Source organism: Martinezella lusitana (assembly GCF_014207095.1).
Lineage (GTDB): Bacteria > Pseudomonadota > Alphaproteobacteria > Rhizobiales > Rhizobiaceae > Rhizobium > Rhizobium lusitanum_B.
In genome coordinates this window covers 55,338-112,589 of the sequence record NZ_JACHBG010000005.1, presented here as the reverse complement: position 1 = coordinate 112,589, position 57,252 = coordinate 55,338, and the positions used below count along the sequence as shown (strand labels likewise).

51 protein-coding genes and 1 tRNA gene (1 of these 52 cut by a window edge) are annotated in these 57,252 nt (G+C 60.3%); 32 read left to right on the top strand and 20 right to left on the bottom strand.

The features are described from left to right. Together GGD46_RS13240 and GGD46_RS13235 are read left to right on the top strand one after the other, a co-directional pair. Positions 1-507, top strand: partial view of a multidrug efflux RND transporter permease subunit gene (locus GGD46_RS13240; protein WP_184704499.1) — the 3' end only. Its footprint begins 2,613 nt before the window's first position; 507 of the gene's 3,120 nt are visible here — the last part of the coding sequence; the start codon falls outside the window, past its left edge; the stop codon is at positions 505-507. Further along, positions 504-3,617 carry an efflux RND transporter permease subunit gene (locus tag GGD46_RS13235; RefSeq protein WP_184704497.1) on the top strand — a complete coding sequence of 1,038 codons (3,114 nt, stop codon included), beginning with the start codon at positions 504-506 and terminating at the stop codon, positions 3,615-3,617. The genes GGD46_RS13240 and GGD46_RS13235 overlap by 4 nt, the downstream gene beginning before the upstream one ends. A gap of 242 nt (positions 3,618-3,859) precedes the next feature. Here GGD46_RS13235 and GGD46_RS13230 read toward each other — a convergent pair whose 3' ends face one another. Next, on the bottom strand, positions 3,860-7,012 hold the full coding sequence (locus GGD46_RS13230) for an efflux RND transporter permease subunit (protein ID WP_184704495.1): 3,153 nt from the start codon (positions 7,010-7,012) through the stop codon (positions 3,860-3,862). Between the two features lie 9 nt (positions 7,013-7,021). Continuing rightward, positions 7,022-8,326, bottom strand: coding sequence for an efflux RND transporter periplasmic adaptor subunit (locus GGD46_RS13225; RefSeq protein ID WP_409527680.1), 1,305 nt, complete (start codon positions 8,324-8,326; stop codon positions 7,022-7,024). A gap of 96 nt (positions 8,327-8,422) precedes the next feature. On the opposite strand from GGD46_RS13225, the gene GGD46_RS13220 reads away from it, so the two are divergent. Next, positions 8,423-9,106, top strand: a complete 684-nt coding sequence (locus GGD46_RS13220) for a TetR/AcrR family transcriptional regulator (RefSeq protein ID WP_184704493.1) — start codon at positions 8,423-8,425, stop codon at positions 9,104-9,106. A gap of 217 nt (positions 9,107-9,323) precedes the next feature. Here the strand turns inward: GGD46_RS13220 and GGD46_RS13215 are convergent, their stop codons facing one another. The 3 genes from GGD46_RS13215 to GGD46_RS13205 form a co-directional block, all read right to left on the bottom strand. Next, the gene (locus GGD46_RS13215) at positions 9,324-9,566 is read right to left on the bottom strand and encodes a hypothetical protein (protein ID WP_184704491.1); all 243 of its coding nucleotides are present in this window, start codon (positions 9,564-9,566) and stop codon (positions 9,324-9,326) included. A 300-nt stretch (positions 9,567-9,866) separates the two neighbouring features. Then, positions 9,867-10,325 carry a helix-turn-helix domain-containing protein gene (locus GGD46_RS13210; protein WP_184704489.1) on the bottom strand — a complete coding sequence of 153 codons (459 nt, stop codon included), beginning with the start codon at positions 10,323-10,325 and terminating at the stop codon, positions 9,867-9,869. Between the two features lie 192 nt (positions 10,326-10,517). After that, positions 10,518-10,826, bottom strand: coding sequence for a hypothetical protein (locus GGD46_RS13205; protein ID WP_184704487.1), 309 nt, complete (start codon positions 10,824-10,826; stop codon positions 10,518-10,520). Between the two features lie 290 nt (positions 10,827-11,116). Here GGD46_RS13205 and GGD46_RS13200 point away from each other — a divergent pair, with 290 nt between their 5' ends. The 4 genes from GGD46_RS13200 to GGD46_RS13185 all read left to right on the top strand — a co-directional run bounded on the left by GGD46_RS13200 (position 11,117) and on the right by GGD46_RS13185 (position 15,226). Then, positions 11,117-12,130, top strand: coding sequence for an ABC transporter substrate-binding protein (locus GGD46_RS13200; RefSeq protein ID WP_184704485.1), 1,014 nt, complete (start codon positions 11,117-11,119; stop codon positions 12,128-12,130). A 247-nt stretch (positions 12,131-12,377) separates the two neighbouring features. Then, entirely contained in the window at positions 12,378-13,391 is a 1,014-nt protein-coding gene (locus tag GGD46_RS13195; RefSeq protein WP_184704483.1) for an ABC transporter substrate-binding protein, read from the top strand. A gap of 121 nt (positions 13,392-13,512) precedes the next feature. Then, positions 13,513-14,331 (top strand): ABC transporter ATP-binding protein, encoded by an 819-nt coding sequence (locus GGD46_RS13190; RefSeq protein WP_184704481.1) that lies wholly within the window; start codon positions 13,513-13,515, stop codon positions 14,329-14,331. Between the two features lie 13 nt (positions 14,332-14,344). After that, positions 14,345-15,226, top strand: coding sequence for an ABC transporter permease (locus tag GGD46_RS13185; protein ID WP_184704479.1), 882 nt, complete (start codon positions 14,345-14,347; stop codon positions 15,224-15,226). Between the two features lie 134 nt (positions 15,227-15,360). Here the strand turns inward: GGD46_RS13185 and GGD46_RS13180 are convergent, their stop codons facing one another. From GGD46_RS13180 to GGD46_RS33770, 4 genes are all read right to left on the bottom strand, one after another. Beyond that, the gene (locus GGD46_RS13180) at positions 15,361-16,776 is read right to left on the bottom strand and encodes a sensor histidine kinase (RefSeq protein ID WP_184704477.1); all 1,416 of its coding nucleotides are present in this window, start codon (positions 16,774-16,776) and stop codon (positions 15,361-15,363) included. Beyond that, a complete protein-coding gene (locus tag GGD46_RS13175) occupies positions 16,766-17,434 on the bottom strand; it encodes a response regulator (protein ID WP_184704475.1) in 669 nt (222 codons plus the stop codon). The genes GGD46_RS13180 and GGD46_RS13175 overlap by 11 nt, the downstream gene beginning before the upstream one ends. Before the next feature lie 63 nt (positions 17,435-17,497). Beyond that, the gene (locus tag GGD46_RS33775; protein ID WP_246806293.1) at positions 17,498-19,288 is read right to left on the bottom strand and encodes an alpha/beta fold hydrolase; all 1,791 of its coding nucleotides are present in this window, start codon (positions 19,286-19,288) and stop codon (positions 17,498-17,500) included. 10 nt (positions 19,289-19,298) lie between these two features. After that, complete coding sequence (locus GGD46_RS33770) at positions 19,299-20,813, bottom strand: lipopolysaccharide biosynthesis protein (RefSeq protein ID WP_246806292.1); 1,515 nt, start codon at positions 20,811-20,813, stop codon at positions 19,299-19,301. Positions 20,814-20,996: 183 nt separating this feature from the next. Between GGD46_RS33770 and GGD46_RS13165 the strand changes: the two genes are divergently transcribed. After that, positions 20,997-21,851, top strand: a complete 855-nt coding sequence (locus GGD46_RS13165; RefSeq protein ID WP_184704473.1) for a glycosyltransferase family 2 protein — start codon at positions 20,997-20,999, stop codon at positions 21,849-21,851. On the opposite strand, the gene GGD46_RS13160 is transcribed toward GGD46_RS13165, so the two are convergent. Together GGD46_RS13160 and GGD46_RS13155 are read right to left on the bottom strand one after the other, a co-directional pair. Then, on the bottom strand, positions 21,818-23,020 hold the full coding sequence (locus GGD46_RS13160; protein ID WP_184704471.1) for a glycosyltransferase family 4 protein: 1,203 nt from the start codon (positions 23,018-23,020) through the stop codon (positions 21,818-21,820). The two genes, GGD46_RS13165 and GGD46_RS13160, sit on opposite strands and share 34 nt — an antisense overlap. 410 nt (positions 23,021-23,430) lie before the next feature. After that, positions 23,431-23,667, bottom strand: a complete 237-nt coding sequence (locus tag GGD46_RS13155; RefSeq protein ID WP_004125824.1) for an Lrp/AsnC ligand binding domain-containing protein — start codon at positions 23,665-23,667, stop codon at positions 23,431-23,433. A 289-nt stretch (positions 23,668-23,956) separates the two neighbouring features. Between GGD46_RS13155 and GGD46_RS13150 the strand changes: the two genes are divergently transcribed. Further along, positions 23,957-25,240 (top strand): FAD-binding oxidoreductase, encoded by a 1,284-nt coding sequence (locus GGD46_RS13150; protein ID WP_184704469.1) that lies wholly within the window; start codon positions 23,957-23,959, stop codon positions 25,238-25,240. A gap of 141 nt (positions 25,241-25,381) precedes the next feature. Beyond that, positions 25,382-26,371 (top strand): Ldh family oxidoreductase, encoded by a 990-nt coding sequence (locus GGD46_RS13145; protein WP_184704468.1) that lies wholly within the window; start codon positions 25,382-25,384, stop codon positions 26,369-26,371. A gap of 215 nt (positions 26,372-26,586) precedes the next feature. On the opposite strand, the gene GGD46_RS13140 is transcribed toward GGD46_RS13145, so the two are convergent. The 4 genes from GGD46_RS13140 to GGD46_RS13125 form a co-directional block, all read right to left on the bottom strand. Next, positions 26,587-27,903: a glucoamylase family protein gene (locus GGD46_RS13140; protein ID WP_184704466.1), complete on the bottom strand. Its 1,317-nt coding sequence runs from the start codon at positions 27,901-27,903 to the stop codon at positions 26,587-26,589. Between the two features lie 262 nt (positions 27,904-28,165). After that, positions 28,166-28,729, bottom strand: coding sequence for a TetR/AcrR family transcriptional regulator (locus tag GGD46_RS13135; RefSeq protein ID WP_184704463.1), 564 nt, complete (start codon positions 28,727-28,729; stop codon positions 28,166-28,168). Position 28,730: 1 nt separating this feature from the next. Further along, positions 28,731-29,195: a DUF1348 family protein gene (locus tag GGD46_RS13130; protein ID WP_184704461.1), complete on the bottom strand. Its 465-nt coding sequence runs from the start codon at positions 29,193-29,195 to the stop codon at positions 28,731-28,733. An 85-nt stretch (positions 29,196-29,280) separates the two neighbouring features. Continuing rightward, positions 29,281-30,144 (bottom strand): DMT family transporter, encoded by an 864-nt coding sequence (locus tag GGD46_RS13125; protein ID WP_184704459.1) that lies wholly within the window; start codon positions 30,142-30,144, stop codon positions 29,281-29,283. A gap of 108 nt (positions 30,145-30,252) precedes the next feature. Between GGD46_RS13125 and GGD46_RS13120 the strand changes: the two genes are divergently transcribed. From GGD46_RS13120 to GGD46_RS13065, 12 genes are all read left to right on the top strand, one after another. Further along, complete coding sequence (locus GGD46_RS13120) at positions 30,253-31,680, top strand: PLP-dependent aminotransferase family protein (RefSeq protein WP_184704457.1); 1,428 nt, start codon at positions 30,253-30,255, stop codon at positions 31,678-31,680. A gap of 143 nt (positions 31,681-31,823) precedes the next feature. Then, positions 31,824-32,480: a response regulator transcription factor gene (locus GGD46_RS13115; RefSeq protein ID WP_184704455.1), complete on the top strand. Its 657-nt coding sequence runs from the start codon at positions 31,824-31,826 to the stop codon at positions 32,478-32,480. Beyond that, complete coding sequence (locus GGD46_RS13110) at positions 32,477-33,853, top strand: HAMP domain-containing sensor histidine kinase (RefSeq protein ID WP_184704453.1); 1,377 nt, start codon at positions 32,477-32,479, stop codon at positions 33,851-33,853. The genes GGD46_RS13115 and GGD46_RS13110 overlap by 4 nt, the downstream gene beginning before the upstream one ends. Before the next feature lie 103 nt (positions 33,854-33,956). After that, on the top strand, positions 33,957-34,640 hold the full coding sequence (locus GGD46_RS13105) for an MtnX-like HAD-IB family phosphatase (protein ID WP_184704451.1): 684 nt from the start codon (positions 33,957-33,959) through the stop codon (positions 34,638-34,640). Between the two features lie 20 nt (positions 34,641-34,660). Beyond that, positions 34,661-36,079, top strand: coding sequence for an aspartate aminotransferase family protein (locus GGD46_RS13100; protein ID WP_184704449.1), 1,419 nt, complete (start codon positions 34,661-34,663; stop codon positions 36,077-36,079). 4 nt (positions 36,080-36,083) lie between these two features. Next, a complete protein-coding gene (locus tag GGD46_RS13095; RefSeq protein WP_184704447.1) occupies positions 36,084-37,037 on the top strand; it encodes an arginase family protein in 954 nt (317 codons plus the stop codon). Next, positions 37,034-37,387, top strand: a complete 354-nt coding sequence (locus GGD46_RS13090; RefSeq protein WP_184704445.1) for an EamA family transporter — start codon at positions 37,034-37,036, stop codon at positions 37,385-37,387. The genes GGD46_RS13095 and GGD46_RS13090 overlap by 4 nt, the downstream gene beginning before the upstream one ends. Continuing rightward, complete coding sequence (locus GGD46_RS13085; RefSeq protein WP_184704443.1) at positions 37,384-38,256, top strand: fatty acid desaturase family protein; 873 nt, start codon at positions 37,384-37,386, stop codon at positions 38,254-38,256. Before GGD46_RS13090 ends, GGD46_RS13085 begins: the two co-directional genes overlap by 4 nt. After that, positions 38,246-39,061 (top strand): carboxylesterase, encoded by an 816-nt coding sequence (locus GGD46_RS13080; protein ID WP_184704441.1) that lies wholly within the window; start codon positions 38,246-38,248, stop codon positions 39,059-39,061. Before GGD46_RS13085 ends, GGD46_RS13080 begins: the two co-directional genes overlap by 11 nt. Then, positions 39,042-40,190 carry a GNAT family N-acetyltransferase gene (locus GGD46_RS13075; RefSeq protein WP_184704439.1) on the top strand — a complete coding sequence of 383 codons (1,149 nt, stop codon included), beginning with the start codon at positions 39,042-39,044 and terminating at the stop codon, positions 40,188-40,190. The genes GGD46_RS13080 and GGD46_RS13075 overlap by 20 nt, the downstream gene beginning before the upstream one ends. Beyond that, complete coding sequence (locus GGD46_RS13070; protein WP_184704437.1) at positions 40,190-40,660, top strand: EamA family transporter; 471 nt, start codon at positions 40,190-40,192, stop codon at positions 40,658-40,660. Before GGD46_RS13075 ends, GGD46_RS13070 begins: the two co-directional genes overlap by 1 nt. Next, positions 40,660-41,991 (top strand): cyclopropane-fatty-acyl-phospholipid synthase family protein, encoded by a 1,332-nt coding sequence (locus tag GGD46_RS13065; protein ID WP_184704435.1) that lies wholly within the window; start codon positions 40,660-40,662, stop codon positions 41,989-41,991. The genes GGD46_RS13070 and GGD46_RS13065 overlap by 1 nt, the downstream gene beginning before the upstream one ends. Here GGD46_RS13065 and GGD46_RS13060 read toward each other — a convergent pair. Then, positions 41,932-42,720 (bottom strand): MipA/OmpV family protein, encoded by a 789-nt coding sequence (locus GGD46_RS13060; protein WP_409527681.1) that lies wholly within the window; start codon positions 42,718-42,720, stop codon positions 41,932-41,934. The genes GGD46_RS13065 and GGD46_RS13060 overlap by 60 nt on opposite strands. A 662-nt stretch (positions 42,721-43,382) precedes the next feature. Here GGD46_RS13060 and GGD46_RS13055 point away from each other — a divergent pair. Then, positions 43,383-44,126 (top strand): phosphatase PAP2 family protein, encoded by a 744-nt coding sequence (locus GGD46_RS13055; protein WP_184704431.1) that lies wholly within the window; start codon positions 43,383-43,385, stop codon positions 44,124-44,126. Between the two features lie 37 nt (positions 44,127-44,163). Here the strand turns inward: GGD46_RS13055 and GGD46_RS13050 are convergent, their stop codons facing one another. Together GGD46_RS13050 and GGD46_RS13045 are read right to left on the bottom strand one after the other, a co-directional pair. Next, the gene (locus tag GGD46_RS13050) at positions 44,164-44,805 is read right to left on the bottom strand and encodes a DUF1007 family protein (protein ID WP_184704428.1); all 642 of its coding nucleotides are present in this window, start codon (positions 44,803-44,805) and stop codon (positions 44,164-44,166) included. Positions 44,806-45,016: 211 nt separating this feature from the next. Continuing rightward, positions 45,017-45,091: transfer RNA gene (locus tag GGD46_RS13045), tRNA-Gly, on the bottom strand. 244 nt (positions 45,092-45,335) lie between these two features. Between GGD46_RS13045 and GGD46_RS13040 the strand changes: the two genes are divergently transcribed. The 5 genes from GGD46_RS13040 (at position 45,336) to GGD46_RS13020 (ending at position 49,468) form a co-directional block, all read left to right on the top strand. Then, a complete protein-coding gene (locus tag GGD46_RS13040; protein WP_184704426.1) occupies positions 45,336-45,845 on the top strand; it encodes a prolyl-tRNA synthetase associated domain-containing protein in 510 nt (169 codons plus the stop codon). Between the two features lie 158 nt (positions 45,846-46,003). After that, positions 46,004-46,978 carry a thioredoxin gene (gene trxA / locus GGD46_RS13035; protein ID WP_184704424.1) on the top strand — a complete coding sequence of 325 codons (975 nt, stop codon included), beginning with the start codon at positions 46,004-46,006 and terminating at the stop codon, positions 46,976-46,978. A 218-nt stretch (positions 46,979-47,196) separates the two neighbouring features. Then, positions 47,197-47,856 (top strand): LON peptidase substrate-binding domain-containing protein, encoded by a 660-nt coding sequence (locus tag GGD46_RS13030; protein ID WP_184704422.1) that lies wholly within the window; start codon positions 47,197-47,199, stop codon positions 47,854-47,856. A gap of 10 nt (positions 47,857-47,866) precedes the next feature. Next, on the top strand, positions 47,867-48,055 hold the full coding sequence (locus GGD46_RS13025; protein WP_037154712.1) for a Trm112 family protein: 189 nt from the start codon (positions 47,867-47,869) through the stop codon (positions 48,053-48,055). Between the two features lie 597 nt (positions 48,056-48,652). Then, positions 48,653-49,468, top strand: coding sequence for a hypothetical protein (locus GGD46_RS13020; RefSeq protein ID WP_184704420.1), 816 nt, complete (start codon positions 48,653-48,655; stop codon positions 49,466-49,468). 245 nt (positions 49,469-49,713) lie between these two features. Here the strand turns inward: GGD46_RS13020 and GGD46_RS13015 are convergent, their stop codons facing one another. Both GGD46_RS13015 and GGD46_RS13010 read right to left on the bottom strand, forming a co-directional pair. After that, positions 49,714-50,010, bottom strand: a complete 297-nt coding sequence (locus GGD46_RS13015; protein ID WP_184704418.1) for a hypothetical protein — start codon at positions 50,008-50,010, stop codon at positions 49,714-49,716. 126 nt (positions 50,011-50,136) lie between these two features. Continuing rightward, entirely contained in the window at positions 50,137-51,351 is a 1,215-nt protein-coding gene (locus GGD46_RS13010) for a ubiquinone biosynthesis hydroxylase (RefSeq protein WP_246806291.1), read from the bottom strand. An 83-nt stretch (positions 51,352-51,434) separates the two neighbouring features. Between GGD46_RS13010 and tesB the strand changes: the two genes are divergently transcribed. From tesB to GGD46_RS12990, 4 genes are all read left to right on the top strand, one after another. Beyond that, a complete protein-coding gene (tesB, locus tag GGD46_RS13005; protein ID WP_184704413.1) occupies positions 51,435-52,319 on the top strand; it encodes an acyl-CoA thioesterase II in 885 nt (294 codons plus the stop codon). Between the two features lie 214 nt (positions 52,320-52,533). Continuing rightward, positions 52,534-52,884, top strand: a complete 351-nt coding sequence (locus GGD46_RS13000; RefSeq protein ID WP_184704411.1) for a P-II family nitrogen regulator — start codon at positions 52,534-52,536, stop codon at positions 52,882-52,884. A 27-nt stretch (positions 52,885-52,911) separates the two neighbouring features. After that, positions 52,912-54,282, top strand: coding sequence for an ammonium transporter (locus tag GGD46_RS12995; RefSeq protein WP_184704409.1), 1,371 nt, complete (start codon positions 52,912-52,914; stop codon positions 54,280-54,282). Between the two features lie 272 nt (positions 54,283-54,554). After that, positions 54,555-57,212 (top strand): FtsK/SpoIIIE family DNA translocase, encoded by a 2,658-nt coding sequence (locus GGD46_RS12990; protein ID WP_184704407.1) that lies wholly within the window; start codon positions 54,555-54,557, stop codon positions 57,210-57,212. Positions 57,213-57,252: the final 40 nt, after the last annotated feature.

The following is a 57,252-nucleotide window of genomic DNA, read 5'->3' as shown; positions in this document are numbered from 1 at the left end:
GGCCTGCTCTACGAGAGCGCCGTCCACCCGGTGACGATCCTTTCGACGCTGCCTTCGGCCGGTGTCGGCGCGCTGCTGGCGCTGATGCTGTTCGGGCAGGATCTGTCTATCATCGCCCTGATCGGCATAGTGCTGCTGATGGGCATCGTCAAGAAGAACGCGATCATGATGATCGACTTCGCGCTCGAGGCGGAGCGCAAGGAAGGGCTGGAGCCGCGAGAAGCCATCCTGAAAGCCTCGATCTTGCGTTTCCGGCCGATCATGATGACGACGCTGGCGGCCCTCTTCGGCGCCCTGCCGCTTGCGCTGGCGCAGGGCACGGGCGCGGAGCTGCGTATTCCGCTCGGCATCACCATCATCGGCGGCCTGGTGCTGTCACAGCTCTTGACGCTCTACACGACGCCGGTGATCTATCTGGCCTTCGAGCACCTGCGCGCCCGCGTCGTCGGCCGCACGAGCGGCATGCCCAGCCCCGAGATGAATGAAATGGCGGGTGGCGAGACATGAATATCTCCGAGCCGTTCGTCAAACGCCCGGTCGGGACGACGCTTCTGGCGATCGGACTGATGATCCTCGGTATCGTCGCCTATCGCTTCCTGCCGGTGGCGAGCTTGCCGACTGTGGATCTGCCGACGATCGTCGTTTCCGCGAGCCGCCCCGGCGCCGATCCGGCCAGCATGGCGGCGAGCGTTGCGGCGCCGCTGGAGCGACATCTCGGTACCATCGCCGGCGTCACCCAGCTGACCTCGGTCAGCTCGCTCGGCTCGAGCACCATCATCGTGCAATTCGATCTTTCGCGCAGCGTCGATGGCGCGGCGCAGGATGTGCAGGCGGCACTGAACGCCTCAGCGACGGACCTGCCGGGCGATCTGCCGACATTGCCGGCCTTCCGCAAGATCAACCCTGCCGCAGCTCCCGTGCTGATCCTGGCCCTGACATCGGACAATGTGGCGCCGAGCGCCATCTATGACGCTGCCGATACCGTGGTCGTGCAACGCATATCGCAGGTGGATGGCGTCGGTGGTGTTACGGTCAGCGGTGCCGATCAGCCCGCTATCCGCGTCAGGCTCAATCCTGACCGTCTATCGGCCATGGGCCTCTCGCTCGATGCCGTCCGGACCGCGATCGTCAACGCCAGCGTGCTTGGTCCCGTCGGTTCGCTTGACGGCGACGGAGGGGCCTTCTCCATTGCCGTGAACGGGCAATTGCGGACGCCGGAAGCCTACGGCAGGATCGTCATACAGAGTGGCGACGGTACGGCCGTCCGGCTCTCCGATATCGCGACTGTCGAGCCCGGCGTTCGCAACAGCCGCTCAGACGCCTGGTTCGATGGCAAGCCAGCCGTGCTGCTCAACATCACCAAGGAGGTGGATGCGAACGTCATCGCAACGGTCGACGGCGTCAAGCAACTGATCCCCGAGTTGCAGCGGCTCATCCCCGCCGGCGTCAAGATCGCCGTCCTCTCCGACCGCACCACGACGATCCATGCCAGCGTGACCGACATGCAGTGGACGCTGCTCGCCACTATCTGCCTCGTCATGGCAGTGGTCTTCGTCTTTCTGCGGCGCGCAACTCCAACCTTCGCTGCCGGCGTCACCGTGCCGCTGTCGCTGGCCGGGACGCTAGCCGCGATGTGGCTTTTCGGATTGTCCATCGACAATCTCTCCCTCATGGCGCTCGCCGTTTCGGTGGGCTTCGTCGTCGACGATGCTATCGTCATGATCGAGAATATCTACGCCAATCTGGAAACCGGCATGAAGCCGATGCGGGCGGCGCTCGAAGGTGCCAGGCAGATCGGCTTTACTGTGATCTCCATCAGCCTGTCCTTGCTTGCCGCCTTCATCCCCCTGTTCTTCATGGGGGGAATCGTCGGCCGGTTTTTCCAGACTTTCTCGTTGACGCTCGGCTTCACCATTTTCGTCTCGACGCTGGTGTCGCTAACGCTCACGCCGATGATTTGCGGCCATCGGCTCCGCCCGCACGATGTCGAGGCCAAGCCCGGCCGGTTCGGCCGCCTCGTCGAGGGCACGTTAGGCGCGATCATCGATTTTTACGGGCGCACCCTGAAAGCGGTGCTGCATCATCGGCTGCTGTCCGTGCTTGTCATCATCGCCTGCGTCGTCATGTCCGCCTATCTTTACGTCAAGGTGCCGAAGGGTTTCATTCCGCAAGACGATACCGGCTTCATTCAGGGCGGAACCCAGGCTGCGACGGATATCTCCTATTCGGCCATGGTCAAACTGCAGCAACAGGCGGCTGATATCGTCGCCCAGGATCCGGCGGTCTCCGGCCTTGGTTCATCGGTGGGCGGCGGCGGCTTTTCCAGCTCCGTCAACCGCGGCCAGCTCTACATCTCGCTAAAACCGGAATCGGAGCGGGCTCCGACGGCTGAAATCATCGACCGGCTTCGCAAGCAGCTCATGGCCGTGCCGGGGGTGAGCACGTTCCTGTTCTCGCCGAGCGACATCCGCGCCGGCGCGCGCCAGTCGCAGTCGCAGTACCAGTTCACGGTCTGGGGTGCCAATTACGACGAGCTGGTCGAGTGGGCCCCGAAGGTGATGGAGCGGCTGCAGGGCGTTCCGGGCCTGACCGACGTCGCGACCGACAGGCAGCCCAATGGCTTGCAGGCGACCGTCAATATCGATCGGAGCATGGCTTCCCAGCTGGGCGTGAGTATTAAATCCATCGACGCCGCGCTGAACAATGCCTTTGCGCAGCGGCAGATCTCGACCATCTACACGCAGCGCAACCAGTATCGCGTCGTGCTGGAGGCGGATCCGACCTATGCGCTCGACCCGCATGATATCTCCAAGCTTTACGTACCGGCGGCTGGCGGCAAGCAGGTGCCCCTCAGCGCCGTTGCCTCGATCGACCGCACGCTCGCTCCGCTCGTAGTCAATCACCAGGGGCAATATCCCTCTGTCACCATTTCCTACAATCTGGCGCTCAACACGCCGCTGCAGGTCGCGAATGACGCCATCCAGAAGGCGGTGCTCGACATGCATCTGCCGGACACGCTGCATGCGGATTTTGCCGGCGATTCCGCGAGCGTCACGCAGTCGTCAGGCAGCCAGCCGCTCTTGCTCTTGGCAGCGCTGCTGACGGTCTATATCGTTCTCGGCATTCTCTACGAGAGCCTAGCGCATCCGCTGACGATCATCTCGACGCTGCCGTCCGCCGGCCTCGGCGCGCTGCTGGCGCTTGCCATCAGCGGTACGGAGCTGACGATCATCGCCTTCATCGGCATCATTCTGCTGATTGGCATCGTCAAGAAGAACGGTATCATGATGGTGGACTTCGCCCTGCAGGGCGAGCGAACGCTTGGCCTGCCGCCTGAAGAGGCGATCTTCCAGGCGTGTCTCAAGCGCTTCCGCCCGATCCTGATGACGACGCTGGCGGCGTTGATGGGCGCCATTCCTCTCATCGTGGCAACCGGCCCCGGCTCCGAGTTGCGCCGTCCATTGGGTATCACCATTGTCGGCGGCTTGGTCGTCTCGCAGATATTGACGCTCTATACCACGCCCATCATCTATCTGATGCTCGCCAAACTTCACGCAAAATGGTCGCCGAAGTCGCAGCAGCCCGCAGAGCCTGCCGTTTCACCTTCCAGCACCTGATCTTGGTTTGTTGGGAGGTCGGCGAGCCTCTTCCCGTTCGCTGATGAAGGGACGCTCCAGAGCCCCGACTCCGAGATCTGTGCTGTGGCACGAGGGGCGCGCGGACGCCGTTGCGGCAAGCTGCTTTCTCCGGATCCAGCACGATATGAAAAGGGCTCCTGCGATGTCGCAGGAGCCCTTTGCTTAAACGGTGGCGAGATCGAAGCCCGCTTCCCAATGCCAGGAGGCGGGCAGGCCGTCCGCTAGTGTGCGGTTTCCGTGGCCGGTGCGTCGCCCGGCGGTGTCGTTGCCGTCGATTTCACTCCGCCCTTGAAGATGCGGCGCACCGAGACAAAGAGCAGCGGGATGAAGAACACGCCGAGCACCGTCGCCGAGATCATGCCGCCCATGACGCCGATACCGATCGAGTTCTGGCTGCCCGATCCTGCGCCATTGGCGATCGCCAGCGGCAGAACGCCGAGGATGAAGGCGAGCGAGGTCATCAGAATCGGTCGCAGACGCTGTCTGGACGCTTCCAGGGTCGCATCGATCAGGCTCTTTCCCTGGTTCTGCTGTTCGATGGCGAATTCGACGATCAGAATGGCGTTCTTGGCCGCCAGACCGATGGTCGTCAACAGACCGACCTTGAAGTAGACGTCGTTCGATTGCCCGAACAGGGTTGCAGCCAGCAGCGCGCCGAAGATACCGATCGGAACCGACAGCATGACGGCGAGCGGGATCGACCAACTTTCGTAGAGGGCGGCGAGCGCCAGGAAGACGACCAGGATCGAGATGGCATAGAGCTGGCTAGCCTGATTGCCGGAGAGCTTTTCCTGGGCCGACAGGCTGGTCCATTCATGGCTGAAGCCGGGCGGAAGGCTGGCCATGATCTTGTCGATCTCGTTCATGGCGTCGCCCGACGAAACACCCGGAGCTGCAGCGCCCTGGATTTCGACGGCAGACGAGCCGTTATAGCGTTCGAGACGCGGCGAACCGTAGGTCCAGTTGCCGCTCGCAAATGCCGAGAACGGCACCATGTCGCCACTGGTGTTGCGCACATACCAGCGACCGAAATCCTCTGGCTGCATGCGGAAGTCCTTGTCAGCCTGAACGTAGACGGGCTTGACGCGGCCGCGGTCGATGAAGTCGTTGACGTAGGTACCACCCCAGGCGGTCGACAGGGTCGAGTCGATATTCGATAGGGTGATATTCAGCGCGCTCGCTTTTTCCTGGTCGATATTGACCGAATATTGCGGCGTATCTTCCTGGCCGTTCGGACGGGTGCCGAAGAGCTTTGGATTCTTGGCGGCTGCACCCAGCAGCTGGTTGCGGGCGGCAATCAATGCCGCGTGGCCCGCGCCGTTGATGTCCTTGATGAAGAAATCGAAGCCGCTCGAGCTGCCGAAGCCCGGGATTGCCGGTGGTGCCAGTGCAAAGACGCTGCCGTCCTTGATCTTGGAGAAAGCCCCCATGGCGCGACCGGCGATGGCCTGTGCCTTCGACTGCGGCGCCTTGCGCTGATCAAAATCCTTCAATCTGACGAAGACGATGCCGACGTTCTGGCCCTGGCCGCTGAAGCCGAAGCCCGCCACGGCGAATGCGCCTTCGACATAGTCCTTTTCGTTCTTGAGGTAGTAGTCCCTCACCTGATCGAGTACGGCCCAGGTCCGCGATTCCGTGGCACCCGGCGGCAGCTGGATCGCCGTCAGCAGGATACCCTGGTCTTCATCCGGCAGGAACGAGCTCGGCAGACGATTGAACAGATAAGCGACGGCGCCGCCTATCAGCACGAACACAAGCAGGAAGACGATGCTGAGGCGGATCATGCCGTGAACGGTACGCTGATAGCCTCGTGTTCCCCGCTCGAAGTTGCGGTTGAACCAGCCGAAGACACCCCTCTCCTTGGCGCCGTGCTTAGGCTTTTTCAGAAGCGTGGCGCAAAGCGCAGGGGTCAGGATCAACGCGACGATCACGGACAGTACCATCGCCGAGACGATCGTCACAGAGAACTGGCGATAAATGATGCCGACCGAGCCGGAGAAGAAGGCCATCGGGATGAACACGGCCGACAGGACCGTGGCGATACCGATTAGCGCACCGGTGATTTCCTGCATCGACTTGATCGTCGCCTCGCGCGGCGACAATCCCTCTTCCTCCATCACGCGCTCGACATTCTCGACCACGACGATGGCGTCGTCGACGAGGAGGCCGATGGCTAGCACCATGCCGAACATCGTCAATGTATTGATCGAGTATCCGAAGAGCGAAAGCACGCCGAAAGTGCCGAGCAAAACGACCGGAACGGCGAGCGTCGGGATCAGTGTGGCACGGATGTTCTGCAGGAAGACGAACATGACGATGAAGACGAGCACGATCGCTTCGAACAGCGTCTTGACCACGTCCTCGATCGACAGCTTCACGAACGGCGTCGTATCGTAGGGATAGACGATCTCGACATTCGGCGGCAGGGTCTGGCTCAGGTTCGTAATGGTCGATCTGACCGCCTCAGCCGTGCTGATGGCGTTGGCGCCCGAGGCAAGCATGACGGCGAGACCGGCGGACGGATGGCCGTTGTAGGTGGTCGACGTCGTGTAGGATGAGGCCCCGAGCTCGACGGTTGCGACATCGTTCATGCGCACCAGCGAGCCATCGGGCTGGCTCTTCAGGATGATGTTTTCGAACTGTTCCGGCGTCTGCAGGCGGCTCTTGGCCGTTACCGTTGCGTTGAGCTGCTGGCCCTTGCGCTGTGGCAGTGCGCCGAGCTGCCCTGCTGAAACCTGCGAGTTCTGCGCCTGGATTGCGGCGGTGACGTCGCTCACCATCAACTGGTATTTGGCCAGCTTGTCCGGGTTCACCCAGATGCGCATGGCGTAGCCCGCACCGAAGATCTGGGTGTTGCCGACGCCGTCGATGCGCTTCAGCGTATCGTTGAGCGTGCTGGAAACATAGTCGGCGAGGTCGTTCGAGTTCAGCTTGTTGTCGGTGGAGACGAAGCCGACGACCATGAGGAAGTTCGACGTCGACTTTGAAACGACGATACCCGTCGACTGCACGGTCTGCGGCAGCTGCGCCGTGACGAGCTGCAGCTTGTTCTGCACCTGCATCTGCGCGACGTCGGGATCTGCCTTGTTGGTGAAGGTCACCGAAATCGAGGCCTGACCCGTCGAGGTCGACGTCGACGTCATGTAATCGAGATTGTCGATGCCGGTCATGCCCTGTTCGATGACCTTGGTCACCGAGTTTTCGACGGTTGCGGCATCAGCGCCCGGGTAGGTGGCGCTAATGCTGACCGTGGTCGGCGCGATCTGCGGATATTGCGAGATCGACAGCGTCAAGATCGACAGCGCACCCGCCAGCATGATGACGATGGCGATGACCCAGGCAAAGATCGGCCGGTCGATGAAAAAACGAGACATCGTCTAACCTCACTTCTGGGCGCCGGAGGCGGCCTTGGTATCGGTCTTTTCCAATTCGGCCTGCTCCGTGGATTTGGTTTCCGCGGCGGCTGCCTGCTTCACTTCGCCGGTTGCGTCGTCGATGGTGACGGGAGAGACCGTGACTTCCTGGCCGTCGCGGACGCGCTGGCTGCCTTCGACGATGACGCGGTCGCCATCCTTGATGCCTTGGTTGACGAGCCAGCTGTTTCCGATGCTGCGCTGAACCTTGATGACACGCTGTTGGACCTTGTTTTCCGCGGTCACGAACATGGCCGTCGGCTCACCCTTCGTGTTGCGGAAAACCGCACGCTGCGGCACGAGGAAGCTGTTTTCGGCAATGCCTTCCTGAATGGTGGCGCGCACGTACATGCCCGGCAGCAGGATGCGATCGGGATTGGGGAAGGTGGCGCGCACGGTGATCGTGCCGACAGTTTCGGCAACTGAGGATTCGGCAAATTCGAGTGTGCCGGTTTCCTTGTACTGGCTGCCGTCTTCGAGCGTCAGATGCACCGAGACGTTGTCGCCGCTGGTTTTCAGCCGGCCTTCGGCAACCGCGCGACGGAACTCAAGCAGATTGGTGCTCGACTGCGTGACGTCGACATTGATCGGATCAAGCTTGCGGATCGTGGTCAGCGCCGTCGTCTGGGCGGCGGTCACGAGAGCTCCGACGGTGACGGTGGAGGCGTCGACGCGACCGCCGATCGGCGCGCGCATCTTGGTGTAGTCGAGATTGATGCGTGCCGTCTCAAGGGCTGCTTTTGCGGAAGCCACGTCGGCATTCGCCTGAGCCAGAGCCGAAACGGCATCATCCAGGTTCTGCTTGCTGACTGCGTCCTGCTGCGTGAGGCTCTTGTAACGGTCTACCTTCGACTGCGCGCTCGGTACCGCGCCCTGCGCCTTCTGCAGGGCAGCGGCGGCGCTATCATAGGATGCCTGGTAGGAGGCCGGATCGATTTCGTAGAGGACGTCGCCCTCCTTGACCTCGCTGCCCTCCTTGAAATTACGGTTGCGGATGATGCCGCCGACCTGCGGCCGCACTTCCGCGACGAGGTAGGCGCTGGTGCGGCCGGGCAATTCGGCGGTGATGGCGACGGATTGCGGATGCAGCGCCATGGCGCTGACGTCGATCTTTACGACCGGTGCGTTGCTCTGGGCGGCCTTCTGTTCGTTGCAGCCGGCCAGAAGCGTCATGGCTGCAACCCCTGCGGCGACCAGTGCCGTGCGGGTGGACAGAAGGCGAGCGGATATCGTGGGAGATACTGATGCAGAGGTGGAAGAGGCAAGCTTTCGCACGTTGCTATTTCCTGTTGCCTTATTTACAGTACGAATTCGTACGGAAAATATTTGTATTGGTTGAAATGTCAATCGCATTCAGTCGTCGGGGTTAAGATGGAGGCGCTGACAAAACAGCGGGGAGGCAAGGCGGATCAGGCTGCGACACGCCGCCCGCGCGGCCGTCCCAAAACGGTGAGCGATGACGCGCGGCGAGCCGAAATCGTCAAAGCGGCGCGGGCTACATTCTATGAACTTGGTTACGGTGGTACGACCATGGATCTCGTCGCTGCGCACTGCAAGATCTCGAAACAGACCCTTTATCGCCTGTTTCCCGGCAAGACGGATCTCTTCATGGCGATCGTCGCCGAGCATCGCGCTTCGATGCTGGCCTTGCCGCGTGACCCGGACGAGAACCTGCCGCTCGACGAAGCGCTCGAGCAGATTTTCATGATCGATATCGACGAAGCCAAGGAGCGCGAGAGGGAAGCATTCGTGCATCTCGCCATAGCCGAGTCTCGGCAATATCCGGAGATTGCGACGTTGCTGCACACCTATGGGGCAAAACAGTCGCAGCAGATGCTTGCCGACTGGCTAGACCAGCAATGCCAGCGCGGTTTGATCGAGATTGCCGATGTCCTAAGCGGCGCGCGTATGCTGATGACGATGATTTTCGGCGCGATGGTCTCCAAACCCGGCCACCCCAATGATTGGCCGGATCGGGAAACGCGCCTGCGGCACTTGCGTCAGTGCATCGCAATTTTCGTTGCGGGCGTGCAGCCGCGAACGAATGGCCGGTAGGCAGTCCCGGAGCACTTTCGCCTTTCATCGAACAGCGAGAACGCTCATTCTTTTGTTTCCATACACATTCCGGACGGAAAAATGCTCAGCACTTTTCCTGGAAATGCTCAGTCTTTTGGTCCTGATGCATTTCCTTTGCCTCAAGGAGGATGCCGATAGGGTGCGCCAACCATACCGGCATTCTACATGCTCCCCCTCAAAGCCTGATGTGGCTCAATCAATGCGCCATGGCCAGATTCGCCGTGTCCGCGCCCTCTTCGAACAAGGATGTCTGCAGGCCGTTTGCGTACATTTCCTGCAGCACTGCCCCGAGCGCCAGATCCAGGCACCAGACCGGAAACTCCGCATTTAGGTTTTTCGCGCTCTGACGCGCGTAAGTGATAAGTCGAGCGATCGATGCCAGTTCCTTGAGAGACTCCGGATCCTGGTTTGTTGCTCCGATCGGAAATACTGCTGTCATGCTACACCCTCTATTGCCCCCAATTCCGGGCGGATGAACGTATCCGACCCAGAATATGAGCAAATCATAACGAGTGTTTCACGACTTGGCGCGTGACATAAAGCGTGACACCATTTCTGGTTGTTGATGAAGTATAGATCGCAATCTGCAAGATGCGAAAGCAAGGGTTCGATGCCAGGTCGGCAGTAAAATACTCCTTTCGCGATTGACGATGGTGGATGAACGCCGAAGCTGAAAGAACAAAGGCGCGTATCGGTGCCGATGCGCGCCTTTGTTCTACTCTGTTCGGTCGTCCGAGCTTCAGCTGTGAAGGCTGATCGATGTATCGCTTGCCCGTCCTACATGACCGCTCTGTGGTTCGGAAGCATTCGCCAGCGACTTGACCAGCGTCAGCACGGATTGGCGGATACCTGGATCGGTGATCTTCATGAAGGCCTTGTTGAGGTTCAGGCCCTCCTTGGACGTCAGAAACTCCGAGAGATCTTCGAGACCATTGATCGTACCCAGGCCGTCCGTGTTCAGTGGCTGGCTGCTATCCTGCTGGAAGAAAAACGCAACCGGGATGGCGAGGACACCCGCAATCGCCTGCAACCGGCTGGCACCGATGCGGTTGGTGCCCTTCTCGTATTTCTGCACTTGTTGAAAGGTAACGCCGATTTGCTCGGCAAGCCGCTCCTGGCTCATGCCAAGCATTAGCCGCCGCGTGCGCACACGGGAGCCGACATAGGCATCGATCGGATTCGGTACTTTTGCACTCACTGCGCAATCTCCTTGATCAGTATAGGGGGCCCCAGTGGACGCCACCTCACCTACGACACAGTAGAGTAAGCGGCATGTTCGCAACCTGCCCGCAAAATGTGTGTTAAATATGGGTAGAGTTCAACTAAAAGTCTTTTTCAGTAAGGCTTTGTGTCAAGACAGGCGAATAAACGGCAGAAAAGCCGATTCGCGTCAATGCGGATTGAAGGCGGACGATGCCCTGCAGTTGTAGACCGGGCATAACGGGTTGTCCCTGGTAGGGACGGAGGTGCGTGCAGCGTAATCGGATACGCTGCATTGCCCGTTGCCGGAGACAAAGCGATCGTAGAGGACAAGAGAGGCTCCCTTCGCGGGATAGCGCAATATGACGGCGCGTTCGCTGGCGATGAGCTGCTGAATGGCAGCGCAAGTTTTGCTCAGCGACTCATAGCGGGAGATTGCCGATGCCGGCCCGGCGACCATGAGTGCGGATAGAGTAACGGCTAAGGCTGCGTTTCTCATGGATCGGCCCCTCGGCGAAAGCATGGATCTTAGATAGTCGCGCCGCGGCAGTTGCCAAGATCGGGCAGCGCTTCTCATTGTAAAGCGGTCCGACCCTCTGGTGCTTCGATGCTGAGAGCGGCCAAATTTGCACCGCCAAAACCAAGGAAATAAACCTGCAATCTCGCCCCTTGGGATCGCGCACTGAAAGCCGACTGAAAGGTTGCCCGTCTTAAGCTCGCTGAGCTTCGTGGAGGAAGCATGTTTCGCAGCGTCGCATGGCGCGAGCGTTCAAACCGGAGGAGACCTTAATGCGTGCATCACGCACTCTTTTTAACACCGTAGCCCTATCCCTCATCATGACCGCTGCTTCCTTTGCAGCCCCAGCGGCACATGCCGCCGATAAGATCTCGATCATGGTGGGTGGCTACGAGAAGCAGATCTATCTGCCGGCCAAACTTGCCGAAGGCCTCGGCTACTTCAAGGATGAAGGTCTGAACGTCGAGCTTCTCAACGAGCCTGCAGGCGTCGATGCGGAAAACGAAATGCTGGCAGGTGCCGTCCAGGGCGTCGTCGGCTTCTACGATCATTGCATCGACCTTCAGGGCAAGGGCAAGTTCGTCGAATCGGTCGTGCAGTTCAGCCAGGCGCCCGGCGAAGTCGAGCTGGTCTCGGCCAAGCATCCGGAGATCAAGGCCGCCGCCGATTTCAAGGGCAAGAACCTCGGCGTGACCGGCCTCGGTTCCTCAACCAACTTTCTGACGCAGTATCTGGCCGTCAAGGCAGGCCTGAAGCTTGGGGAGTTCACCTCTGTTCCGGTCGGTGCCGGCCAGACCTTCATCGCCGCCATGCAGCAGGATGCCATCCAGGCCGGCATGACGACGGAGCCGACGGTCTCGCGTCTGCTGAAGACCGGCGAGGCCAAGGTTCTCATCGACATGCGCACGATGGACGGAACGAGAGCTGCCCTGGGCGGAACCTATCCGGCCGCCTCTCTCTATATGCAGGAGTCGTGGGTTAAGGATCATAAGGAGGAGACGCAGAAGCTTGCGAATGCTTTCGTCAAGACGCTGCATTTCATCAACACCCACTCGGCCGCCGAGATCGCCGATAAAATGCCGAAGGACTTCTATGTCGGTGACAAGGAAGGCTATGTGAAGGCGCTCGAAAACGGCAAGGCAATGTTCACGCCGGATGGCGTCATGCCGGAAGACGGTCCGAAAACCGTTCTGGCTGTTCTTTCCGAGTTTTCCAAGAACGTCCAGGGCAAGTCGATCGACCTGAAGAGGACCTACACGACGGAATTCGTCAAGAACGCCAAATAGTTCGGAGCATCGTTCCCAGCCTTGACGGGGCTGGGTTTCCGTCAAATCGCGAAGTGAAAGACGAACGCCGGCGGCACATATTGTGCCGCCGGCGTTGACGTTAATAAAATTGTAATGTCGCATTGAAGGGGGAGAAAGCTGAAAGCTAGCTGAAAGGTAGCCTGGGTTAGTTTGGCTAAGCTTCGTGGAGGAAGCACCTTTTCTGCAGCGTCGCATGGCGCAATGATTTAAACAGGAGGAGACATTGATGCGTTCGTCGCGCACGTTTTTTCATACCGTAGCCCTTTCCCTCGTCATGACTGCTGCTTCGCTTGCAGCGACGGCTGCCAATGCTGCCGACAAGATCTCCATCATGGTGGGCGGCTACGAAAAGCAGATCTATCTGCCGGCCAAGCTCGCCGAATCCCTCGGCTATTTCAAGGATGAAGGCCTCGAGGTTGAGCTTCTCAACGAATCCGCGGGCGTCGACGCCGAAAATCAGCTGCTGGCAGGCGCCGTTCAGGGCGTTGTCGGCTTCTACGATCACTGTGTCGACCTGCAGGCCAAGGGCAAGTTCATCAAGTCGGTCGTCCAGTTCAGCCAGGCGCCTGGCGAAGTCGAACTGGTTTCGGCCAAGTATCCGGATATCAAGTCCTTCGCCGATCTGAAGGGTAAGCGCGCCGGCGTCACCGGCCTCGGCTCGTCCACCAACTTCCTGACGCTCTACATGGCGTCGAAGGCTGGTCTCTCCCCGGCCGATGTTACGCCAGTTCCGGTCGGTGCCGGCCAGACCTTCATCGCCGCCATGCAGCAGGACGCCATCCAGGTCGGCATGACCACCGAGCCGACGATCTCGCGCCTGCTGAAGACGGGCGAAGCCAAGATCCTCGTCGATCTGCGCACGCTGAAGGGAACCGAGGAAGCACTCGGCGGTACCTATCCGGCCGCTTCGCTTTATATGGATGCGGCATGGGTCGACGCCCATAAGGAAGAAGTGCAGAAGCTGGCGAACGCCTTCGTGAAGACGCTGCGCTTTATCCATACGCATTCGGCCGCTGAAATTGCCGACAAGATGCCGAAGGACTTCTACGTCGGCGACAAGGACGGCTACATCAAGGCTCTCGACGCCGGCAAGGAAATGTTCACGGCCGACGGTGTGATGCCGGAAGACGGTCCGAAGACCGTTCTCGCCGTGCTCTCGCAGTTCTCCAAGAACGTGAAGGGCAAGACGATCGACCTGTCGAAGACCTACACGACGGAATTCGTGAAGAACGTCAAGTAAGCAGTCATAATGCCGCTTCCGGCCAGTTTTCAGACAAGTTCCGGAAGCGGCGGTTCAAGAGACTTTGCAGTTCACTGGGCTTTGCGTGCACGCCCTGAAGGCACGCGTCAGGATCAGCACCATGCAACAGGATGAACGCCGCACCCCGGCGATCGAGCTCATCAATGTCAGCCGCCGTTTCGTATCGCCGACCGGCAAGTCGCTGACCGCACTGCGCGATTTCAACATGACCGTCGAGCGCGGCGAATTCGTCGCCGTTGTCGGACCGACCGGCTGCGGCAAGTCGACGACGCTCAATCTCGTCACCGGACTTGCCAAGCCGAGCGCCGGCGAAGTTCGCCTGATGGGCGGCCCGGTCAACGGCATCGACCCGCGCGTCGGCTTCGCCTTCCAGACGGACGCGCTCTTTCCCTGGAAGAACGTTATCGAAAATGTCATGGCGGGCCCGCTTTTCCGTGGCAAATCGAAGGCCGAGGCCGAGAAGATGGCCAAGGATTGGCTTGCCCGTGTCGGCCTTTCGAAGTTCCTGCATCACTATCCGCATCAGCTCTCGGGCGGCATGCGCAAGCGCGTTTCGCTGGCGCAGACCTTCATCAACGAGCCGGAAATTCTGCTGATGGACGAGCCCTTCTCGGCGCTCGACGTGCAGACCCGTACGGTCATGCATGAGGAGCTTCTGAAGCTCTGGGCCGAACGCCAGGCGTCGGTCGTCTTCGTGACGCACGATCTCGAAGAAGCCGTAGCGCTCGCCGACAAGGTCTATGTGCTGACGGCTGGCCCCGCGACGGTCAAGTCGGTCTACACCATCGACCTGCCGCGCCCGCGCGTCGTCTCGGAGATCCGCTACGAGCAGAACTTCATCAATTATTGCAAGACGATCTGGGACGACCTGCGCGAAGAGGTCGAAACCAGCTATCGCCGTGCCGCGGAAGCGGCATAAGGGAGGATTGATCATGGCAAACACAGCTCTCGAAGCAGGCAATGCCCCGATCTTCCGCGCCGGTACGTCGGACGCGGAAATCGAAGCCGCAGCGCTGAAGGCGCTCGCTCGTCGCAAGTATGTCGTCATGGCCTGGCAGATCGGCATTCTGCTCGCCATTCTCGGCCTCTGGCAGGTCGCTTCCGACCTGCACTGGATCGATCCGTTCTTCTATTCGAGCCCTTACGGTATTGCGTTGCGCCTCTGGGACTGGATCAGCGAAGGCACCGAAAGCGGCTCGCTCTGGTACCATCTCGGCGTCACCATGGAAGAAGCGCTGATCGGCTTCATCATCGGCTCGGTGACAGGCGTTCTCGTCGGCGTCGCCCTTGGCCGCAACAAGCTCGCCTCCGATATCCTGTCGATCTACATCAAGGCGATCAACTCGATCCCGCGCGTCGTTCTCGCGCCGATCTTCGTGATGATCATGGGTCTCGGCCTGCCGTCCAAAGTGGCGCTCGCCTTCATCATGGTGTTCTTCGTCGTGTTCGCCAATGCCTTCCAGGGCGTCCGCGAAGCCGACCGCAACATGATCGCCAATGCGCGCATTCTCGGCGCCTCAAACTGGCAGGTGACCCGCAATGTCATTCTGCCGTCGGCAATGAGCTGGATTTTTGCGAGCCTGCACATCTCCTTCTCTTTCGCCATCATCGGCGCCATCGTCGGTGAATTCGTCGGATCGCTGGCCGGCATCGGCTACCTGATCTCGATCGCCAAGGGCACCTATGACGCCGCCGGCCTCTATGCCGCGATCATCCTCGTGATGCTCGTCACGCTCGGTGCCGAATATGTGATGACGCTGATCGAGAACCGCATCACCCGCTGGCGTCCGCAGCAGAGCCTCGATACGCACTAAGCACTGATTTCTGGTACCTCCCAAGGCCAGTGGCCGGGCATTTTGCCCGGCCTTTTTGCTGTGCGAACACAGGAGCGCCCCTCTCCCCGCGAGCGGGGAGAGGGACCATCCCGTCATCACCGCGGCCTGCACTCTCACACGGCCGGCAGGCGCACGCTGACCAACAAGCCGCCGCCGACGGCATCGGCGAGTGTCACCGATCCGCCGGCGCCATCGACGACTTCGCGGACGATGGCGAGCCCCAGGCCGCTGCCTTCCGGCTCCGTTCCCATGATGCGATAGAAGCGTTCGAACACCTGGCCGCGCTCGGCTTCGGGAATGCCCGGTCCGTTATCCTCCACCCATAGCAGTGCCGTATCTCCCTCACGTCCGACACCGACCGTGACCCGACCGTCCGGCTGCGTGTAGCGCAGGGCGTTGTCGACAAGATTGACCAGCATTTCGCGCAGCATGGTGCCGTCGCCCTCGACGCGAACGGGCGTTTCGTCGGCTTCCAGCCCCAGATCGATATTCCGGCGCAATGCCTCTTCCGCCAGGGTTTGCAACACTTGCCGGGCCGTGTCGGCAAGGTCGATCGTGTCGTTTCGCGGCCGGCGGCTGCCGGGCTCAGCGCGTGAGAGCGTGAGAAGCTGGCTTGCAAGCCGCGTGACGTGCCGCGTGCTGGAACGCAATGCGGCCAGCGCCTCGTCGCGGTTGCGGTCGTCGGTTTCTCGCGCGGCAACGCTTGCCTGCGTTGAGATGAGCGCAAGCGGTGTGCGTAGCTGGTGGGCGGCATTGGAAACGAAGCGGCGCTGCGCCGCCATCTGGTTCTGTACGCGCTCCATATGGTCATTAAGGGCGTGCACCAAAGGGCGCAGTTCGCTTTGCACCATGTCCGGCTCGAGCGGGTCCAGCCGCTGGCGGCCGCGCTCGCGCACCGCGTCCCGCAGCCGCAGCACCGGCGACAAGCCGCGCTGCAGGCCGAGAATGGTGACGAGGCCGGCGATCAGTACAAGCGCGAGCTGCTTTGTAAAATCGGACAGCCACAATCTGCGGCGCATGGCATATTGGCTGTTGTGGGTGACCGCAACGGCGACGGAAATCGTGCCGTCCTGATCGAGGCCGACCACAGGATGGCTCAGCATCAGCATGCGGACGCCGTCGCTTCGAAAGGTTCTGTCCTCGCCGATCATGTCGCGCTTTGGCCGCGACATATCGGGAAAGCCGGCGACGAGATTTCCCCATGCCGTCACGACCTGGTAGAAGACGCGGTCGCCGTAGCCCGTATCGAACATCTCCAATGCGGCGGGTGGGATGTCGCTCTGCACGGTGCCGCTGGCATCGACACGTACGGCCTCTGCGATCACGCGAGCCGAAGCGAGCAGGGTGCGATCGGTAACGAGCTTGGCGGTCGCATCGGCGGTCCGGAAGCTGAGGTAGAGGTTGACGCAGATCGCGCCGATCAGCGTCAGCACCACCCAGGCGAACAATTGGGCGCGCAGGCTATTCGTCAGTGCCCGGATGGTTCGGCGCAGACGGCCTTTCGTCGGGGGAGTTTCCTCACTGCGCATGACGGAGGAGGTAACCCAGCCCGCGCAGCGTCGCGATCTGCACGGTGCTGCCTTCGAGCTTCTTGCGGACGCGGTGGACGTAGATTTCGATGGCGCTGGTATCGGCGAGATCGTCAAAGCCAAAGACGCTTTCCGAGAGCGTCGCCTTGGTCACCGTCGTTCCGGCCTTCATGACGAGATGTTCGAGCACGGCATGTTCGCGCGGGGTCAGCGACAGGGCTTCGCCGGCAAGATAGAATTGCCGGGTGCCGCCATCGAACAGCAAGTCGCCGACGGCGATTTCGGGTGCGGCGCGATCGTGGCCGCGGCGAACGGCGGCGCGGATGCGCGCCTCGAGCTCGGCAATTTCGAAGGGCTTGGCCAGGTAGTCGTCGGCGCCGCTGTCGAGGCCGGCGACCCGGCCGTCCAGGCTGGCATTGGCTGTCAGGATGATGACCGGCACCTTGTTGCCGCTCTGACGCAGGCGCTTCAGCAGCGTCAATCCGTCCATTTTCGGCAGCGACAGGTCCAGAATGACGACGGCATAGGCCGCCACCTTCAACATATGTTCGGCATCTTCGCCGTCATAGGCGATATCGACGACATATTGCGCCTGACGCAGCGCCTTGCTGAGCCAGGACGCCAGTTCGCGATTGTCTTCGACGATCAGGAGCCTCATGGAGCAACTATACAGCAACCGCTTGAGATGGCGAGTATTGCGGGCGATGATTGCAGTCGAGATTCAAGCCTTTCCAAGCCTCAATCCCATCTCCTTCACCTCCTGCAGATAGATCCTGCGTGCATCGGGCGGGGTCAGATTGTGGTCCGCCTCGGCAATGAGGGTAAGGCGGATCTCCGGGAACTGCTTCAGGCCAGCGGCATCCTGGCCGAACTGCTCGCGGAGATGATCGAGGCCGATGTCGTGGGCGCTATAGATCAGCGATATGTCGACCCGGCGTTTGGAGAGCGCGCGGAAGCCATTGATGACCGGGCCTTGAGCGCCGGCAAGGAAAGGCAAGACGCCAAGCAATCGGCGGCCGGAGCGCATGGCGCGGCGGCTGAGCACGGTCGCTAGGTTGCGCAAGGCGCTTTTTGCATCGATCTGTCCGCCCAAAAGCCGCTTCAGCGTTTCCAGCTGCAGGAATTTCCGTCCGTAGGTTTCAAGCGATCGCGGAGCGAAGCGCAGGGCTTCGTCGACCGATCGGCTCTCGTCCCAGTAGAAGCTGTAGGGGTTGGCCGTCACGAGACCCTGGCATCTGGTATCGCGCACAGCTGCCTGGAAGGCGAGATAGCCGCCGCTGCAGCGGCCGATGGCAAAGGCCGGCAGAAGCTCGCGTGCTTCCAGCAAGTCGAGTGCTTCGGCGACGTCGCGTTGCTGCTCCCTTGAGTAGAGCACTTGTTCTGGTGCGTCGGGGAGTGGGGGACTGTCGCCGACATTGGCAGTGTCGAAGCGCAGCGAGGCAATGCCGTCGCGCGCAAGTGCCCGCGCCATGGTGACCGACATCCGTCCCCAGCCGGCATGCCTGTCATAGGCGGTGGTCAAGAGCAGCGCCGTCGCGCCTTTGCGTTTGCCCTCGGGTTCGCAGAGGATGCCGTAGAGACGCTGTCCTTTACCGAAGCGCAGCGGCGTTTCGGCAAAACCGTCGCCGATAAGCGGTGTAGCACTTGCCACCTCGGAGTCGTTCGGCATGGAGGCGCAGGATTGGCCGGCAATCGACCTTGTCCACTCCACGACCTTGTGGCCAGCGACTACGGGCATGACGGCAATGGTGGGGTTGGACACCAGATCGTCGTAGCCCTCATATATCGCCTGGTCGACATGCGGGACCAATGTCTCGATTTGGCGGGCAAAGTCCGCGTCGCCCGGGCGGTTGGGTCTTGTGAGTATCAGGCAGTTCGGCGTTGCGAGCCCGGCAAGGTTCATCAGATTGAGCTTCTTGACGGCGTCGGCAACCGTGTCGGGCATGCGCAGGCTGGCGACGGTGACACCTTCCGTCTGGCGCTGCGCTTCCGAAAGCCCCATGCTCTCGTCGATCATCTTCGACCAGACGGTCAGTTCGCGCAGATGCGCGCGGCCGGAGGTGACGGGTGCGAGAAAGGCGATGCCATCGATTTCGGCAATGCGCTCCGCCAGCCGGGTGGCGATGACGCTGCCGAGGCCCTGGCCGATAAGGATGAGACGATCGCAGCCGGAAAGTGATTTCAACTTTGCCGCGGCGGCAAATGCCGTCTCTTCCCAAGACGTCAGACCTTCGCCGTCATCGGCGATGTCGAGCGCGTCACCGGTGCCGGCATAGTCGAAACGCAGGCTGGCTACGCCGATATCGGAAAGATCTTCCGCCAGGATCCGCCAGAATTTGCGGACGCACATTTCCTCGAAGCCCCAGGGGCTGAGAAACAGCACCGCCGTGTCTGCCGATGGCTTGGCGGCGGCCATAAACAGCCCGACCGTGCCGGCGAAGGTCACTGGCATTGCAGCCGATCTTACGTCTTTCGTTTCGTGTTGATCTTCGGCGGCTCCCCAACCAGCCATTATTTTCTCCTTACATTCGACGCGGCGCCAATAACGCCAGAGCGTGAATAGCAATCGGATGCGCACGGGCAGGCAGCCGCGCCGCAACTCTCTGCAAGACGGCGATGTCCTCGGCCGGCACTGCTTTCAACAGCCTGAGAGCGATGCCATAGGCGAGAGCACCCGCAATGATGGCGCCCACCAGCCCTGCAATACCGGCCAAGGCTTGAACGAAGCTGTAGGCGGCAGCGGCGCAGAGAATGGCGGCCAGCGTCACCTTGGCGAGGTTGAGCATCATGCCGCGCGTCGAGCCCTCGAATTCCATGCGCCGTACCATCAGCAGGCAGATGGCGGTAAAGGCGAGGAAGCGGACGAGTGCAGCGCCTTCGCCGCCATAGAAGGGCACGGCGATGAAACAGCCGACGACCATAACGACGCTTCCGATGAGGCCGATGATGGTGCGCTCGCGTACGCGATCGAGCGAGTAGAGATATTGCGTGCAGATCTGCATGACGACGTAGGGCGCCGCGGTCAGCGACAGCAGTGCCACCATCCCGCCGCTCGGCTCGAAGGGCTTGCCGAAGATCGTCACCACCAGCTCGGGTGCTATGGCGGCAAGGCCGAAGCTCATCGGCAGCGTGATGTAGGCCAGGCTGCGCGCCACGCCGGCAAAGACGTGCACCGGCAGCTTGTCGGAGCCGCGTGCATGCATCTGCTCGGAATAATAGGGTAGCAGGCTGCCGCTCAGCTGCACCGGCAGCTGCAGCGCCAGATTGGCGAGCGACAGGCCGACGGCATAGAAGCCGACCGCTTCGATGCCCCAGTAGTGCTGTAGGAACAGCAGTTCGATGCGGTTGAGGAAGATCGAGCTGTTGACGAGCTCCACGGAAAGAACGAGGGAGGAGCTGACGAGGGAGGCGAGGCCGACGCCGCAGCTGTTTTTGCGGGCAATGGCGATCCTAAGGGTCGCAAAGAACATCGGCAGCTGGCCGATCGCATAGCCGGCAAGAGCGCCGCTGACGCCATAGAAGATCGCGCCGATCAGTACGGTCACCAACTGCAAGCCCGAGCTCATCAGGGTGAGGCGCAGGAACGCGCTGAGCAGCTGCTCGCCGATCAGATAATTCTTGCTGTAGGCGCCGAGCGACTGGAGAACGAAGAATACGCCGGTAATGGCGACGACGGCGGATGCGTCGCCGGCCCAATGCAGCCGCTCCGTATCCCAATAATAGGCGGTGTAGCCGACGAGCAAGACCACCGTGGCAAGGATCGTCGGCTGCAGGAGGTAGGCAGCAAAGCCAAGCCGCTCCTCCGTCGAATAGCCTCGTCCCTTCAATTGCGGCAGCAGGCGCAGCAGGGTAACGCCGGCTCCGAGCTCGGCAACGAGCGCCCCCGTCGTCGTCAGCCACAGCGAGAAGGCGATGATACCGTTGGCTTCCGGGCCGAGCAGACGCGCGGCGATGATCGAACATGCAAAGCCGGTCGCGAGCAGGCTCAAACCCGCTACAGCGTTCAATACCGAATTTGCCATGATGCTCTTCGTCATGAAGATGACCGTCCCTCAATTCGCCGAAACTCAATAGGCATCCGGCTCTTCGTGGAGATAGCGTCAGCTTTATTTCATATGCCTTAATATTTAGGGTTTAATGCTGAACCAAGTTCATTTTTTACTTCGGCTAATATTCGATTCTCTGGTGTTGGCCGAGTGGAACTTGCCCGGAGGCTTCCATTGTTCAGCCTTGTCGTCTGCACGGTCGATCGCTTCGACCAGCTCGAACGCCTGTTCCGATCATTAGTCGGGCAGCGATACCGGAAATTCGAGGTCGTTCTCGTCGACCAGAATGTCGACGGTCGCCTGAACGAGCTCATCGAACGCTTCTCTTCCCAGTTCATCATTCGTCACATCCAGTCCGCAAAAGGACTTTCGCGGGCACGCAACAATGGCATGGCCATCGCCGAAGGCGACTATGTTTGCTTTCCGGACGATGATTGCTGGTATGACCCCGATACGCTCACCACGGCCGAGGCACTGTTGATTGCGCATCCCGAGCTTGCGATCGTTACCGGCCGCACGCTGGATGTCGAGGGCGTAACCTCCGTCAGCCCGACCGGCGACGTCCAGCTTGAATTGACGCGTTGGAACTACCTCAGATGCGGCAACTCGAACGGCATCTTCGTGCGCCGTGCCGCGCTTGCCGAAATAGGCGGCTTCGATGAAAACCTTGGCGTCGGCTCGGAATCGCCCTTTCAGAGTGGCGAAGAGGCCGATTTTCTGTTGCGGACGCTTGCCGTCGGCAAACGGGTAAGATTCTTTCCGAACCTGATCGTCCATCATGACCGCGTCACTACCGACTATGGTCCGCGGCAGGTGGAGCGGGCGCGCAAATATGGGCGCGGCTTCGGTGCGCTTATTCGCAAGCAGGCTTTCCCGTTTCCCTATGTAGCCTATCGACTGCTCAGGCCCATCATAGGTTGGCTTCTGGCCTTGGTCAGCCTCAAGCGCGATGCGGCCCGCTACAAGCGTGCGTGGCTCCTGGGGATTCTGGAGGGCTATGCGGCCTGGCCGCGCTGGCGCAGCAGCTGAGGCGACTTGCCCTTTGGAGCCAGGGTTTCGGAATAGACATCCATATAGCGCTGCGCCACCTCGTCCCAGGCATAGGCGCGGGCATCGCGCAGCAGTTCCTGCCGCAATGTCAGGTCATCAGCCTGAAGTCGTTCGAACGCGGCGGTCAGGCTATCGGCGGCGGCTTCCGGATCGGAGAAATCCGAGAGCATCAGCGCCGGATGGGTTTCGGCCATCGCCTTATAGGCTTCATTGGTGTTCAGCACCGGCAAGAGACCGGCGCTCATGGCCTCGATTGCCACGAGGCCGAAGCCTTCATATTCGGAGGCCGAGGCAAAGAGCGAAGCGCGGGCGATGATATTGCGGATCGAGCAATCGTCGATCGACACATGCAAAGAAACATTCTGTTCGAGGCTGCGGGCAGCAATTTCTTTTTCAAGCGTCGGCTTGTCGAGATCGGAGACTGCGCCGATGATATCGAGGTGCCAGTCGGCGTGGCGGGCGGCCAGAACCTTCATGGCGTCGAGCATGCGATCGAGCCGCTTGTTGACCGAGAAACGGCCGATGGTGACGATGCGGCGGCGTGCCTCCAGCGCAGCGCAGTTGGCGAATTTGCCGACATCGGCGCCGTTCTCGATGAGGCGCACGCGGCTTTTGGCGATCTTGGAAAAGAGCGTGGCATCGGACTGGCTGCAACAGATCACGGAGTTATAGCCGAGCGCCGAAAGTCTCGTCGCCGTATTGAACCAGATCTTCTTGATGGCGGCGTATTTCGGCGTGTGGAAGAAGCCGCCATGGGTGGTGGCGACCATGGGCCGGCCATGCATCAGTTTGCCCCAGGTGAGCGCGTCGAAAAAGAAATCAACGGCATGGACGTGCACGAGGTCGGCGTCGGCGATATGGCGGAACACCTGCGGTGCCAGCGGGTAGCGGCTGGAACCGGACCAGGGAATGCGCACGATCTCGATGCCGTCGATCGTCTCGTTTGCCGGGAGTTCGCGGGTGGGATCAGAGAAAAGGCTGTTGCAGGTGACGACGCGCACGCGATAGCTGCGGGCGATCAGCTGGCGGCAGAGATTGGCAACCACGTCTTCCAGACCGCCCTTGTTCGGCAGAAACTGGCGCACGACATGCACGATCAACGGCGCGGCCTGCTTGTTTGCCTGAATATCCGCAACTGCCGATGTCATCGATCCACCCTCGACCCCTATGCCGCGCCAAGCGTCGGCAATCCGGCGCCGCAGCGCGCCGCTTGTTGATCAGTCGGCAAAGCAGATCATCCGGGTGGTTAAAAAGGGCTTAATCGCGGAGGGAAAGCCATGCTGTTTCAGGCAAGAGGGTTAATGGTGAAGCGGTGCGCTGGGGAGATTTGGGCTGGTCCGGTGAGCGTGTCGATGCCGGGCGATTGTGCCTGGCCCCTCACCCTAGCCCTCTCCCCGCAATGCAGGGAGAGGGGACTGCTCCGGCGTTTGCCGCGCATTCCCGCCCTGCACAAAAGGTAATGGACTCCCTCCCCCCGTCAAAACGGGGAGAGGGCTGGGGTGAGGGGCAGTATTCGAATGTCCTTAGGCGGCAATGCGTCGACCCGAGGTCGGAACGGTCAAAACGCTCGGAAGGTCAGGGTCGTCAGCGAGCGGATGATGCCGGGGATATTGGCGATGTGGTCGTTGATGAACTTGCCGATATCCTGCTCTTCGGCGATGTAGACCTTCATCAGCAGGTCGTATTCGCCGCTGGTGGAATAGAGTTCCGACACCAGCTCCGTCTGGTAGATTGCGTCGGCGACCTCATAGGTTTTACCCGGGGCGCATTGGAGCTGAACGAAAATAGGCTTCATGAGATTGTCCTGGTTCTTTCGGCGGCCGAAACGGCGGCCAGCGTTTCCCTATAATGCTCGAAAGCGCCGTGGCCACGCAAGTTTTTCTCCGGAGCCGGATGATTTTTGATCTGTTCGACCTAAAATCTGAATCCGCTCTGGAACCAAAGAAGTGGAGCATGATGTCGTCCGAAAACCGATCACGATTTCGGCATCATGTTCCGTCTACCGGATGTCGTTCTTGCCGCTTTCGCAATGGCAAGTGTAACGCTAGATTGCCGCGATTGCCTCTGTCGATTGGACCGATTTCATGCTGAATGATCCCCGTTCCCATGGCCTTTGGGAAAAGACTGCGCCCCAGCCGCCGGCGACAGAGCCGCTTGCCGGTCATGTTTCCGCCGATGTGGTCGTGGTCGGCGGCGGTTATACCGGATTATCTTCGGCGCTTCACCTTGCCGAAGCGGGCAGCAGCGTCGTGTTGCTGGAGGCCAACGAGATCGGCTTCGGCGGGGCAGGACGCAATGTCGGCCTCATCAATGCCGGCATGTGGGTGATGCCCGACGACCTTCCCGGAGAGCTCGGCGCCATTCATGGCGAGCGGCTTCTAGACCTTCTCGGCAATGCGCCGAGGCTGGTGATGGAGCTGATCGACAAGCATGGCATCGCCTGCGAGCTCGAGCGCAACGGCACGCTGCATTGCGCCGTTGGCCCGGCAGGCTTGAAGGAAATCGAGGAACGGGCGCGTCAGTGGGGCAAGCGCGGCGCGCCGGTGACGGTGCTCGATGCCAAGGAGACGGAGCGCCGCATTGGCAGCTCCGCCTATGCCGGCGCTCTGCTCGATATGCGTGCCGGCACGCTGCAGCCGCTTGCCTATGCGCGCGGCCTCGCTCATGCCGTGATCAAGGCCGGCGTTGCCATCTACACCGGCAGCCGGGTCGCTTCGACGGAAAAGAGCGGTACGAAATGGGTGGTATCGACCGACGCCGGCAAGGTCAGCGCCAATTGGATCGTCGTCGCGACAGATGCATACAGCACCGGCCCCTGGGAGCAGGTGCGAAACGAACAGGTGCATCTCCCCTACTTCAATTTTGCCACCGTGCCCCTTGGCGACAATCTTGCAAAATCGGTGCTGCCCGGCCGCGAAGGTGCATGGGATACCAAGGAAATCCTGTCGTCCTTCCGCATGGATCAGGCGGGTCGGTTGGTGTTCGGCAGCGTCGGGGCGCTGCGCAATACCGGCCTTTCTGTGCATAAGAACTGGGCGCGGCGATCGCTCAGGAAACTCTTCCCGCAGCTTGGCGAGATTCCCTTCGAATGCGAGTGGTACGGCAAGATCGGCATGACCGACAACGCGCTGCCGCGCTTCCACAAGTTCGCGCCCAATGTCGTTGGCTTCTCCGGCTACAATGGTCGCGGCATCGCGCCGGGTACCGTCTTCGGCAAGGTGCTTGCCGGCCATGTCCTCGGCCATATCCCTGAAGCAGATCTGCCGTTGCCGGTGACCGATGTCATCGAGCCGAGCTTCAGGACGGTGAAGGAAATGTGGTATGAGGCCGGCGCCCAGGCGGCGCATTTCGTCGGCGCCAGGGTTTAGAAGAACGAGCCACCGCCAAGCGAAGACCAAGCTGCCGATAACGATGGGACACAACGGAATGGCCGGCTCTTTGCTACATTGCGATGAGGGCGATGACATCGTAGAGAGTCTTCATCCCCCTCTGTCTTAAGGTTTCACATCATGCACCTGTCGCTCGCCGAAGCCGAAACGCTGGTCGTGGAGGCGCTGCAGCGTAACGGGGTGAGTGCGGAGAATGCCCGCTCCGTCGCGGTGGCATTGGCGGCGGCGGAAGCTGCCGGGCAGGGAGGCCACGGCCTGCGCCGCGTGCCCGCTTATGCCGGACAGGCCAAGGCCGGCAAGACCGATGGCCTCGCCGTGCCGAAAATGAGCAGACCATTCCCCGCCGTGCTGCGCATCGATGCCGGCAATGGCTACGCTTATCCCGCACTCGATCTGGCCGTTGCCGAGCTTCCGCATATTGCCCGCGAGCAGGGGATCGCGCTTGCGGCCATCAGCCGCTCGCACCATGCCGGCGTGATGGGCCTGACGGTGGAGCGCTTTGCCGATCTGGGGCTGGTGGCGCTGATGGTTGCCAATGCGCCGGCGGCCATGGCGCCCTGGGGCGGCAAGGCACCGGTCTTCGGCACCAATCCCATCGCCTTTGCCGCGCCGCTTCCTGGCAACGATCCGATCGTCATCGATCTCGCGCTTTCGAAAGTGGCGCGCGGCAAGGTGATGGCGGCGCGGCAGCAGGGTGCGCCCATTCCCGCAGGCTGGGCCTTCGACCGCGAGGGAAGGCCGACCACCGACGCCGAAGAGGCGCTTGCGGGGACGATGGTCCCAGCCGGCGATTCGAAAGGTGCGGCGTTGGCGCTGATGGTGGAAATTCTGGCAGCCGGCCTCACCGGCGCCAACTATGCCTTCGAGGCGTCGTCGCTCTTCGACGACAAGGGTGCGCCGCCGGCACTTGGCCATACGATCATAGCCATCAATCCAGCTGCTATGAGCGCCATCGACACGGCGCAGCGCCTGACCCTGCTTGCGAGCGAGATTACCCGGGATCCGGATGTTCGCTTACCCGGCCGGCGCGGGCAGACTTCACGGCGCCTTGCTCTGGCCGAAGGCATCACCGTCGAGGATGAGGTGATTGAGGCAATCAGGCGGCTTTGAGCGGCTGGCGATGATGATCAGGTGAATGTATTTTGCCGTGCGGCTAGATATGGCCCCTCAACCCTTATGCGGGAAGAGGGAGTCACCGTGGAAAACAAGGCACCGAATGCAACCAGCCAGTTGCCTGGCTTGATCGTTCCCTCTCCCGGCATGCGGGGAGAGTGTTAGGGTGAAGGGCTAAGTCCGAGCACTGAGACTGGCCGATGATCTTCAAGTCACGCGACAGCAGGCTTCTCGTCCAGCCAACCACCGGTGAAGCCGGCGCGTTCAAGGCCGGTGCGGAGGATTGGCGACTGGCGCATCAGGTTCCAGATCATGCCGGTGCGGGCATTTTCGATCATCATGACCAGCAGGCCCTGGTCGAGCGCGACCGAGCGGTCGTCCACCCAGCCTTCGGGGCCTGGACCATTGACGCTCGGATTGAAACCGCCGGGGAAGCGGCCGTCGAGCAGCAGGTTAGGATAGGTCGAAAGCAGCGCCTTCGTTCCGTCCAGCGCGGCCTGGCGGTCGAAGGGCAGACAGGACAGCGGGCCCCAAGGCGCGATCGTGCCGTCATCCGGTCCGAGCGGCGCGCCACGTGCGGCATAGCCCAGGAGTTTCGGAGCGTATCGCAGGCTATGTTTCGTGCCTGTCTGATTGGGGCCATCGCAGGCCGAAAGGCCCCAGATGTCCTTCCCATAATCGACAAAGTGGTTGGGATTGCGATCCGTATAGTCGCGCTGGACTGATATTGCCGTCTGCGTGTTGCGGAAGTAGTCGATGCCCTTGTCGGCAACGTGTTTGTCGCGGATATCGCGGAAATCGATCCAGGCGTGGGAGAAGAGGTGAATGAACAGCGGGCCGGCGTAAAGGTAAGGCGTTTCCTGGAAGGTCATCCAAGTATAGGTCGAGGCGAATGCGTCGTAGCTCGACGGCGGGATCGGGTGGGTCGGCGAGCCGAGCGCCAGGACATAGAGGAAGATCGCTTCGTCATAGCCCTGATAACGCCAGCGCAGGAAACCGCTTCCCGGCTTCCAGCCCATGCTGATCGTCGGCCCCTTGTTCAGCGCCCAGTGCCAATCGCAGCGTTCGTAGAGGAATTTCGCCTGTTTGCGGATATCCCGCTCGACCTGGCTATTGCCGGTGAAATAGGCTGCGGCCGTCAACACGCCGATCAGAAACAGCCCGCTGTCGATGGTCGAAAGCTCGCTGTTCCAGGCGCGCTTTCCGGTCTCCATGTAAAGGAAGTGGTAGTAGAAACCGCGATGGCCGGTGGCGCCGCGTTCGGTGCCCTGCTGGCTGTCAGCGAAGAAATCAAGCGTGGTCAGCACGCGCTTGGCGGCATCGGCCCGGCTGATCCAGCCGCGTTCGACGGCAACTGGATAGCTCGATAGCGCAAAGCCGACTGCGGCGATGCTGCAATGGCTCGTCTTGATTGATGTATCGGCCACCAGTCCATTTTCAGGATTGGTGTGAAGCATGAAATATTCGAACGCGGACCGTTGCAAGCGATCGATCAGTGCGTCGTCGGTTTCGTTTACCTGCTGCAGCATCGTCTATCCGTCTCCTCGGCGCTCCCATTTCCTGCTGAGCATGGGAGCTTGGATAGTTGCAAATCAAACATGGTTAATAATGCCACATATTTATGGAGGATTGTTTAAGATCAGGGTCTTATGCACCGCGCATCGTCTGGCTTCGCTATCGATCCCGTGACTTCAGCGGGCGCTTGGCCGTTTCGAGGCGGCCCAATTCGCCCGTTTTCAGACGGGATGCGATCACATGACGGGCGGTGATTCGGTCTGCTTTCCGGCAGAACTAGCTGAGCACAGCTTCCATTCTTTGCCTCAGCCTTGCGAGGGTTCTGCCGAAAATCGTGTCGTCGCCAAGGGCTCTGGCGAGTGTCAGTGCGCCCTGGATGCCGACGACGGCTTCTTCGGCAAGTGCTTTCGCCTCGTTGTTGCGCAGCCCTGCCTTGATCAGAGACCCGGCAAGCGCTTCGATCCAGCGGTGAAAATAGCCATGGATCATGCTTGTGAACCGATCGCGGGTTTCGTCGAGGGCGAAAGCGCCGATCAGGCATACACGGCGGCCGGAGCGGAAATAGCTGTCCGTCGTCTCCCACATGCGGGCGATGGCCGCGCGTGGCTCCTGCTCCTCGAGCGGTCTGAACATTTCGGTGACGAACCAAGCGTCGATATCGGCCATGATCTCCGCCGCCATCTGCTCCTTGCCCTCGGGAAAGAAGTGATAAAGGCTGCCCTTGGAGAGTTTTGTGCGGGCGGTGATCTCGCTCATCGACGCCCCCTCGTAGCCGAGTTCGCGAAAAACTTCGGCAACGAGGGCAACGGCATCAGATTTCTCGAAGACGGTGCGCGCCATCTCAGAGGCCGAGTTCCGAAAGGCCGGGATGATCGTCAGGCCTGGGGCCGAGCGGCCAATGGAACTTCCGGTCTTCTTCTTTGATCGGCATGTCGTTGATGGAGGCGAAGCGACGCTGCATCAGCCCGTCCACATCGAATTCCCAGTTTTCGTTGCCGTAGGAGCGGAACCAGTGGCCGCTATCGTCGCGCCATTCATAGGCAAAACGGACGGCGATGCGATTGCCGTCAAAGGCCCAGAGTTCCTTGATAAGGCGGTAGTCGAGTTCCCTTGCCCATTTGCGTGTCAGGAATTCGACGATTTCCTTGCGGCCGCGCGGGAATTCGGCGCGGTTCCGCCATAGGCTGTCTTCCGTGTAGACCTTGGAGACGCGCTCCGGATCGCGGCTGTTCCAGCCGTCTTCGGCCATGCGGACCTTGGCGATTGCTGTTTCAAGAGTGAATGGCGGGACAAGAGGGGCCGGCATGATGTGCTCCTTCTAAACCGATTGGTTTTTAATAGACCGATCGGTTTAGAAGGTCAAGCGGCGCGATTGGAGCTGGCGTGCCGGCTCAGCGTGCGAACTTCCTGGCGCCCGCGACGCAGCCGACGACGGCGATCGTTACGGCGAGCATGGACCAGCTGACGCTTTCCTTGAGCAGCGCGGCCGCAAGCGCAAAGCCGAAGAAAGGCTGCAGGAACTGCAGCTGACCGACGGCTGCGATGCCGCCCCGGGCGAGACCGCGATACCAGAAGACGAAGCCGATCAGCATGCTGAACAGCGAAACATAGGCAAGGCCGATCCAGGCCGGTCCGCCGATACCGATGACCGTATGCGGCATAGTGATGAGGCAGAGTGCGATCGTAACCGGCAGGGACAGGACGAGTGCCCAGCAGATGACCTGCCAGCCGCCGAGCCGGCGCGACAGAACCGCTCCTTCGGCATAGCCGAGGCCGCAGATGAGGACGGCTGCCAGCATCAAAAGATCGCCGACCGGTGAGGCCGACACGCCTTGGCTGAGTGCATAGCCGCTGACGAGCGCGCTGCCGATGGCGGAAAATATCCAGAAGGCAGGGCGTGGCCTTTCACCGCCACGCAAGACGCCGAAGATCGCGGTCGCCAGCGGCAGTAGTCCGATGAAGACGATGGAATGCGCCGAGGTTACATGCTTGAGCGCCAGCGCCGTCAACAAAGGAAAGCCGATGACGCAGCCAAGCGACACGATCGCCAAGGGCACGATATCGCCGCGCACGGGCCGTTTTTCGCGAAAGAGGAGTAGCAGGCCCAGACCGAGTAGCCCGGCGATGACCGCGCGGACAACGGTCAGGAACAGCGGATCGAAGTCCATGACGGCCACACGCGTCGCCGGCAGCGATCCGCTGAAGATCACCACTCCGATCAATCCATAGATCCATCCTGCCGTCGCCTTGTCCATTTACATGCTCCTTCTTGATCCCCCGCGGTATCCGAGAGTTCGACTAGCCAATCCAGAGACAGTGCAGTACAATTTTCGAGAACTGTTATGGGAATGGATGCAGTACGGATGGACAATCTGTCGGCAACATCAGCTCTTGGCGGCACCCGCATCGAGGGGGTGATGGCAGCGATCTCCGATCGAATCGCGGCTCGCAGCCTGATGCCGGGAGCGCGGCTTCCGTCGGTGAGAAGCTTTGCCAAGACGATGCAAGTATCGGTTTCCACCGTGGTCGAGGCCTATGAACGGCTTGCCGCCGAGGGCGTGATCCGTTCCCGGCCGGGCTCGGGCTTCTACGTGTGCGGCCCGCTGCCGCCGCTCTTGCTGTCCGAGGCTGACGCAAGTTCGGACCGCAATGTCGATCCGCTGTGGATTTCGCGACAATCGCTCGAGGTGGGCGATGATGTCCTGAAGCCCGGCTGCGGCTGGCTTCCGCCCGCCTGGCTGCCGCAGGCGGCATTGCGTCGGGCGCTGCGGACGCTGGCGCGGGGAGATGTCGGCGCGCTCGCCAATTACGGGACGCCGCTTGGCCTGCCTCCGCTGCGGCAGCTTCTGGCCCGGCGCCTCGGCGATCATGGCATTACGGTGCCGCCGGATCAGATCCTGTTGACGGAGTCCGGTACGCAAGCGATCGATCTGCTGTGCCGCTTCCTGCTTGAGCCGGGCGATACCGTGCTGGTGGACGATCCGTGCTATTTCAATTTCCATGCGCTGCTGCGTGCCCATCGCGCCAACGTCGTCACCGTGCCCTTCACGCCGACGGGGCCGGATGTCGCGCTGTTCGGTCAGGCGCTGGAGCGGCACAAACCGCGGCTCTACATCACCAACTCGGCCATTCACAATCCGACCGGTGCCGTGCTCTCGCCCGTGACGGCGCATCGCTTGCTGAAACTGGCGGATGCCTCCGATCTCATCATCATCGAGGACGATATCTTCGCCGACCTCGAAGATGTTGTGGCCCCCCGTCTTGCCGCCTATGACGGGCTCGACCGGGTGATCCATATCGGCAGCTTTTCGAAGACGCTCTCGGCCTCGGCGCGCTGTGGCTTCATCGCGGCGCGGCGGGATTGGATCGACGGTCTCGTCGATCTCAAGGTGGCAAGCAGCTTCAGCTGTGGGCAGTTGTCGGCCGAACTGGTCTATCTCGCGCTGAAAGACGGCAGCTACCGCAAGCATGTGGAGGCGCTACGCGTCAGGCTTGCCAAGACCATGAGCGAGGTGGCGACACGGCTGGAAGCCATCGGCATCGTGCCCTGGCTGAAACCGCAGGCCGGCATGTTTCTCTGGTGCGTTCTGCCCGGTGGAGTGAACGCGGCCGACGTCGCGCGCGCCTGCCTAGCCGAAGGCATTGTCCTTGCGCCGGGCAATGTCTTCAGCATGGCGGAGAATGCCGGCAGCTTCATGCGCTTCAACGTCGCGCAATCGACGGACGTCCGGATATTCGCCGTGCTTGAAGCATCGATGCGGAGGTTGCGCCAGCCGCCGCCGGGAGGTTGAAGGCGGATCGGGTTTCGCGGTGTTTCGAGGCCGCAGGGGCGGATGCTCTTGCCATCCGGAAATGATCCGTCATAGCTTTGCCACAAGGCCACGCCAATGGCGGCGGCATCTGCTACAGAATTTTCGGCTAAATGGGGTCGAACGTGCGCGTTTTGCTTGTTGAAGACGACAATATCCTGGGGTCCTCGCTCAAGAAGGCTCTGGAAAAGCACGCCTATGGCGTCGACTGGATGCGTGATGGCGAATCCGGCCTGGAGGCTGCCGAGCATTCGCATTTTGCGGCGATCGTCCTCGACATCAATCTTCCCAAGCTCAGCGGCATGGAGGTTTTGCGGCATATCCGCCAGCGCGGCAATTCGGTTCCGGTTCTTTTGCTGACTGCGCTCGATTCCGTGCGGCAGAAGGTGGAGGGTCTCGACGAGGGCGCCGACGATTATCTGGTGAAGCCGTTCGATCTCGACGAATTGCTGGCGCGTCTGCGCGCGCTCATCCGCCGGCGCGACGGCCGCACCGAAAGCGTCATCCGCTGCGGCGACGTGGAGGTCGATCCTTCCGCCATGGTCGCGCGCAAAGGCAGCACGCCGGTGCATACCACGGCCAAGGAGTTTCATCTGCTGAAGCTTTTGATGGAGCGCAGCGGCCGCTATGTGACGAAGAACGATATCGAATACGCGCTTTATGACGCCGAAAACACCGTCGAAAGCAACACGATCGAAGTGACGATCTACAATCTCAGAAAGAAGCTCGGTACCGATTTCATCAAGTCGATCCGCGGCGTAGGCTATATGATCGAGCGATGAACAACTCCACGCTTACCCGCAAGCTGTTTCTGCGCATCGCACCTGTCGTCGTGGTGACGATCGTCGTGATCGGCGCCTTCGCCTTCAACAGTGCGACGCGCGAGATCAACAATATCTACGACGCTCAGCTCATCGACGATGCCAATGTCATCTGGAGCCTGCTGCGCCACCCGCTGGAAAAGACGCCGGGGCATGCCGCGAAGCAGATCGACGATATCGACTTCAACATGGACAACCAGCTGGCCTTCAACGAGGACGCCGACGACTATGCCGACGCGCACATGTTTCGCGCCTGGGTCGACGGCAAGATCCGCTTCTATAGCAGCACCGCGTTCCTGTCCGATGTGCCGCAGCAGAAGGTAGGGTTCACGACGCTGACCTATGGCGGCGAGGATTGGCGTATCTACTCGCTGCCCATTCCGAACACGACGATCGTGATCGAACTCGGAGAAAAGATCGATCTGCGCGAGACACTTGTTTCCAACATTCTCCTCAATCTTTTCTTCCCGCTGCTGATCCTCGTGCCGGTCATCGGCTTTCTCATCTGGCTCGGCATCAACAGCGGCCTGCGCACCATTCACGGGCTGGTGCGGCAGATCCGTACCCGCTCGCCCGACGATCTCTCGGCCATTCCGGTCGAAAGCCTGCCGCGCGACCTGCTGCCGCTCGGCCGCTCGATCAACCAGCTGCTGGAAAAGCTCGGCCGCTCGCTGACGCTGGAGCGCCGTTTTTCAGATCTCGCCGCGCATCAGCTCCGTACGCCGCAGGCCAGTGTGAAGCTGCTTTTGCAGATGCTCGGCAACAGCGAAAACGAGCACGAGCGACAGGCGATCATTGCCGACCTCGTCGCGAGCAACAACAATGCCACGCATCTCATCGAGCAGCTCTTGCGGCTGGCAAGGGTAAGCCATCATCCGCTTAATCCGACCTCTGTGACACTTCATCATCTGGTGGCGTCGGTGCTTGCCGAATTCGGCAAGATCATCACGAGCCGTGAACTCGACGTTGTGCTCGAAGGCGATGAGACGGTCGAGGTCAAGACCGACGAATCCCTGATGCGCATGATGGTCACCAACCTGCTGGACAATGCGATCAAATATACCCCCGTCGGCGGGAAGATCAGGGTTGTTATTTCTGAGGATGACGGCGTCGGTCAGATCTCGATCAGCGATAGCGGGCCGGGCATCCCTATTCAGGAGCGCGAGGCGGTGTTCCAGAGGTTCTACCGGCTCAACACGCTTCAAACCGAAGGCGCCGGGCTCGGTCTTGCGATCGTCGCCGATACCGCGGACCGGCTTTCAGCGACGGTCGAGCTCTCTACGCCACGTTGGAGCAAAGGCCTGCAGGTAGACCTGAGATTGCTCGCGGGTTAACAATCAACTTACCATCGTTTTTCATTTTCGCTTCATTTTCCACTCATGCACGGCTCATCCGAGGTTGTTAGACGCAACTTGGGATAAGGCGAAAGGGTATTTCATGCAGGTGTTTTGCGATTTTGATGGAACCATATCCATCGAAGACGCGACGGATATGGTGTTGACGCGTTTCGCCGGTTCCGAGTGGGAAGATATCGAGCAGCTCTGGAAGCAGGGGCAGATCGGTTCGGGCGAATGTATGCGCCGCCAGATCGCTCTCATTCAGGCAAGCCGGGCGGAGCTCGACCAGTTTCTCGACACGGTGTCGATCGATCCGGGTTTCGAAGGCTTCCTGTCCTATTGCCGCAACGGCGAATTGCCCGTGACCGTCGTCAGCGACGGTGTGGACTATTTCATTCGCCGGATCTTGGCGCGCCACGGCATCAACGGCCTGCCGATCGTTGCCAATGTGCTGACCTGCAGCGTCACCCAGGGCCGCGAGGCCTATTCGCTGTTCCCGCCGTTCCAGGCGACGGGCTGCGTATCTGGCGCCGGCGTCTGCAAGTGCCGCGTTGTCGATAGCAACGACCTTCAGGTCTATATCGGCGACGGGCGGAGCGATTTCTGTGTTTCCGACAAGGTGGATCTTGTGTTCGCGAAGGCCAAGCTTGTCGACTACTGTGAAGAAAACGACATTCCATATGTCGGTTTCGAGGACTTTTCCGATCTGCTTCCAAAGATGGAAGCCGTTCTCCCGAGCGTCGAGCGACGCTCCCGTACGCTGCCGCACTTCAAGACAGCGTGAATTTGACCGAGAGGCATTGAATGAAAACGAATACAGCTGAAGCCTTCAGCGGCGAGACCGAGTCTCTCCGCTCCGAAGAGGAATTGCGCGCGCTTGAAGAGGCCTATTGCTCTCACGGCGATACGGTTCATTACACGGACAAGCCAAAATTCTTCGAAGGATGCGAAGGCTCCTTCGTCTATGATCGTACCGGAACGCCGTTCCTCGATCTGCAGATGTGGTACTCCGCCGTCAATTTCGGCTACCGCAACGAGCGTCTGAACGCTGCCGCTCATCGTCAGCTCGACGTGTTGCCGCAGGTCGCCTCGCAGTACCTGCATCGCGAGAAGGTCGAACTTGCCGCGATGATCGCCCAGGATGCCGAGCGCAAGTTCGGCCGCAAGGGCCGCGTTCACTTTAACGTCGGCGGCTCGCAGGCCGTTGAAGATTCGCTGAAGCTGGTGCGCAACTATACCGGCGGCAAGAGCCTGATGTTTGCCTTCGAGGGTGGCTATCACGGCCGTACGCTCGGCGCGTCTGCCATCACCTCGAGCTACCGTTATCGCCGCCGCTACGGCCATTTCGGCGACCGCGCTCAGTTCGTCGAGTTTCCTTACTACTTCCGCGGCCCGAAGGGCATGTCGAAGGAAGAATACGGCCACTATTGCGTCCAGAAGTTCGCCCGCCTGTTCGAAAGCGAATATAACGGCGTCTGGGATCCGAAGGCCGGCAAGTCCGAATATGCCGCTTTCTATATCGAGCCGATCCAGGGCACCGGCGGCTACGTCATTCCGCCGATGAACTTCTTCGTCGAACTAAAGAAGGTGCTCGACGATCACGGCATCCTGCTCGTCGTCGACGAAATCCAGATGGGCGTCTATCGTACCGGCAAGCTCTGGTCGATCGAGCACTTCGGCGTTTCGCCTGATGCGCTGATCTTCGGCAAGGCAATTACCAACGGTCTCAACCCGCTTTCCGGCGTCTGGGCCCGCGAAGAGATGATCAACCCGACCATCTTCCCGCCCGGCTCCACGCACTCGACCTTCGCCAGCAACCCGATGGGCACTGCCGTTGCGCTCGAAACGATGAAGATGCTGGAAGAGGAAGATTTCGGCGCCGCCGTCATGGAAAAGGGCGCTCATTTCCTCGACGGGCTGAAGCAGCTGCAGAAGCGCCACGCCATCGTCGGCGAAGTCGATGGTCTCGGCCTCGCACTGCGCATGGAAATCTGCGAAGAAGACAGCTACACGCCCAGCAAGGCGACGATGGACTGGATGTGCGACGAAGGCATGAAGGGCGACCTTCAGGTGGGCGGCAAGACCTACGGTCTCGTGCTCGATGTCGGCGGCTACCACAAGAACGTCATCACCTTCGCGCCGAACCTGCTCATCACCCGCGAAGAGATCGATCTGGCGCTTGCCCTGCTCGATCAGCTTCTAACGCGCGCTGCCCGGAGATAAGACGGTGCAACTCCTGCTTCTTCATCTCGATGACGCATTGGAGTTGCAGCCGGATTTCGTGCGCGCCTGCAAGTTTGCAGGCGCGCACCAGTATTTCGACAAGAACGCGGGCCGCGAGGTTCGGCTCTGGGGCAAGCAGAACGCCCTTGCCGAGCTTGGCCGCGAGATCGTCAAGAATACGCCTGCAACCGGCAAGGATCCCCAGCTCTGCTTCATGGGTTCCGGCGACTTCCATCACATCACCGCATTGCTTCTCGAAGGCGCACTGGAACGGAATCCCGGTCCGGCGACGCTCATCCATTTCGACAATCATCCGGATTGGGTCACCTTCGACGGCGGCATGCACTGCGGCTCGTGGGTCAACAGCGCCCTTGCCAACTCGAATATCCAGAAGGTCATAACGATCGGTGTCTGCAGCCACGATCTTCGCAGCCCTGAGCGCAAGGGTGCGAATCTGCACTGGCTCGGCGAAGGAAAGCTGGAGCTTTACCCATACGAGCATGCGCCGAGCCGCGTTCTTGCCGATTACGGCAACGGCGCCAGCTACCGGCAGGAAAAAGGTGCGCTGCACTGGAAGTCGATCTCGGAGATCGGCGAAGAGAATTTCATCGACCGCATGCTCAGCCGCATTCGCACCGAAGCGGTCTATGTTACGATCGACAAGGATGTGCTGGCTGCGGACGACGCCGTGACGAACTGGGATCAGGGCCGCATGCGGCTGCCCTATCTGTTGGCTCTGATCAGCGAAATCGGCAGCCGTCATCGAATCATCGGCGCGGATGTCATAGGGGATTATTCTGTTCCGAGCTATGCTGGCGGCCTGCGGACCCAGTTCATGAAACGAGCTGAGATCTTCATCGACCAGCCTCGCGTCCGGCAGGGGGCTGAAACGACCAGAAACATCAACAGCGCGGCCAATCACGCGCTGCTTGAGGTGCTGGCGGAGTACATGGAATGACCGGCGCGCTGACCCTTCCCATGCTTGGGCTGATCCTCTTCTGCATTCTGGCGGAGACGGCCCGTGAGGTCTGCTTCAAACAGTCCGCAAACGAGCATACGCTGGTTTCGGCGATGTCCAAGCCGATCACCTGGCTCGGCATCGTCTTCTGGGCTGTAGAGCTGTTTGCATGGACCGCTGTTCTGGAGCGTGTTCCGCTCACTATCGCCTTTCCCCTCATGGCGCTGAGCTACGTTATCATTGTATTCGCCGGCGCTTTGATCTTTAAAGAAAACATCAACCTGCGCCACGCGACCGGCGTGTTCCTCGTGACAGCCGGCGTGGCCTGTGTGGGAGTTACCGGATTATGAAAATCTTTGCGCACACCAGATGGGATGTGGCGCCGGTTCTGGCTGCCGTCGCGCATCTCGCTTTTGATGTCTATCTGATCGTCGGCTTCGAAAGCCGCCCGCTGTGGGTTTCGGTCGTTCTCGGCAGCCTTTACGCCGTATCGATTTCCTGGAACATCAACAGCATATCGCATAATTTCATCCATACGCCCTATTTCAAGCCGCGCTGGATGAACTACGGCTTCAGCTTGCTGGAGTCGGTTGCGATCGGCTTTTCGCAGACCTACTACCACTGGGTGCACATGCGCCATCACTCCGGCAACAGCGACCGGCCGGATGAAAAGGGCGATACCATCGACCTTCTGTCGATCTATCGTCATGGTCACGACGGCAAGCCGGAGAACGTCTGGTCCTATACCTTCCTGAGCTTCTTCCGCGACAGCCTCGGCGATATCCACAAGGCGATTGCCCGCAACCGTCCATTCGATGCGGCCTGGGGCCGGTTCGAACTGTTCTTCTTCCTGGCCCTTGCAGCCGCAGCTCTTCTTTATGATTGGAAGGCCGTGCTGTTCTTCATCCCGTTCTACTATCTCGGCAATTGTCTGTCGTCGCTGAACGGCTACTACGAGCATCTCAACGGTGATCCGGACGAGCCGATCGCCTGGGGTGTTTCCAGCCACAAGTCCTTCTACAACTGGCTGTGGTTCGGCAATGGTTACCATGCGGAGCATCACTATCGTCCGCGCACGCACTGGACGAAGCTGCCCGCCCTTCACGATCAGATCAAGGAAGAGCAGGAAAAGGCCGGCACGCATGTCATCAGCACCTGCCACGCCCTTGGCTTCATGGCCAAGGAGAACAGGCAGTCGGAGCTCTCACATGAAAGCTGATGACTTGAGCTTCCATATGGAGGGCTCAAACGGAAAAGGCATTCTTCTCGTGCATGGGCTGACGGGTGCGCCAGCTGAAATGAAGCTGATTGCCCGTCATCTCAACCGCAGGGGCTATAGCATCTATGCACCGCTGCTGGCGGGTCACGGCGTCGATGCGAAGACATTGCGCGGCACGCGGTGGGAAGACTGGCTCGACAGCGTCGTCGAGGCGGCTGCCTTGCTGTCGACGAGAACTCAGGAAGTCTACGCCGCTGGTATCTGCGTCGGCGGCAAGCTGGCCATGCTCGCTGCCGAGCGGCAGCCCGGCACCATAGGCGCTGCCGCCATCTATTCGCCTTGCTTCAACTATGACGGCTGGGACGTTCCCTTCTACTATCCGCTGCTCTCGTCGCAAATCGGCTGGCTGTCGCGAATTCCCTTCCTTGATCGCCTGAATTTCAGCGAAACGAACTCGCTCGGGATCAAGGATGAGCGGATGCGGCGGCTGATCGAGGGCATGGCGAGCGAAGGCGTTCTGGAAAAATTCCCCGGCAAGGGCCTGGTCGAAATGCATCGGCTGGGCAAGACGCTGAAGGGCATCCTTCCGAAGATGCAGACGCCGACGCTGATCCTGCACGCCGAGGACGACGATCTCGCCAGCCCAAAACACGCACGCTACATTTCAGATCATATCGCCAGCCCGCATGAGCTGAAATGGATCAAGGACAGCTATCACATGATCCATGTCGACCGGCAGCACCGTCAGGTGGCCGATTTTACCGCGGATTTCTTCGAGGCGCGTCATGTCGCAGCCGCTGCTTAAGCTCGTGCCCAAACCCGTGGGCAATCCGGTGGTTGAGGCGCATTCCAGCATTCGCTCGATCGGTCGCGATGCGTGGAATGCCTGCTTCCATGACCAGGTCGAGGATTATGATTACCTGCTCACCATCGAGGAGGCGGGTATTGCCGGTTTCGAATGGCGTTACATCACGGTCGTCGAAGATGGCCGCGTCAGCGCCGCTATGCCGGCCTTCCTTTGTCTATATGCACTCGACACGACTCTCGAAGAGGGGGGCTTGCGCCGGGCCGTGCGCCGCGTGCAGGGCATTTTCCCGAAGTTTCTGAAGCTGCGCCTTGCCTGCCTCGGATCACCCTGCACCGAGACGGGAGCGATCGGCTTCCACCCCGACGTTCCGCAGGAGCGCCGCAGCGCCCTGTTTACGGAACTCGTATCATTCTTCGAACGCTTTGCTGCGACGGAACGCTGCTCGCTGGTCGGGCTGAAGGACATTCCCGAGCCGACCTCGGCAGAATTCGGAACTGCGCTTTCCACCCGCGGCTATGCCTCGATCGGCGGCCTGCCGACGGCCTGGCTCGATGTCGACTTCAAGACGATCGACGAGTATCTCGCCCGGCTGTCCTCCGGTACCCGCAAGGACATGCGCCGCAAGATGAAGTCGTTCGAGCAGGTGCGTGTGGAGATCAGAACCGATTTCGGCGAGTTCCTGCCGCAAGTCATGGCGCTCTACCACGATACGCGCAACCGCAGCGATTGGCAGTTCGAGGAGCTTACCGCGGATTATTTCCAGGGAATTCTCGACCGAATGGGCGGGCGCTCCTACTGCGCTTTCTACTTCGCTGAAGACACGTTGCTGGCCGCCAATCTCATCGTGCATGACGACCGCATCGCCATCGACAAGTTCTTCTGCATGGATGGCGAAAAGGGACGGCCCTATAACCTGTATTTCCTCAGCTGGTTCACCAATCTGCGCTATTGCCTGGATCATGGCATAAGCCGGTACCAGAGCGGACAGGCATACTACGAAAACAAGGTGCGTCTCGGCAGCAAGCTGACGGCGAATGCGATGTTCTTCCGCCATCGCAACCCAATGCTTCAGGGTTTGCTGCGGCTGGTGTCGCCTCTGTTCTCGACAGACGAGGCGGATGCGTGATGGCAATGCGTTTTTCCTGGCTGGCTGTGCCGGTGCTCAACACCCTGTTCCAGTTTTTCATCAAGCTCGGAGCCGAGCAGATGAACAATGGAAGTGCGGAAAGCTGGCTGTGGCATGCGCTGTCATCCTACTGGATATTGGCGGCCATTCTCGTCGAGGTCGTGACCTTCTTCATCTGGATGAACGTGCTTGCCGAGCTCGATCTCAGCCGTGCCTTTCCGCTTTCCGGCATCAGCTATGTGCTGATCATCGCGACTGGCTGGTTCGTTTTCGATGAAAAGGTGGTGGCGCTGCAATTGATCGGCAGCGGCTTGATCCTGGCGGGCGTCTGGCTGATTGCCGGCGCCAACGTCGAGCCGAAGGGGGACCATGGCGACGCGGAGGAGGGCCATGGTGAGACGAAGAGAAACCATAGTGAATGGGACGCCAAGCGCGATGAACTGCGCACGGGGACTGGCAAGGATAGGTAATGACCAACGTGCAGCAAGCTGACAACAGCTCGAAGGGTGTTTTCTCCGGCCTTGTCGACTGGTGCGTGAAACGCGCGCTCTCGTCCATCGTCACGCGCGGCGCGCTGACGGTGACGACGGCGAGTGGCCGCGTCATGACTTTCGGTGACGGTACCGGGCAACCCGTTCGCGTCCGTTTCACCGACGACCGGGCCGAATGGGTGTTCCTGATCGACGCCGATGGCCGGCTCGGCGAACTCTATATGGATGGCCGGTTCATCGTGGAGCAGGGCACGCTCTATGATTTCGTGGCCATGATACTGCGCGAGGCGCAGAACGCCACGCATCCCCTTATTGCCCGCATCATCGACGATATTAGAACCAGGCTGCGGATCTTTCGCCACCGCAACATGCCGGGTCGGTCGAAGGCCAATGTCGCACATCACTACGATCTCAACGGCCAGCTCTACGAACTCTTCCTGGATCCGGACCGCCAATATTCCTGCGCCTATTTCGAACATGCCGGCCAGTCTCTGGACGATGCGCAGATCGCCAAGAAAAGGCATCTTGCCGCCAAGCTTCTGATCGAGCCCAAGCACCGCATTCTCGACATCGGCTGCGGGTGGGGCGGTTTGGCGCTGCATATGGCCGAGCATGCGCCCGGCGGCCACGTTCTCGGCGTCACGCTCTCCGAGGAGCAGCATGAATATGCCACCAGGCGCGTCACCGAAAAGGCGGGTGGAACGCCGGCGAAGGTCGAGTTCGCGCTTAGGGATTATCGCAGCCTGACGGGTCGTTTCGACAGGATCGTCTCGGTCGGCATGTTCGAGCATGTCGGTCTTGCATCGTATCGCACCTTCTTCCGCAAATGTGCGGAGCTGCTCGAGGATGACGGCGTGATGGTGTTGCATACCATCGGCTGCTCCGCGACCCCGGGCTTTACGACGCCGTGGCTCGACAAGTACATCTTCCCGGGCGGATATATTCCGGCGCTTTCGGAAATCGTTCCCGAAATCGAGGCGGCAGGGCTCGCGATCACCGATGTCGAGATATTGCGGCTGCATTATGCGATGACGCTCGAACACTGGCGCGAGCGTTTCATGGCGCGCTGGAGCGAGGTCGCCGAGCTCTATGACGAGCGCTTCTGCCGCATGTGGGAATATTATCTGTCGACGGCGGAAGCGGCGTTTCGCTACGAGGATCTCGTCGTCTTCCAGATCCAGATCTCCAAGCGCAACGACATCATTCCGCTGACGCGGAACTACATCGCCGATCACGAGGCGCGCAACGGCTCAAAAATTGATGTTGAAGGTTCGGTTGAGCGTAAAGCCGATAATGTTCTGGTTGGGTGAGCCGAAGCGCGAGGTAATCGGGCTGTCGGCGGCGTCGCCCACCAGGCGGTTATACTTCCCGTAGACCTGCACGCTCCATTCGGGCGAGATCGCGTAGGTCGCAGCGACGGTAACACCGACGGATTTCAAGCCGCCGCCGGCGTTGAAGGCGCTGACGCGACCGTTTCTTGCCGCCAGCGTCGGCGAGACGCCGAAGTTGCTGCGCATGTAGGTGGAATTTGCCAGCGACAGGCGGGGACCTGCCGATAACAGCCATTTGTCGCCGACCGGCTGGAACCAGTCGAGCGCCAGATCGCTGACAAGGCCATCGCCGCCCCAAAGGGACTGGCGTATTTCCGTGCGAAACCGGAGCTGATTATCCCTTAGCCAATATTGCGCGAAACCGCCGGCATCGAAGTCCCAGTGCACCCTGCGCTGGCTCCCCAGCTGCAGATTGTCAAGATTGAGACGATCGTCTCTCAGACCCACCACCGGCCCGATTTCGAGGCCGTGGAAATCGAAGAGGCCATAGTCGAAATTGTCGTCCGGCGCGCTGTATTCCGGGGTGTCGCCAAGGCGGTGGAGATCGAAAGACGGCAGGGCGCCGAAGCTATAGTGCTTCGACCCCTCGTAGGTCGGGCCATATTCGACCGTGGCGCCCAGCGTTACCACCCATGTGTCGGAGGTGGCCTTTTCGGAGGCTGGGGTAACGGATGAGGCGGGAAGCGCAAGGGCAGCCGATGCCGTCAGCAGGCTCAATCCGGCTGTCGCGAGCAACCGGGCGGCGAAAGATGTCCCAACACTTAACACTCTGACAATACCCGGTCCCTGATCGCCCTTAACGCACTAGTATCACAGCTCAAGGTCCCCCAAATAGAGAAAATTTGAGACGCATACGGTAAGTTTGACTCATTAGTCGAACGTCTTGTTTCACCTGAGCCAAGCCGGGAGCAGCATCTACCAAACTTCATGGTCGGCTGCTCAGAGAGAGAGCTTGTGTTCCGCGAAGCGGCTTTTGCCGTTCCCATTCCCGCATACAGGTGCTTAAAGGCTCCATCAGCGAGCGCTCAGTGACCTGCATTTGAAAGGCTCCCTGAGGGCCTTGGAGGCGATGAGACCTGACGGTGCTGTCATGTTCGTTTGGTGGCATGCGCGATGCTTTCCCCATGGGCAATGGCGCCCTGCTGCCGAAGGTGATCCCAAAGGGTCTGTGTAAGAATAGAGGCGGAATATTTCACGAACCTGAAACCTCGCGCAAAACGCGGCCCCGATTATCGGCTTATTGCGGTTGGATTGCATTTATTCCATCACTAGATAGCGATTGTCCTCATTTCGGACAGAACTCCGGGAGACGACAGATCGCTCCGAATGTGGAAACGGCAACAGGAATACAGGCAGGCAGTCGACAGGGTATGAATGATCAGGGATCTCGCAACGCGGGCATGATGGAACGGCTGGGGCGCTACGAGCCATTGCTGCTCCTGATGTTCGCCGCGCTTTCGGGTGGCGTGCTGCTTTTCGTCTATCTGACCGGCGAGGTTCTGGAAGGCAGCACGAAGGGGTTTGATGAAGCGATATTGCTGGCCCTTCGCCAGCCAGCCGATCTGTCTGTCCCGATTGGGCCGGGATGGCTCACCCATGCCGTCAAGGACATTACGAGCCTCGGTGGAACGACCGTCCTCGCAATGATGACGGCGCTGGTGACGATCTATCTGCTGCTGGACCGACGTCGTGCGATCGCCATCTTCGTTCTGGTCTCAGTGCTTGGCGGATGGGCGCTCAGCGCCGTGTTGAAGCTGAGCGTCGCGCGAGCGAGGCCGGATATCGTGCCGCATCTTGTCGAGGTGAACGATCTGAGTTTTCCGAGCGGCCACGCAATGGTCTCGACCGTGACCTATCTGACCTTGGCGGCCCTCATTTCCGGCACGCGCAGCTATCGGTCAACGCGCATCTTCATCGTCGCGGTCGGTATCCTGCTGACCCTGCTGATCGGCATGAGTCGCCTCTATCTGGGCGTACACTATCCAACTGATGTGCTCGGCGGCTGGTGTGCTGGAGCGACCTGGGCGCTTGCCTGCTGGATGGTCGCTCGCCGCTTCATATCGCCCTCACGGCGCGCGGATGGCGCGGCGCGAGATCTGCCGCCGAAGGAGTAAGAGAGCCGTCAGAGCGCCGCCAGGCCATAGGGCGGCATTAGCACTGGACTTCCAGCCGCGTTGCCACAAGCAGCGAGTAGTCCGTGCCCTTCGGATCGCTGAAGAACATGCTTGTCAGCGCCGCCTGATTTTCCGCCATGACTTCCTTGGGGTTGGGTCTTATGACCTTGCGCTTGCAGCGGGCCATATTCGCTCCCGAAACGGTCATATCGTTGTCGGTGGCGAAATCGACGGCCGTGTAGAGCGTCTTGTCGTAGATCCCGAAGATCGTATTTCCCTTGAGGAAGGTCTTCTGCTCGGGTTTCAGCGAAAAGGTGAGGATCAGCGAGCCGTCCTTGAAATCGGCCTGGATGGCGTCGGGCTTGGCCATTGCCACCGCTTTGCCGTTGCTGGTGACGTTCGTATAGTAGCCGTACTGCGCAAGCGAATCCCTGACCGTCTTGCCGACCGCCTTAAGCTCGCTCGGCGTGAGCGTCGGATTGCCGGCCTTATCGAAATCCACGACGACCGACGAGGAAAACACCTGGTCGAAGCTCCAGACGTTGCGAAGCTCGCTGATGGAGCCGTCCGATGCCGCCACGACCTCGAATTTTGCGTCGATGAAAATATGCGGATGGGCAAGCACAGGCCCGGGCAGAAGCGACAACATCGCAATCAGCAGGGGCATCTTTCTTTTCATGCGAGCAATACCGCGTTCCGTTTGTCAGTCCAGCCCGCAGACCTGAACGTCAATTGAGACTGATTTGAGACCCGGAGAATTCCCGCGGCCATCGATCGTTCCGATTCGCAGAATGCCGGACGCTGCGGCATGCGGCAACTCCGCCATACCAAGCCGAAAACGACGAAAGGCCGTTGCCGGCCTAGTCGTAAATACTCTCATTTGAGAAAATTGGAGCGGGCGAAGGGATTCGAACCCTCGACCCCAACCTTGGCAAGGTTGTGCTCTACCCCTGAGCTACACCCGCTCATTCCCGTCGCGATCCGGGGTAGTTTGTTGGACCGCTGGGCGTCGTCTTGCGGCGACGGGCGGTATATGGCCTAACCGATTTTCAAATGCAACAGGGAAATGACGAGTTCGCCAAGAAAAATTCCGAGTTTTTTGTTCTGCCCTTCGAAAAGCCCGGAAACGTCGGCCTTTCGCGTCTGAAAGATTGCAATGAAAATGTGGGCGACGTATCAGGGGCAGACCATTTTGCATCGTGAGAAGCCATGACCGAGACCAATCCGAAAACACGCGACGATCTTTTCCGATTCCTTGACGGGCTTGGCATTGGCCATAGCACCAAGGATCACGCGCCGGTCTTTACCGTCGCCGAATCGGTTTCGCTGCGCGACGAGATTCCAGGCGGCCACACGAAGAATTTGTTCGTGAAGGACAAGAAGGATAACTTCTTCCTGCTGACCGTCGAAGAGAACGCGACCGTCGATCTGAAGACCGTACACACGCTGATCGGCGCGGCGAGCAAGGTTTCCTTCGGCAAGCCGGAGAAGCTGATGGAATATCTCGGCGTCATCCCGGGCTCGGTCACCGCATTCGGTGCGATCAACGATACAAGCAACAACGTGACCTTCATCCTCGATGCCGATCTGATGGCGCATGATATCGTCAACTGTCACCCGCTGTCGAACGATGCGACAACGTCTATTGCCAGTGCCGACCTGCTGCGCTTCATGGAGGCGACGGGTCATGCGCCGCTAGTCTTGAAAGTAACGGCCTAAGGTACGATTTTAGCGCTAAGATTATTGCGAGCGGGGCGTCTGCGGATCGTCCCATCGTTTTGACGATTTCAATGGGCGTGCAGCCATGCGGACCTGATCGGTTCGTTTGGGAGGCATGCCTTCCAAAGATCACGGATGCCGGCAGGCGGGAGACACTTATGAGCGGTCCGAACAATCCCTATAACGCTTCCTTCGGCGGCCAGATGTCGGCCTCGGCATCATTTGGCGCAGCACCTGCGACATCCGGCGCCTCGCCGATCAAGGATACGACCACCGCCAACTTCGCCAAGGATGTCATCGAGGAATCGCGCAATCAGCCGGTGCTTGTCGATTTCTGGGCGCCCTGGTGCGGTCCGTGCAAGCAGCTGACGCCTGTTCTGGAAAAGGTCGTCACCGAAGCCCAGGGCCGGGTCAAGCTGGTGAAAATGAATATCGACGATCATCCGTCGATCGCCGGACAGCTCGGCATCCAGTCGATCCCGGCCGTCATCGCTTTCGTCAATGGCCGTCCTGCCGATGGCTTCATGGGTGCTGTTCCCGAAAGCCAGGTTCGCCAGTTCATCGATCGCCTCGGCGGTCCGGCTGGCGGTGTCGATGATCAGGCTGCCGAAATCGCCGCCGTTCTCGAGGAAGCAAGCGGCCTGCTTGCAGCCGGCGACGTCAACGGTGCTGCCGAGCTGTTCGGTGCGGTGCTGCAGGCGGATCCGGAAAATGCCAAGGCACTTGCCGGCATGGCGGAATGCATGATTGCAGCCGGCCAGAGCCAGCGCGCCCGCGAAGCCCTGACGGATCTGCCCGAAACGCTTGCCAACGATGCCGGCATTCAGGCGGTGGTCAAGAAGCTCGACCAGATCGAGGAAGCCTGCAAGCTTGGCGACCCCGTTGCCATCGAGCACGAACTGGCTACCAACCCGGACAATCACGAGCAGCGCGTGAAGCTTGCCAAGATCCGCAATGTCGAAGGCAAGCGCGACGAAGCGGCTGAGCATCTGCTTCTGATCATGCGCAGGGATCGCAGCTTCGACGATGACGGCGCCCGCCGCCAGCTGCTCGAATTCTTCGACGTCTGGGGTCCGAAGGATCCGGCAACGATCGCTGCCCGCCGCAAACTTTCGTCGATCCTGTTCTCCTGAGACGGAAGGTGCGGCGCCAGACCTTCCGCTCTCGATCGTCGGGAACGAGTCGAGAGTGGAAGCAAAGGGCGTTGTGGCGCAAAATATCCTTGTGTTTTCGGCAGACGAGCCCACATTGGTGGGATGCGCGGCAGAAAATGGGCAACGGCCGCGCGGTTGTGTGTCGTTCCTGCGCGCCCATTGCGGCGCGCGGCGCAGTGATCTAGCGGGATGGAAACATGCAAGTTGGTAATGCCAGATACCTGAAACCAAGCGATCTGCCTGACGCCGTGGCCATTTTCCCTCTTTCCGGTGCGTTGCTGCTGCCGGGAGCGCAATTGCCGCTCAATATATTCGAGCCGCGCTATCTCGCTATGTTCGATGCCGCCATAGCCGGCAACCGTTTGATCGGCATGGTGCAGCCGGCGCTCGGCGAACCGGCTGATTCGCCCAATCTCGCACATGTCGGTTGCCTCGGCCGTATCACCTCCATCTCGGAGACCGGCGACGGACGCTATATCGTCGCCCTGACGGGCATCTGCCGCTTCCGGCTGATGGACGAGGTTACCACCCAGCAGCCCTATCGCACGTTTCGCATTACGCCGTTCATCTCCGACCTCAAGTCGCATCATGAGGAAGGCACTGTCGACCGTCCGGCGCTGCTCTCGGCTTTCCGGAGTTATCTCGATGCCAACAAACTCGAGGCGGACTGGGAAAGCGTCGAGCGCGCTGACAATATGATGCTGGTAAACTCGCTATCGATGATGGCGCCCTTCGATCCCGCCGAGAAGCAGGCGCTTTTGGAGGCTCACGATCTGAAGACCCGCGCGGAGACCTTCATCGCCATCATCAAGATCGTGCTCGCCGGCTCCGGCGATACCGGCTCGGTCCTGCAATAGGAGTTTGCCCATGGACGTCACGGTCAGCAAAGTGGATCCGAAATTGCTCGATCTGCTCGTCTGCCCGCTCACCAAAGGGCGGCTGAGCTACGATCGGGAGAAGAACGAGCTGATCTCGGAAAAGGCTCGCCTTGCCTATCCGATCCGCGACGGTATCCCGATCATGCTGATTTCGGAAGCGCGCCGCATCGAAGACTGAGGCGCTTTTCTTTCGGCCTTTGCGTGCAGAGCAAGAGTGACTATCCAAAGAAAAAGCCGGGAGACAAATAACCTCCCGGCAAGTTGTTGAAGATAGAGGCGAGCGGCCTGAGCCGCCTAAGCCCAATTAACGGCTACGAAAATGTCCGCAGACAAATTCGAGCTTGCCGAAGCGGATACGGTGGTAAGGATTAACCCAAACCATATCGTCTCCTCCTTTCTAAGCGAAGGGCCTTGAAAGGAAGTGGCATACATGCGATTCTAAGAGCTGGAAGCGTCAAATATCGCCGGGGTATACCACCCCTATCGGTGTTTGGTCATCTAGGCCGCCGTCCCGTTGCAGTCGGGATTGGCGGCTTTTCCTTTTAGTCTCCCCTCTAACGCCAATGGCCAGAGTGCGAGGGGCTACTTAAGTCTTTTCATCGTATCCACCCGTGCATGTTGGCTGGAATCAGGCCCAGCACGCATATGTATAACGAACGAATCGAAACCACACAATACGCGCCTTCTCAGTTTGCGCGTTGGTTATGCGTACATCTTGTGCGAAGAGTAATGTTCCGGTATTGTACCGCCTATTCACAAGGCGCGAGGTGTCTGTATGACAGGCGAGAAAGTTGATTTCCAAGCGGCGGCGGAAGCTGCGCAAGAAAACGCGACCGAAGATCGTGCTAAACGCGAGCGATCTGCCATAGATTTCCCATATATCTCGCTGGAAGGTGCCACCGAAGTAGCCAGGGCGATATATGCACGGTGTGGCTTCGGGTCGTGCGATCAAGACGAGTTGGCCGCTCAAATGAACCAAACTCTAAGTGGGGCATTCCGGATGAAAACCGGAGCCGCGAAGATTTTCGGTCTAGTAGAGAAAGACGGACGAAGCGCATTTCGATTAAGTGAGATCGGAAAGCGCATAGTCTCCGCGGAAACGGAACAGTCGGCCAAAGTGGACGCATTCCTATGTGTCCCCTTGTACCAGCAAATCTATGACAGATTTCGCGGGCGCAATCTTCCTCCAGCAAAGGCGCTGGAACGCGAAATGGAAACAATGGGCGTTCCGCGTAAGCAAACGGACAGAGCACGCCAAGCGTTCGAAAAATCGGCCCAATACGCAGGTTTTTCGGATAGCGGGAAAGATAGATTGGTAAGACCACGCATGGAATCTCCCTACAGTTCACCCGGTGTGGAGGCGTCACTGTCACCAACTCCGTCTGTCCAAGAAGTCGAAGGCAGACGCAGAGGAGTGGGGAACGGAGGCGGATATGAGCCACCTGATATTGATCCAATCATTAGAGGGCTAATCGATCGTCTGCCGCCTTCTGGAACAAATTGGCCTAAGTCGAAGAGAAAACTTTGGTTGCAAATCCTCGAAAACAGCTTCGATTTGGTCTATGAAGGTGACGATGGAATCGACCCTTAGGAAAGTAAAATTGGGCGACAAAACTCAAAGACAAAAATTCGGAAGAAGCTGCCTGCGAACTTGAGATGGACGACGATCAGAAGCGCTTTGACGAGCGGCTACACAAAATAACCAGATCGTCGCCACCGAAGGACGAAAAACAGGAAACCAAGAAGCCCGCAAAATGAGCGGGCTTTTTTATCGGGTGAAGAATGCACGTATCAGACTGGGCTATCCATTCTGGCGGTGAATGCGACTGTGGCGGATTAGATCTGGCATCGTATGGAAGCCATGACCTTGTCCTCGCGTTTATACCCGGTACGGGGCGCCGAGGATTTTTCGTCAATCACATGGGTAGAGAATGTTTCGTCGAGCCGCATCAGCTTCCAGCCTTGACGTTCACCGCTATTGCTGCCGCCTCGGACTTGCCACACGCGCATGATGCTGTGCCCTTCCTCGGTAACGCCGACAGCATGGACTTCGACTACGCGGAAATATCCGTCATATCGGAGTTCAAGGCACTTACCCAAACGTAAAGCTTCGCACGGAGTATGCAAGGTCATTCCGAAGCTCCTCAATCAATGGGAGATTTATGCATACCAAAAATTCGCGTGGGTGTGTGAAGTATATAATCGCCTTCTTTGCGCGTTCCGGACGGAAAACGGCCGCGCACTTTTCCCGGAAATGCTTTAAATCGCCTCGCCCGCAAGCAGCCGCGGATTGTGCTTTGCCGTGGTGCCCGCCGCCTGGCCGATGAAGAAGGATTTGAGGCTGGGCAGGCGGTCGACGATGCCGAGGCCGAAATCGCGGGCGATGCGCAGCAGCGTGTTGTCGTTGGAGAACAGCCGGTTCAGCACATCGGTGGTCACCCCCATGCGGAAGGTGTCGAAGCGCCGCCAGGTCTGGTAGCGCTCAAGGATATTGACCGAGCCGATATCGAGGCCTAAGCGATCTGCTTCGACGATGGTTTCGGCAAGTGCTGCAACATCCTTGAAGCCGAGGTTGAGGCCTTGGCCGGAGATCGGATGGATACCGTGGGCAGCGTCGCCCGCAAGCGCAAAGCGCGGCGCAACGAAGGCGCGGGCAAGCGTCAGGCCGAGCGGGAAGGCGCGACGATCGCCGACGGCGCGTAGCGCGCCGAGCTTGTGGCCGAAGCGGCGCTCCAGTTCCTCTTCGAAAACGAGGTCATCGGAGGCGACCAGCCGCTCGGCATCGGAGGAGCGCTCCGTCCATACCAGCGAAGAGCGGTTGTTCTTCAGCGGCAGGATGGCGAAGGGGCCTGAGGGCAGGAAATGCTCCTCGGCGCAGCCGCCATGCGGCCGCTCATGCTCGACTGTCACGACGATGCCGGATTGGCCGTAATCCCAGTTCACCGTCTTGATGCCGGCCATGTCGCGCAGCTTGGAGCGCACGCCGTCGCAGGCGACCAGAAGCTTTGTCTCCAGCGTGCTGCCATCCGAAAGGGTAAGGGTCGTCTTGCTGTCGTCGGTCACGAAGCCGGTAGCGCTAAGGCCGTGGCGGATCGTGACACCCAGCCGCTCGCAGGCGCCGCGCAAGGCGCCGACCATGGTAACGTTCGGCACCATATGGGCAAAGGGCTGGCCTTCGGCGACTTCGCCGTCGAAGGTCAGGAAGACGGGGCGCACGGGGTCGCTGGTGCGCGAATCGGTGACGATCATGCGGGTGATCGGTTCTGCTTCCGGCGCAATTTCATCCCAGACGCCAAGAACCTCCAGCATCTTGGAGGCGGCGGCGATGATTGCGGAAGCCCGCATATCTTTCTTCCAAACGCTCTCCGGGGCGGCCTCTACGACCATGACATCGAGATGCGGGGCTGCCTGCTTGACTGCGACCGCTGCGGCAAGACCCACATATCCGCCACCCACTACCAGCATGTCCAACATAGCGCTTCCCTGTGTCTTACTGTCACTTCCTGCTCTATATAGAACATCCTGTTCACGGTTCCTACCATCGGAGTTCAAGCAAAATGTCGCGAGAGACGGAAAAGCCCACCCCCATGGAAACCGTGCTCGCGACGCTCGATCTGGAAACGATCGAGATGAACCTGTTTCGCGGCAACAGCCCGCAGGTGGGCTGGCAGCGCGTATTCGGCGGGCAGGTTATCGGCCAGGCGCTGATGGCGGCGCAGCGCACAGTAGAGGGTGATCGGTTCGTGCATTCCCTGCACGCTTATTTCATGCTGCCGGGCGATCCCTCGGTTCCGATCCTGTATCAGGTGGATCGCCTGCGCGACGGCTCCAGCTTCAATACCCGGCGCGTGCTGGCCATCCAGCACGGCAAGGCGATCTTCGCACTGACGGCGTCGTTCCAGGTCGATGAGCCCGGCTTCGATCATCAAGAGGAGATGCCCGAGGTGCCGATGCCCGAGGAGTTGATGGACGAGGAGCAGATCAAGGCGCGCTATATCGTGCACGCGCCCGAGAATGTGCGCCGCTATTGGGCAGGCAAGCGTGCAATCGAGATCAGGCCCGTCTCGATCGAGAGCTATTTTTCTCGCTCGCAACCGAGCAGGCGGCAGAATATCTGGGTGCGGCTGACCGGCCCCGTGCCTGATGACCGGCTCTATCGGAATGCCGTGCTTGCCTACCTCTCTGATATGACCCTGCTCGATGTCGCCCTTAATGCGCATGGTACATCGGTCCTGGACCCGAGCGTTCAGGTGGCGAGCCTCGATCACGCCATGTGGTTTCATCGTCCCTTCAGGTTCGACGATTGGCTGCTCTACAGCCAGGAAAGCTCCAGCGCATCCGGTGCGCGCGGCTTTGCCCGCGGCAGCCTGTTTACGCGATCCGGTGTCCTGATTGCGTCGGTGGCGCAGGAAGGCCTGATTCGTAAAAAGGCAAATGATTAAATAAAGCGCAAACCTACAAATATGCACTTTATTTAGGCTTTTGACGGCGAGGCAATCGCCGCCTTATTGGGCGCTTATAATAAATCTGTTTTATTTCAATAGTTTATGAATGTGCCGCGAATCTGGCACGTCCTTTGAATGTGTATCTCCAGTCGCTGCTCAAACATTCGTCGGCGGCAAGGAGAGTCGGCTCCGTGCCGAGGCTAAACAAAGGATGGGAAACCAGATGAAAATTGTGATGGCCATTATCAAGCCGTTCAAGCTCGATGAGGTCCGCGAGGCCCTCACCGCTGTCGGCATTCAGGGCCTGACTGTTACCGAAGTAAAAGGCTACGGGCGCCAGAAGGGGCACACCGAGATCTATCGCGGCACGGAATATGCCGTCAGCTTCCTGCCGAAGCTGAAGATCGAAGTCGCTGTCGCGTCCGAGATCGTCGACAAGGCCGTCGAGGCCATCGCGGCTGCCGCCAAGACCGGCCAGATCGGCGACGGCAAGATCTTTGTCTATTCGATCGACCATGCCGTGCGCATCCGTACGGGCGAAACCGATTCAGAAGCTCTGTAAGACACGGCTGATCAGGGAGTTATTTGCATGTCAATTTCCAAGCTTTCCTCCGCCCTGACACGGGTGGGCATGCTTTCTGCGGCCGTGCTCGCGCCGGCGATCGCTTTCGCGCAGGAAGCGGCTCCAGCCGCCGCCGCCGCTGCGACTGCCGCAGCGCCGGTGCCGGACAAGGGCGATACCGCCTTCATGTTCATCTCCACCATTCTCGTGCTGTTCATGCTCGTGCCGGGCCTTGCCCTGTTCTATGGCGGTCTCGTCCGCGCGAAGAACATGCTCTCGGTCCTGATGCAGTGCACCATGATCGGTGCTGTCGTGATGATCCTCTGGGTTCTCTACGGCTATTCCTTCGCCTTTGGCGGCGGCACCAGCCCCTATTGGGGTGGCACGGCGAAGATGTTCCTTTCGGGCGTTTCGACCGCAACCACGGCTCCGACCTTCTCGAAGGGCGTCGTCATTCCTGAATTCATCTTCATGCTGTTCCAGATGACCTTTGCCGCCATCACGCCGGCTCTGATCATCGGCGCCTTCGCCGAACGCATCAAGTTCGGCGCCGCCGTGCTCTTCTGCGCGCTGTGGGCGACCTTCGTCTACTTCCCGATCGCCCACATGGTCTGGGATTCTAACGGCATGCTGTTCAAGATGGGCGCCCTCGACTTCGCTGGCGGCACCGTCGTTCACATCAATGCTGGTATCGCCGGCATCGTTGGCGCCCTCCTCGTCGGCAAGCGCGTCGGTTTCGGCAAGGACATGATGGCTCCGCATTCCATGACGCTGACCATGGTCGGTGCCTCCATGCTCTGGGTCGGCTGGTTCGGCTTCAACGCCGGCTCGAACCTCGAAGCTTCCGGTGGTGCGATGCTTGCCACCGTCAACACCTTCATTGCGACCGCAGCCGCCATTATCTCCTGGTCGCTGGTCGAAACCTTCACCCGCGGCAAGGCCTCCATGCTCGGCGGCGCTTCGGGCATGGTTGCCGGTCTCGTCGCCATCACGCCTGCTGCCGGTATCGCCGGCCCGATGGGTGCGATCATCATGGGTCTCATCGTCTCGCCGCTCTGCTACTTCTTCGTCTCCGTCGTGAAGAACAAGTTCGGCTACGACGATACGGCTGACGTCTTCGGCGTGCACTGCATCGGCGGCATCTTCGGCGCCATCACAACCGGCATCTTCGCCAGCGCCTCGCTCGGCGGCGTCGGCTATGCCGATGGCGTCACCATGAGCAGTCAGGTCATGGTGCAGCTGACCGCGGTCGTCACCACCATCCTTTGGTGCGGCATCGGCTCGGCGATCCTCTACAAGATCGTCGACGTCGTCATCGGCCTGCGTGTGGCTCCGGAAGCCGAGCGCGAAGGCCTCGACCTCGCCTCGCACGGCGAAGCCGCCTACCATAATTCCTGATCGAAGCTTGCGACGCCGGTGCCAACAACCGGCGTCGCTGAACATCCCGTCGCAACCGGTTTCTTCGTAACCGGCTGCTTTTGGCCCGAACCTCGGTTCGGGCCCTTTTTATTTGTCCACCGCCTTTCGCCCATGTGGGCCTGCGATTCCGGAGGTTGGCGTGCATGGTTAACATGCCATTAACCCTCCTCTGATTAGGTAGGGCTAACCTGCCGGCGAGTGGGCATCGACCGATTCGCTTGCGCTATCGACAAGGAACGGGGCTGGATATCATGGGCAGAAGCAATTCGGCGGCGTTGAGCGGTCGCCCCGACCGTTTATCGCTATCGAGTGTGGTTTGGCGTCAGGTCAAGGGTCTGGCCGGCTTCGCATTGCTGTTCCTGCTGGCGCTCGCCGTTGCTGCGCTGGCGACCTGGAACGTCATGGACCCCAGCTATTCCTACGCCACAGGCAATGCTCCGACCAATCTGCTCGGTTTTCCCGGCGCCGCATTCGCCGATATCATGATGCAGTCCCTTGGCCTGACTTCCCTGGTTGCTATGTTGCCCGTTGCCGCCTGGGCCTTCGCCTTCATTTCCAATCGCAAGCTCAACCGCGTACCGTCGCGTCTCGGTGCATGGCTAGGTGGCTGCGTTGTAGCGGCCGGTTCCATGGCTTGCTTCCCGGCGCCGCCCACTTGGCCGATTCCAAACGGCATCGGCGGGGTTGTCGGCGATATCCTGCTGCGGTTTCCGGCGCTCTTCATCGGCACCTATCCGAGCGGCGTCTTCGCCATCGTGATCGGCTCGCTGCTTGCCGTTCCCGCCATCTGGCTCTTGCTCTTCGGCGCCGGCGTGATCGGGGAAAGCCCGGTCGAAGACGAAGAGGATGAAGACGAGTACGAGGAAACGCGCAGCCGTGCCCGCCGTGTCGGCGACGAGGACGAGGATGACGACCGCGGCAGCTTCCTCAGCAACTTCATGGCCTTTGGCGCGGTCATGCATGCCTGGTACAATACCCAGGCCCGCCTCCGCCGCCTGTTCGGCATGGGGCCGCGCAAGCGCCGCGACCATGCTTTCGATGCGCCCTATGATTTCAATGATGACGAATTCGGTACACTGAACGAGCCTGCGCGTGCGAAGGCGCCAATGGCTCGCGTCGAGCCGTCGCTTGAAGGCTCGGCAGCGCGTCGGGTCGTGTCGGCACCCTCCATCAGCATGGGTGACGGTGAGGACGATGATTCGAGCTATGATCGCGACCCGCCGCGGCCTGCCGGCATTCTGCCCGACGATGAGGATGAAGACGAATGGCCGCTGCATTCGGCATCGCCGAAGGCGGTCCCTGGACAGCGTGTCGTTCCGGCGGCGTCGCGTCCGAAGCCTGGCGCACGGGCGGAGCGAGAGGCGCAGACCTCCTTCATCCGCCCCTATGGCTTCCAGCTGCCGGCCGTGCATCTGCTGGCCGAGCCGAAGGCCGTTGCCCGCGATGCGACGCTTTCGGCCGATGCGCTCGAGCAGAATGCCCGCATGCTCGAAGGGGTGCTGGAAGATTTCGGCGTCAAGGGCGAGATCATCCATGTCCGTCCCGGCCCGGTCGTCACGCTTTACGAGCTGGAGCCGGCGCCTGGCATCAAATCTTCTCGCGTGATCGGACTTGCCGACGATATCGCCCGCTCGATGAGCGCGATCGCCGCCCGCGTCGCCGTCGTTCCCGGCCGCAACGCCATCGGCATCGAGCTGCCCAACTCCACGCGCGAGACGGTCTATCTGCGTGAGCTGATTGCCAGCCGCGATTTCGAGGGCTCCAAGGCGAAGCTTGCCATGGCGCTCGGCAAGACGATCGGAGGCGAGCCCGTCATCGCCGACCTTGCCAAGATGCCGCATCTGCTTGTCGCCGGCACCACCGGCTCGGGTAAATCCGTCGCCATCAACACCATGATCCTGTCGTTGCTCTATCGCATGACGCCGGAGCAGTGCCGCCTGATCATGATCGATCCGAAGATGCTCGAACTCTCCGTCTATGACGGCATCCCGCATCTTTTGTCGCCTGTCGTCACCGACCCGAAGAAGGCCGTCGTCGCGCTAAAATGGACCGTCCGCGAGATGGAAGAGCGCTACAAGAAGATGTCGAAGATCGGTGTGCGCAACATCGATGGCTTCAACACGCGCGTCGAACAGGCCGTCGCCAAGGGCGAAGCCATCAGCCGGACCGTACAGACCGGCTTCGACCGCCACACCGGCGAGGCGATCTACGAGACGGAAGAATTCGACCTGAAGCCGATGCCCTATATCGTCGTCATCATCGACGAAATGGCCGATCTGATGATGGTCGCCGGCAAGGATATTGAAGGTGCCGTGCAGCGCCTGGCGCAGATGGCGCGTGCCGCCGGTATCCATGTCATTATGGCGACCCAGCGTCCTTCGGTCGACGTCATCACCGGCACCATCAAGGCGAACTTCCCGACGCGCATCTCCTTCCAGGTAACGTCGAAGATCGACAGCCGCACCATCCTCGGCGAGCAGGGAGCGGAGCAGCTGCTCGGCATGGGCGACATGCTCTATATGGCCGGCGGCGGGCGCATCCAGCGCGTGCACGGTCCTTTCGTCGCCGACGGCGAAGTCGAGGATATCGTTGCCTACCTGAAGACGCAGGGTGCGCCGCAATATCTCGATGCCATCACCATCGATGAGGATGAGGACGAAGACGGTCACGGCCCGGCGGGCACCTCCAATCTCTCCGAATCGGACGATCCCTACGATCAGGCGGTCGCGATCGTGCTGCGTGACGGCAAGGCCTCGACCTCCTACATCCAGAGGCGTCTCGGCATCGGCTACAACCGCGCCGCTTCGCTGATCGAGCGGATGGAGCAGGAAGGCGTGATCGGCCCGGCCAACCACGCCGGCAAGCGCGAGATTCTCGTTCCCACCGAAGCGGATATTCTGGATCGCTGAGGCGATCCGCCTTTCCGTGTCACATATCCCGCCTATGTTC

Bases quoted from the DNA above. Each gene is read 5' to 3' on its own strand.
- GGD46_RS13235 (WP_184704497.1), top strand. From the start codon at position 504: ATGAATATCTCCGAGCCGTTCGTCAAACGCCCGGTCGGGACGACGCTT.
- GGD46_RS13230 (WP_184704495.1), bottom strand. From the start codon at position 7,012: ATGTCTCGTTTTTTCATCGACCGGCCGATCTTTGCCTGGGTCATCGCC.
- GGD46_RS13220 (WP_184704493.1), top strand. From the start codon at position 8,423: ATGGAGGCGCTGACAAAACAGCGGGGAGGCAAGGCGGATCAGGCTGCG.
- GGD46_RS13215 (WP_184704491.1), bottom strand. From the start codon at position 9,566: ATGACAGCAGTATTTCCGATCGGAGCAACAAACCAGGATCCGGAGTCT.
- GGD46_RS13205 (WP_184704487.1), bottom strand. From the start codon at position 10,826: ATGAGAAACGCAGCCTTAGCCGTTACTCTATCCGCACTCATGGTCGCC.
- GGD46_RS13200 (WP_184704485.1), top strand. From the start codon at position 11,117: ATGCGTGCATCACGCACTCTTTTTAACACCGTAGCCCTATCCCTCATC.
- GGD46_RS13195 (WP_184704483.1), top strand. From the start codon at position 12,378: ATGCGTTCGTCGCGCACGTTTTTTCATACCGTAGCCCTTTCCCTCGTC.
- GGD46_RS13190 (WP_184704481.1), top strand. From the start codon at position 13,513: ATGCAACAGGATGAACGCCGCACCCCGGCGATCGAGCTCATCAATGTC.
- GGD46_RS13185 (WP_184704479.1), top strand. From the start codon at position 14,345: ATGGCAAACACAGCTCTCGAAGCAGGCAATGCCCCGATCTTCCGCGCC.
- GGD46_RS13180 (WP_184704477.1), bottom strand. From the start codon at position 16,776: ATGCGCAGTGAGGAAACTCCCCCGACGAAAGGCCGTCTGCGCCGAACC.
- GGD46_RS13175 (WP_184704475.1), bottom strand. From the start codon at position 17,434: ATGAGGCTCCTGATCGTCGAAGACAATCGCGAACTGGCGTCCTGGCTC.
- GGD46_RS33775 (WP_246806293.1), bottom strand. From the start codon at position 19,288: ATGGCTGGTTGGGGAGCCGCCGAAGATCAACACGAAACGAAAGACGTA.
- GGD46_RS33770 (WP_246806292.1), bottom strand. From the start codon at position 20,813: ATGACGAAGAGCATCATGGCAAATTCGGTATTGAACGCTGTAGCGGGT.
- GGD46_RS13160 (WP_184704471.1), bottom strand. From the start codon at position 23,020: ATGACATCGGCAGTTGCGGATATTCAGGCAAACAAGCAGGCCGCGCCG.
- GGD46_RS13155 (WP_004125824.1), bottom strand. From the start codon at position 23,667: ATGAAGCCTATTTTCGTTCAGCTCCAATGCGCCCCGGGTAAAACCTAT.
- GGD46_RS13150 (WP_184704469.1), top strand. From the start codon at position 23,957: ATGCTGAATGATCCCCGTTCCCATGGCCTTTGGGAAAAGACTGCGCCC.
- GGD46_RS13145 (WP_184704468.1), top strand. From the start codon at position 25,382: ATGCACCTGTCGCTCGCCGAAGCCGAAACGCTGGTCGTGGAGGCGCTG.
- GGD46_RS13140 (WP_184704466.1), bottom strand. From the start codon at position 27,903: ATGCTGCAGCAGGTAAACGAAACCGACGACGCACTGATCGATCGCTTG.
- GGD46_RS13135 (WP_184704463.1), bottom strand. From the start codon at position 28,729: ATGGCGCGCACCGTCTTCGAGAAATCTGATGCCGTTGCCCTCGTTGCC.
- GGD46_RS13130 (WP_184704461.1), bottom strand. From the start codon at position 29,195: ATGCCGGCCCCTCTTGTCCCGCCATTCACTCTTGAAACAGCAATCGCC.
- GGD46_RS13125 (WP_184704459.1), bottom strand. From the start codon at position 30,144: ATGGACAAGGCGACGGCAGGATGGATCTATGGATTGATCGGAGTGGTG.
- GGD46_RS13120 (WP_184704457.1), top strand. From the start codon at position 30,253: ATGGACAATCTGTCGGCAACATCAGCTCTTGGCGGCACCCGCATCGAG.
- GGD46_RS13110 (WP_184704453.1), top strand. From the start codon at position 32,477: ATGAACAACTCCACGCTTACCCGCAAGCTGTTTCTGCGCATCGCACCT.
- GGD46_RS13105 (WP_184704451.1), top strand. From the start codon at position 33,957: ATGCAGGTGTTTTGCGATTTTGATGGAACCATATCCATCGAAGACGCG.
- GGD46_RS13100 (WP_184704449.1), top strand. From the start codon at position 34,661: ATGAAAACGAATACAGCTGAAGCCTTCAGCGGCGAGACCGAGTCTCTC.
- GGD46_RS13090 (WP_184704445.1), top strand. From the start codon at position 37,034: ATGACCGGCGCGCTGACCCTTCCCATGCTTGGGCTGATCCTCTTCTGC.
- GGD46_RS13085 (WP_184704443.1), top strand. From the start codon at position 37,384: ATGAAAATCTTTGCGCACACCAGATGGGATGTGGCGCCGGTTCTGGCT.
- GGD46_RS13080 (WP_184704441.1), top strand. From the start codon at position 38,246: ATGAAAGCTGATGACTTGAGCTTCCATATGGAGGGCTCAAACGGAAAA.
- GGD46_RS13075 (WP_184704439.1), top strand. From the start codon at position 39,042: ATGTCGCAGCCGCTGCTTAAGCTCGTGCCCAAACCCGTGGGCAATCCG.
- GGD46_RS13070 (WP_184704437.1), top strand. From the start codon at position 40,190: ATGGCAATGCGTTTTTCCTGGCTGGCTGTGCCGGTGCTCAACACCCTG.
- GGD46_RS13065 (WP_184704435.1), top strand. From the start codon at position 40,660: ATGACCAACGTGCAGCAAGCTGACAACAGCTCGAAGGGTGTTTTCTCC.
- GGD46_RS13055 (WP_184704431.1), top strand. From the start codon at position 43,383: ATGAATGATCAGGGATCTCGCAACGCGGGCATGATGGAACGGCTGGGG.
- GGD46_RS13050 (WP_184704428.1), bottom strand. From the start codon at position 44,805: ATGAAAAGAAAGATGCCCCTGCTGATTGCGATGTTGTCGCTTCTGCCC.
- GGD46_RS13040 (WP_184704426.1), top strand. From the start codon at position 45,336: ATGACCGAGACCAATCCGAAAACACGCGACGATCTTTTCCGATTCCTT.
- trxA (WP_184704424.1), top strand. From the start codon at position 46,004: ATGAGCGGTCCGAACAATCCCTATAACGCTTCCTTCGGCGGCCAGATG.
- GGD46_RS13030 (WP_184704422.1), top strand. From the start codon at position 47,197: ATGCAAGTTGGTAATGCCAGATACCTGAAACCAAGCGATCTGCCTGAC.
- GGD46_RS13025 (WP_037154712.1), top strand. From the start codon at position 47,867: ATGGACGTCACGGTCAGCAAAGTGGATCCGAAATTGCTCGATCTGCTC.
- GGD46_RS13020 (WP_184704420.1), top strand. From the start codon at position 48,653: ATGACAGGCGAGAAAGTTGATTTCCAAGCGGCGGCGGAAGCTGCGCAA.
- GGD46_RS13015 (WP_184704418.1), bottom strand. From the start codon at position 50,010: ATGACCTTGCATACTCCGTGCGAAGCTTTACGTTTGGGTAAGTGCCTT.
- GGD46_RS13010 (WP_246806291.1), bottom strand. From the start codon at position 51,351: ATGTTGGACATGCTGGTAGTGGGTGGCGGATATGTGGGTCTTGCCGCA.
- tesB (WP_184704413.1), top strand. From the start codon at position 51,435: ATGTCGCGAGAGACGGAAAAGCCCACCCCCATGGAAACCGTGCTCGCG.
- GGD46_RS13000 (WP_184704411.1), top strand. From the start codon at position 52,534: ATGGGAAACCAGATGAAAATTGTGATGGCCATTATCAAGCCGTTCAAG.
- GGD46_RS12995 (WP_184704409.1), top strand. From the start codon at position 52,912: ATGTCAATTTCCAAGCTTTCCTCCGCCCTGACACGGGTGGGCATGCTT.
- GGD46_RS12990 (WP_184704407.1), top strand. From the start codon at position 54,555: ATGGGCAGAAGCAATTCGGCGGCGTTGAGCGGTCGCCCCGACCGTTTA.